The organism is Paraburkholderia sp. JHI2823 (assembly GCF_038900695.1).
In the GTDB taxonomy this organism is placed as follows: Bacteria; Pseudomonadota; Gammaproteobacteria; order Burkholderiales; family Burkholderiaceae; genus Paraburkholderia; species Paraburkholderia mimosarum.
Genome location: NZ_JAYMRY010000012.1, coordinates 55,734 through 112,124 on the forward strand (window position 1 = coordinate 55,734; position 56,391 = coordinate 112,124).

Consider the following 56,391-nt stretch of genomic DNA (forward strand, 5'->3'; position numbering starts at 1 on the left):
GTACCGCTGGGAACTCTACCTTCGACGTCGCGGCGCAGCTCGCGCGTAGCCTTTTTTCGCGGCCTCACTACGCCCGGGTGGGTAGCGCCTACCCAGCACGAGGTATAGCTGAGTAGGTTCCTAGCAGGAAAAAAAGTTTATTGGTGTTGACAACTGAAACTCCGGTGATTACTTTTAATCAACACTAAATCCTGTCGAGAACCAGGCGATCCCCATGCCCTCCACGTCCGATACCCGTCGTTTTACCTTGACCCTGTCGGCTCCCGACCGGGTCGGCATCGTAGCCGCGGTCAGTGCGTTCATTGCCGAGCATCACGGCTGGATCATCGAGGCGACGCACCACGCCGACGAACTCGAGAAGCGCTTTTACATGCGCCACGAGATCGCGACCGACTCGCTGCCCATTAGCCTCGAAGGCTTTCGCGAACGTTTCGCCCGCATTGGCCGCGAGTTCTCGATGGACTGGAAGGTCACCGACCACTCAAAGAAAAAGCGTGTGGTGATTCTCGTCTCGAAGCTTGAGCATTGCCTCTACGACCTGCTCGCGCGCTGGAAGGCCGGGGAACTCGACATCGAAATTCCCTGCGTGATCTCGAACCACGAGACGTGGCGCAGCTTTGTCGAATGGCACGGCATTCCGTTTCACTACGTGCCGGTTACGCCGGAGACCAAGGCGCAGGCCTACGACGAAGTGCAGCGCCTGTACGAGGACGCGCGCGCCGACACCATGGTGCTCGCGCGCTATATGCAGGTGCTCTCTCCCAAGCTGTGCGCGGCATACCCCGGGCAGATCATCAACATTCACCACTCGTTCCTGCCGAGCTTCGTCGGCGCGAAGCCGTATCACCAGGCGTATGCACGGGGCGTCAAGCTCACGGGTGCCACGTGCCACTACGTGACGGAAGACCTCGACGAAGGGCCGATCATCGAGCAGGACGTCATACGCGTGCGCCATTCTGACCGGCCCGACGACCTCGTGCGCCTCGGCCGCGACATCGAGAAGGCCGTGCTGGCCCGAGGCTTGCGTTACCACCTCGAAGACCGCGTGCTGATACACGGCAACAAGACGATCGTTCTTCGCTAGAAGCAGCGCTGCTGTCCAACCCGGTTTGCCTGCGCGTCCTTTGTGCGCGGGCGCGAACAAGGAGTGAGCTATGCCGTGGCGTCTCGTGCGTTTTGCCGTATCGAAGAAGCATCCCGAGCCGAGGATGTTCACCCGGCATGACACATTGCGTCGTTCCTATGACGTTGTGATCATCGGCGCGGGCGGTCACGGCCTCGCCAGCGCCTACTATCTCGCCCGCGAGCACGGCATCAAGAATGTGGCGGTGCTGGAGAAAGGCTATATCGGCGGCGGCAACACAGGCCGCAATACCACGATCATCCGCTCGAACTACCTGACGCCCGAAGGCGTGAAGTTCTACGACGCGTCGGTGAAGCTCTGGCAGGATCTGTCGCAGGACTTCGACCTGAACCTGTTCTACTCGACGCGCGGCCACTACACGCTGGCCCACACGGATTCGGCGATGCGCACGATGCGCTGGCGCGCGGAGGTGAACAAGCATTTCGGCGTGGACTCCGAGGTGGTGGGCCCGAAAGAGATCAAAGCGGCGGCGCCGATGATCGACCTCTCGTGCGGAGGTGTCGCGCCGATTTTGGGTGCGCTCTATCATGCGCCCGGCTCGGTCGCGCGCCACGATGCCGTGGCGTGGGGCTATGGCCGCGGCGCCGACCAGCGCGGCGTGGAGATTCATCAGCAAACCGAAGTGCTTGGCATCGACGTGGTGGGCGGCAAGGTCAAGGGCGTGCAGACCTCGCGCGGCTACATTTCGACCAACAAGGTGCTGTGCGCGGTGGCCGGCTCCACGCCACGCCTCACCGATATGGTGGGTCTGCGCACGCCGATCTACATCCATCCGCTTCAAGCGATGGTGAGCGAGCCGCTCAAGCCCTGGCTCGACCCGATCCTGGTTTCGGGGAGCCTGCACGTGTATATCAGCCAGTCGGCGCGCGGCGAGCTCGTGATGGGCGCCTCGCTCGACCCCTATGAGCTGCACGCCACGCGCTCGACGCTCGATTTTGTGGAGGGGCTGACGGCACACATGCTGGAGATGTTCCCGTTCCTCTCGAACGCCAAGGTCATGCGCCAGTGGGCCGGGATGGCCGACATGACGCCGGATTTCGCACCCGTCATGGGCAAGACTCCGGTGGAAGGCTTCTATCTCGACGCCGGCTGGGGCACATGGGGATTCAAGGCCACGCCGATTTGCGGCAAGACGATGTCGCACACCGTTGCGAACGACACGAACCATCCGCTGATCGAGGGCTTCACGCTCGACCGCTTCCGCCGCTACGCACTGACGGGCGAGAAGGGCGCGGCATCGGTCGGGCATTGATCGGAGGACACGACAATGAAAATCATGACCTGTCCCGTGAACGGCGCGCGCCCCGTGTCCGAGTTCGCCTACTGGGGGGAATTGCGCGAGATGCCCGACCCCGCGGCCGCGAGCGACGATGAATGGGCCGACTACGTGTTCTGCCGCAATGGCGCCGCGGGCGTGAAGAAGGAATGGTGGTGCCACACGCCGAGCAATACCTGGTTCATTGCCGAGCGTGACACCGCGAAGGATCGTGTCATCCGCACGTATCTGAATGACGAGGAGGCTTAAATGCGTCTGGCACCGCATGCAGGCGAATGGATCGACCGCAGCAAGCAGGTTGAGTTCGGCTTCGAGGGGCAGCGTTACGTGGGTTATGCCGGCGACACGATCACGAGCGCGCTATGGGCGTCGAAAGTCTCGGTGCTCGGGCGCAGCTTCAAGTACCACCGGCCGCGCGGCGTGCTCTCGCTCGCGAACCACGATGTCAACGCGATGTTTCAGGACGGCGCGCGCCTGAACGTGCGCGCCGACGTGACCGGGCTGATCGCCGGCGCGCACTGGCGCGCAGTCAACACCTCGGGCGGCGTAGCCGCCGATCGTGGCCGCTGGGTCGGCAGGCTCGCGCCATTCCTGCCGGTGGGCTTCTATTACAAGGCGTTCTACAGCAAGCGCTGGTTTCCGCGCTGGGAGCGCATGTTTCGCAAAATGGCCGGGCTCGGCGCGGTGGACCTCAGCGCGCCGCATGTGCGCACGCCCAAGCGCTACGGGTTCTGCGACGTGCTCGTGATCGGCGCGGGGCCGTCTGGCCTCGCTGCGGCGCTCGCGGCGGCGAGGCAAGGCGCCGACGTGGTGATCGTCGACGAGAACGCGCGCTCGGGCGGCAGCGGCACGTATCAGGCGGGCGGCGACCCGGGGCGTCTCGAGGCGGTGCGCGCGCTGGAAGCCGAAGTGCGCGCACATCCGCGCGTGCGCATGCTCAACAGCACGCTGGCCGCGGCCTACTACGCGGACCACTGGGTGCCGCTCGTGGACGCCAACCGCATCACGAAGATGCGTGCGAAAGCGGTGGTGGTGGCGAGCGGCGCGTTCGAGCAGCCCGCGGTGTTCCGCAACAACGACTTGCCTGGCGTAATGCTCGCTTCGGCGGCGCAGCGGCTGGTCTGGCGCTACGGCGTGGCGCCGGGCCAGCGCGCGGCCGTGCTGGCCGCCAACGCCGACGGCTATCGCGCGGCGCTCGACATGCTGGAGCGCGGCATCAAGGTGACGACGCTGATCGACCTGCGCGCCACGCATTGCTTTGGCGAGCTGGCCCGCGAGCTCGCGGCGCGCGGCGTCGAAGTGCTGAGCTCGAGCTGCGTGATCGAAGCGGTGCCCAACGCCGCGGGCGACCGGCTCGCGGCGGTCCGTGTGGGCCCGACGCCGCCCGCGGGCATGAGCGCCGCGCACCATCACACGCGGCAGATCGAATGCGACACGTTGCTCGTGAGCGTCGGCTGGGCGCCGGCCGCCCACCTGCTTTACCAGGCAGGCACGGCGATGCGCTACGACACGGACGTCGAGCAGTTCGTGCCCGAGCGCCTGCCGGAAGGCGTGTTCGCGTGTGGTCGCGTGAACGGCGCGTACACGTTCGAGAGCAAGCTGCAGGACGGACGCCGCGCCGGCGCGCTCGCGGCAACGCATGCGGGTGTGACGGGCGAGTCCAACGCGCATGAGCGCCTCGATCAATTCACGGTTGCGCCCGAGCCCGAGTCGCCTTCTCACCCGTGGCCGATCGTGCCGCATCCGGCGGGCAAGAACTTCGTCGACTTCGACGAGGACCTGCAGTTGAAGGACTTCGAAAACGCGGTACAGGAAGGGTTCGACAACATCGAGCTGCTCAAGCGTTTCTCGACCAACGGCATGGGCCCGAGCCAGGGCAAGCATTCGAACATGAACGGCCTGCGTATCCTCGCGCGCTTGACCGGCAAGGCGCCGCAGGAAGTGGGGACGACCACCGCGCGGCCGTTCTTCCATCCGGTGCCGATGGCGCTGCTCGCCGGCCGCGGCTTCAACCCCGAGCGCCGCACGCCGATGCATGCGCTGCATGAGCGCCATGGCGCGAAGTGGATGCCCGCGGGGGTCTGGCAGCGACCCGAGTATTACGCGGTGGCGGGAAAGAGCCGTGCGCGCTGCATCCAGGAGGAAGTCCAGGCGGTGCGCAACGGCGTGGGCATGATCGATGTGGGAACGCTCGGCAAGCTCGAGGCGCGCGGGCCACAGGCCGCGCAGTTCCTCGAGCGCGTCTACGTATCGAAGTACGCGGGGCTGAAATCCGGCATGACCCGCTATGCGCTCATGTGCGACGAAGCTGGCGTGGTGATCGACGACGGCGTCGTTGCACGGCTTTCCGACGATCACTTCTACTTCACGACCACGACCTCCGGCGCCGCGCTGATCTACCGCGAGCTGTCGCGCCTGAACACGATCTGGGGGCTCGATTGCGGCATCGTCAACGTGACAGGCGCCTATGCGGCGATCAACGTGGCGGGTCCGTACTCGCGCGCCGTGCTGGCCAGGCTGGTCGATCTCGATCTGTCGTCCGATGCATTTCCGTATCTCGGCATCCGCGTGACGGGGATCGCGCTCGGCGCGAACCGTGTGCCGGCCCGGCTGATGCGTGTGGGCTTCGTCGGTGAATGGGGCTACGAGATCCATATTCCCGCTGAATATGGCGCGGCGTTGTGGAGCGCGCTCTACGAGGCGGGCAAGGAATTCGGCATCCGGCCGTTCGGCGTCGAGGCGCAGCGGCTGTTGCGGCTCGAGAAGGGCCACGTGATCGTGAGCCAGGACACCGACGGCCTCACGACACCGCGCGACGCCGCGATGGAATGGGCGGTCAAGATGGACAAGCCGTTTTTTGTCGGCCAGCGCAGTCTGCAGGCCATCGACAGGCAACCGCAGCAGCAGCGTCTCGTGGGCTTTGCACTCGACGACGAGGCGAAGAGCGCGGCGTTGCGCGAGTGCCACCTCGCGATCGAAGGCGGCGAGATCGCGGGGCGTGTGACGAGCGTGTCGTGGAGCGAGACGGTGCGGAAGACGATCGGCCTCGCGTTCGTGCGTCCCTCGATGGCGAAGCCGGGCACGCGCATCCGGTTTCGCCTGAGCGACGGCGCCATGGTGTCGGCCACGGTCGTGCCCACGCCGTTCTATGACCCCGAGAACCTGCGCCAGAAGGACGCCGCGCCGGCAGAGGCTGGCGCACCGAGGAAGGAGACCGCATGAGTGCATCGAACCTTGCGAGCGTCACGAACCTTTCGCTGCGTGCAAGTCCGGTACGTGACGCGCTGCACGCCGCCGAGCCCGCGTGGAGCGTAGTGGAGAACATGCAGATCGTGGAGCGTTTCGGCGCCAACGACGAGGCGCGTGCGCGCAGCGCCGGCATCACGGACGTGTCGCACCTCTACCGCATGGGTTTCAAAGGTCAGGGCGTCGCCGCCTGGCTGGCCGAGCAGGGCATGCCCGTGCCGCAACTGCCCAACACCTGGGCGCCGCTCGCGAACGGCGGAATCGTGGCGCGCCTCGGCCTGACCGAATATCTGATCGAGGACGGCATAAGCGGCCGGACCTCGGCGAAGCTGGCGCACCGCGAGCCGGCGCTGCGGGTCTACCCGGTGCTGCGTCAGGACCTGGCGCTCGTGCTGTGCGGCGAAGCGATCGGCGAGTTGCTGCTGCAGACCTGCAACGTCAACTTCCGCGCGCTGGACCTTGCAACCCGACCCGTCGTGCTGACTTCGATGGCGGGTGTCGCTGTCACCGTCCTGCCGGGCGAGCGGTTGGGGCGGCCGTACTACCGTCTGTGGGCCGACGGCACGTACGGCGTGTACTTGTGGGAAACCCTCGCCGGCATTGCCGCCGAACTGGGAGGCGGGCCGGTCGGTCTCGCCGTGATCAACGAAATCGACCAGGCACCGACCATGTAGGCCCCGGGCGGAAGCGCCCGGCGCTCGCCGGATGCTTCCTCGACATCGCATTCATGACGCTTGAGGACAATCGACATGACACCCGCAGAAGCCAAGCAATTCCTTGCAGACAACAATGTGAGGTACATCCTCGCGCAATTTGTCGACATTCACGGCGTTGCGAAGACGAAGTCCGTTCCCGCCGCGCATCTCGATCTCATCCTCACGGAAGGCGCGGGCTTTGCCGGCTTCGCGGTGTGGGGTCTCGGCATCGATCCACAAGGGCCGGACTTCATGGCAGTGGGCGACCTCGACACGCTGACGCTCGTGCCGTGGCAGCCCGGTTACGCCCGCATCGCCTGCGACGGTTACGTGAAAAAAGAGCCGTGGCAGTTCGAGAGCCGCGTGACGCTCAAGCGGCAGGTCGATCGCCTGAAACAGCACGGCTGGATTCTGAACACCGGCCTCGAGCCCGAGTTCTCGCTCCTGCGGCGCACGCAAGACGGCCGCATCGTGCCTTGCGACGATTCGGACGCGCTGCCCAAGCCGTGCTACGACTATAAAGGGCTCTCGCGCTCGCGTGAGTTCCTCGAACGCCTGACCGAGTCGCTGATCAAGTGCGGCATCGACGTCTATCAGATCGATCACGAGGACGCGAACGGCCAGTTCGAAATCAACTACACCTATTCGGACTGCCTGAAATCCGCCGACTCCTACGTATTCTTCAAGATGGCGGCTGCCGAGATCGCCAACGAACTTGGCCTCATCTGCTCGTTCATGCCCAAGCCGTTCTCGAACCGGCCCGGCAACGGCATGCATATGCACATGTCGATTTCGGACGGCGAGCGCAATCTGTTTGCCGACAAGCACGATGAGCGCGGCCTCGGCCTCTCGAAGCTCGCCTACCACTGGACGGCGGGCCTGCTTAAGCATGCCGCGGCGCTCTCGGCGCTCTGCGCGCCCACCGTCAATTCATACAAGCGCCTCGTGGTGGGCCGCTCGCTCACCGGCGCGACATGGGCGCCGGCCTACGTGAGCTATGGCGACAACAACCGCTCTTCGATGGTCCGCATTCCGGGCGGGCGCATCGAACTGCGCCTGCCCGATGCCGCGTGCAACGCCTATCTCGCGACCGCGGCCGTGATCGCGGCCGGCCTCGACGGCGTGAACAACAAGCTCGAGCCGGGCGAGCCGTGCAACCTGAACCTGTACGAAATGAGCGCGGAAGACCTGCGCAAGCGCGAGATCGGTATCCTGCCGCAGAACCTTCAGGAGGCGCTGCATGCGCTCGAGCGCGACGAAGTGATGCTCGAGGCGCTCGGGCCGGCGGGCGGCGAGTTTCTGCGTCTCAAACACATGGAGTGGATCGAATACATGCGCCATGTGTCGGACTGGGAGCAAAAGTCCTACCTCGAATTTTTCTGATCTTACGTACGGGCAGGCGGCGGCGCGCGCGGGCGCCACGCCTGCGGCAAGACGCCAATCATCCATGGAACGCGGGAAACCGGTGCAGGAGAGAAAACATGTGTGGAATTGTAGGATTGCTTATCAAGAAACCATCGCTGCGTGAGCGGCTGGGCGAGCTGATGGTGCCCATGCTGCTCGGCATGACGGAGCGCGGGCCCGATTCGGCGGGGCTGGCCGTATTTACGGAGCCGGTGGCCGGGGACATCCGCAAGATCAGCCTGTACTCCGGTCTCACGGAAGAGGGCGAGGACTTCAACTGGCAAGGGCTCGCGCACGACCTGAACACGCACCTGGGCGCGGGCGCCTCGGTTCACGCGAAGGGCAATCACGCGGTGCTGAGCGTGAGTATCGCGCCGGAGACCGCGAAGCGCTGGATCGGCGAGCAGCATCCCCGCCTGCACATTCTTTCAACCGGCCGCGCGATCGACCTGTACAAGGACATCGGCACGCCAAAGGAAGTGTCGGATCGCTACGCATTCCAGAACCTGAGCGGCACGCACCTGGTCGGGCACACGCGTATGGCGACCGAGTCCGCGGTGACGCCGGACCGCGCCCACCCGTTCACGGCGGGAGAGGACTTCTGCCTCGTGCACAACGGCTCGCTCTCCAACCCGTATGGCGTGCGCCGGATGCTCGAGCCGCACGGCATCCACTTCGAAACTGACAACGACACCGAGGCGGCCTGCCGCTTCCTCGAATACCGCCTGCGCGAAGGGGACGACCTCGAAACCGCGCTGCAAAAGGGCTTCGAGCAGCTCGACGGTTTTTATACGTTCCTGATGGGCACGCCCGACAAGCTCGCGCTGATCCGCGACCCGTTCGCGTGCAAGCCCGCTGTCGTGGCCGAGACCGACGACTACGTGGCGATTGCGTCCGAGTTCCGCTCGCTCGCACATCTGCCCGACATCAAGCACGCAAACGTGTTCGAACCGGCACCCGAGGAGATGTACGTATGGAAAGTGTGAACTTTGACCTGGCAGGCACGTCGGTGACCGAAGTCAACCGCTTCCTGCATAAAGACGCCGCGGGCAAGGGCGTGCAAATCGTGCGCATCGCGAACCCCGACGGCGCGCATAACATCGCGGTCGGGCTCGACCTGCCCATCGAAGTCGAGATCGACGGCCATGCCGGCTACTACGCGGCCGGCATGAACAAGGAGGCCAAAGTCACCATTGCGGGCAGCGCAAGCACCGGTGTCGCGGAAAACATGATGAGCGGGCGCGTACACGTCAAGGGCTTCGCGTCGAACGCGGCGGGCGCCTCCGCCCAGGGCGGCCTGCTCGTGATCGAGGGCGATGCGGGGCTGCGCTGCGGCATCTCGCTCAAGGGTGCCGATATCGTCGTGAAGGGGTCGGTGGGCAGCTTCTCGGCATTCATGGCGCAGGCCGGAAGGCTGGTGGTCTGCGGCGACGCGGGCGACGCGCTGGGTGATTCGTTGTACGAAGCGGTACTGTACGTGCGTGGCAACATCAAGTCGCTGGGCGCCGACGCACGCGAGGAGCCGATGACCGCCGCCGACATCGAGGGCGTCGCGCAACTGTTGCGCGCGGCAGGCCCAGCGTTCGCCGGCATCGAGCCGAAGGAGTTCAAGCGCATTGCCTCGGCCCGCTCGCTCTATCACTGGAACGCCGACGCGAAACAGGAATATTGACCCAAGGATCCCGCCATGGAAATCAAGCCGATTCACCTGAAGCAAATCGCCACCGAAGAATCCTGGGGCTTCGACCGCAAGACGATCAACTACATCCAGAACGCCGCTGCGCACGGGCTGTACGAGATCCGCGGCCTCGGCGCGAAGCGTCATGTGCCGCACTTCGACGACCTGCTGTTCCTGGGGGCGTCGCTCTCGCGTTACCCGCTCGAAGGCTACCGTGAGAAGTGCACGACCAAAACCGTGCTCGGCACGCGCTTCGCAAAGAAGCCGATCGAGCTTGCGATCCCGATCACCGTTGCGGGGATGAGTTTCGGCGCGCTGTCCGCCAACGTGAAGGAAGCGCTCGGCCGCGCGGCGACCGAGATGGGCACGTCCACCACGACCGGTGACGGCGGCATGACGCCGGAGGAACGGCTTTCTTCGAAGACGCTCGTCTATCAATGCCTGCCTTCGCGCTACGGCTTCAATCCCGACGACGTGCGCAAGGCCGACGCCATCGAGGTCGTAATCGGTCAGGGCGCGAAGCCAGGCGGCGGCGGGATGCTGCTCGGCCAGAAGATCTCGCCGCGCGTCGCGAAGATGCGCACGCTGCCCGAAGGGATCGACCAGCGCTCCGCGTCGCGCCATCCGGACTGGACCGGCCCTGACGATCTGCTCATCAAGATCCAGGAACTGCGCGAGATCACCGATTGGGAAAAGCCGATCTACGTGAAAGTGGGCGCGACGCGCACGTTCAACGACGTGAAGCTCGCCGTGCACGCGGGGGCGGACGTGATCGTGGTGGACGGCATGCAGGGCGGCACGGCGGCCACGCAGACCTGCTTCATCGAGAACGTCGGCATCCCTACGCTCGCCGCACTGCGCCAGGCCGTGGACGCGCTCGAAGATCTCAACATGAAGGGCACCGTGCAACTCATCATTTCCGGCGGTATTCGCAGCGGCGCCGATGTCGCGAAGGCACTGGCCATGGGGGCCGACGCCGTGGCGATCGGCCAGGGCGTGCTGGTCTCGCTCGGCTGCAACAGTGCGTCGTACATGGAAAAGGGGCAGCACGTCCCGGCGCTCGACGACTATGCGAACCTGGGCACCGCGCCGGGCTATTGCCACCACTGCCACACCGGCAAGTGCCCCGTGGGAATCACGACCCAGGACCCGGTGCTGCAGGAGCGTCTGCAGCCCGAGGTGGGCGCGAAGCGTCTGCGCAACTATCTGAAGACGCTGAACATGGAGCTGACCACGATCGCTCGCGCGTGCGGCAAGCAGAACGTGCATCACCTGGAGCCCGAAGACCTCGTCGCGCTCACGGTTGAGGCAGCGGCGATGGCGCGGGTGCCGCTTGCGGGGACCAACTGGATTCCGGGCGTGGCCTGATTCGCGATGACGGCGCAGATCATCGATGGGAAGCACCTGGCGCGGCGCTTGCGCACGCGCTTTCGCGAGCGCGTTGCCGCGCTGTCCATGCGCGGCATCGTGCCGGGCCTCGCAGTCGTGCTGGTGGGCGACAACCCGGCGTCGCAGGTCTATGTCGCGAACAAGGTGAAGGCGTGCGAGGAGAGCCAGGTGCGCTCGTTCATGCACCGGTTCCCCGCCCACTGTACGGAAACTGAGCTGCTCGATCGCATCGGCGAGCTGAACCTGGACCCGGCCACGCACGGCATCCTCGTGCAGTTGCCGCTGCCGCCACAGGTGAACGTGCGGCGCGTGCTGGAGAGTATCGTCGTCGACAAGGATGTGGACGGCTTTCACCTCTACAACGTCGGGGCACTGGTGGTCGGCAACTCGATCTTTCCGCCCTGTACGCCCTACGGCGTGCAACTGCTGCTGGAGACGACGGGTATCGACGTGGCGGGCAAGAACGTGGTGGTGGTGGGCGCAAGCAATATTGTCGGCAAGCCGATGGCGCTGATGCTGCTGCAGAAGGAAGCGACGGTCACCATCTGCCACGCGAAGACGCGCGATCTCGCGCATCACACGATCCACGCCGACATCCTCGTCGTGGCGGCAGGCAAACCCGGTCTCATCAAGGCGGAGATGGTGAAGGAAGGCGCGATCGTGATCGACGTGGGGATCAATCGACTCGCTGATGGGCGCATTGTCGGCGATGTCGATTTCGAGGCCGTGCGCGCACGTGCCTCCTGGATCACGCCGGTGCCCGGCGGCGTGGGGCCGATGACCGTGACGATGCTGATCGAAAACACGCTGCGCTCGGCGGAGCGATTCGCGCAAGGCGAGGCGTTTCATCCGGCGCAGCCGTTCTGGCAGGTGCCAGCGCGTTAGCAGGCGAGTTGTCGAGTCTGGCGGGGAGGAAGCAGGCGTGGCTCAATGGTCGATGGATCCGGACGACGCGGACGATGCGCACGCCGCACTCGAGGCCGCGTACCGGCATGCGCTCTCCTTTCATCGCGGGCGCGGGTCGCTGCCGCCCGCCGCAACGGACGGTTTTGACGCGCTGATGCAGGGCTTCGGCGGGCCCGTGCCCGAGCTTGGCGTGCCCGCCGGCCAGGCCATCGAGCAGCTTGCCGCTGCAGCCGGGCCGGGCCTCATGGGCACGGCTGGCCCGCGCTTTTTCGGCTGGGTTGCCGGCGGCTCGCATCCTGTCGGAGTCGCGGCCGATTGGCTCACCAGCGTCTGGGGGCAGAATGCCGCCTGCTACGAAGGCGCGCCTGCTGCCGCAGTGGCCGAGCAGGTGGCCGCGCAATGGCTCGTCGATGTGCTGAGGCTGCCGGGCGGATGCTCGGTGGGTATCACGACGGGCGCGACGATGAGCAACTTCGTATGCCTCGCGGCCGCGCGCAGCGCACTGCTGCAGCGCGTTGGCTGGGATGTCGAGGCGGAGGGGATGTCCGGCGCCCCGCCCATTACCGTTTTCGCCGGTGAGGAAGCGCATGCGAGCGTGTTCGCCGCGTTGCGCTATCTTGGATTCGGTGAACGCAAGGTCGTCAGGATTCCATGTGATTGCGCCGGCCGAATGCGGGTCGAGGCGTTGCGTGCGGCGATCGCCCAATGCCGCGGCCCCCATATCGTGATCGCGCAGGCCGGGCACATCATGACTGGCGCGTTCGATCCTGTGGAGGCGATCGCCAGGCTCGCGAGCGAGCGCGGCGGCTGGCTGCACGTGGATGGCGCCTTCGGCCTCTGGGCGAGGGCGTGCCCAGCGCGCGCGCCGCTCGCCGCAGGTGTCGAGCTCGCGGATTCGTGGGCGACCGATGCGCACAAGTGGCTCCAGGCGCCCTACGAGTGCGGCTGCGCGTTCGTGCGCGATGCCGATGCGCACCGGCGCGCGATGACGATGGGCGCGGGTTACCTGCCGCCCGCCGGCAGCGAGTGCATTCGCGATCCGCTCGAGTACACGCCCGAACTTTCGCGCCGCGCCCGCGGCTTCGCATTGTGGGCGCTGCTGCGCGCGTTCGGCAGGCGCGGCATCGCGGCAATGATCGAGCGGCATTGCTCGATGGCGCAACGCCTCGCGCACCGCCTTGGCGCAGAGCCGGGCATTGAGGTGCTCAACGAGGTCGAATTGAATCAGGTCGTCGTGCGGTTCGGGCGGCACGAGCCGGCCGCGCGCGGCGATGCGCTCACGCAAGCGACGCTCGAGCACATCCGGCAGGCGGGAATCTGCTTCGCTCATGGCGCGCACTGGCGCGGGCGCCGCGTGATGCGCGTCTCGGTGATCGCGTGGCCAACCACCGAGGACGATATCGATCGTTCCGCCGATTCGATGATCGAAGCCTGGCGTGCGACACGGCAGGCGGCCGACGATGCACCCCGCGCGCGGGCAGCCGAGGAGGCTGCACTCGCCTGCCTGACTCCCGCGCCTTGCATCGATCACGAACCCACCTGATGTTTGCCGGACGACGCCGCAATCGCGCGCGCGGTCGAAAGCAGCGCCTCCGCCATGCGAATGCTCGCCGCATCGATCAACCGGCCATCGAGCGACACCGCGCCTTTGCCGTCCTTCGCCGCCTGCGCCATCGCGTCCATGATGCGTTGTGCGCGGGAGACTTCGGCATCGCTCGGGGTGAACACACGATTGGCCAGCTCGATCTGTGAAGGATGAATCGCCCACTTGCCGTCGTAGCCAAGCACCGCGGCGCGCCTGGCGGCCGTATCGTAACCCTCCGGGTCGCTGAAATCGCCGAAGGGACCGTCGATCGGCCGCAGCCCGTATGCGCGGCAGGCGACCATCATGCGCGTCTGCGCCGCGTGCCACTGGTCGCCCCAGAAGTAATCGCGCTTGCCGTGCTCGTCCTTGTCGCTCAGCACGCCATAGTCGCGGTTCACACCGCCGATCACGGTCGTGCGCGCGCGCGTGGAGGCCGCGTAGTCGGCCACGCCAAACGACATCGCTTCGAGCCGCCGGCTCGACTGCGCGATCGCTTCCACGTTGGCCATGCCAAGCGCCGTCTCGATGAGCACCTCGAAGCCGATACGCCGCGTGCGCTTCTTCGCAGCCTCGATCTGCGTGACGAGCATGTCGATCGCATAGACATCCGCCGCGACGCCCACCTTGGGGATCAGGATCATGTCGAGCCGGGGGCACGCCTCGACGATATCCACGACGTCGCGATACATGTAATGCGTATCCAGCCCGTTGATGCGCACCATCATCGTCTTCGCGCCCCAGTCGATGTCGTTCAGGCCTTCGACGATGTTCTTGCGGGCCTGTTCCTTGTCGTCCGGCGCGACCGCGTCTTCGCAGTCGAGAAAGACGATGTCGGCAGCCGAGCGCGCGGCTTTTTCGAACATGGCGGGGTTGGAGCCGGGCACGGCGAGCTCCGAACGATGCAGCCGCGGGGTGGCCTGTTCGATCGCGGTAAAGCTCATGAGTCATCTCCTCGATAGTGGGGGACGCGCGGCTTAGCCCGTCGCGCCGAATCCTGATGCGATGCAGTTGATGGACAAGAGCAGCGGCACGAGATAGCCGCGGCGTTCCTGATCGGAGCCTGCCGTGCGGTAGCGCCGCAGCAGTTCGACCTGCTGGCGGCTCACCTGGTTAATAGCCGGCAGGCGGCGCGCAAGCCGCTCGCGAAACTGCGGGAAACGCTCAGCGATCGTGGCGCCGCCGCTCACCTTGAGCACCGTCTCCACGGTGAGCCGGTACTCGGCGTCGATCTGCGCGAAGATGGCTTCCCGCACGTGCGCGTCGGGCACGAGGCTCGCGTAGCCGCGCGCAATGTCGAGATCGACCTGGGCGAGCGTCTTCTCCACCTCGTCCACGATGAGCCGGAACAGGCGCGACTCGTTGAACATCCGTCGCAGCAGGTCGAGGCCGCGCTCCTGGCGCACCGCGAGGAACGACGCAAGCGCGCTGCCCACACCGTACCAGCCGGTGAGCGCATGACGGTTCTGCGACCACGCGAACACCCACGGAATCGCGCGCAGGTCATGCAGGCTGCGGGCGCCGAAACGTCGCGCGGGTCGCGAGCCCATGTTCAGCATGGAGAGCTCTTCGAGCGGGCTGGCCGCCTGGAAATACGCTATCAGCTCAGGCCGCTCGACGAGCTTCATATAGGCCGCGCGCGATGCGCCCGCGAGCGCCTCCATGGCATCGTCGAATTCGCCGCGTGGCAGCAGTTCGTCTTCGCGTTCGGACTTGAACGTATGCTCGAGCACGCTCGACGCGAGCAGCTCCACGTGATACTGCGCGGTGCCACGGTTAGCGTACTTGTACGAGACGACTTCGCCCTGCTCGGTCACGCGAATGCGGCCGTTCACCGAGCCGGCGGGGAGCGCCGCGATCGCGCGGCCCGCGGGCACGCCGCCGCGGCTCACCGAGCCGCCGCGCCCGTGGAAGAACGAGATCGTGATGCCCAGCTCCCGCCCGACTCGCGCGATCTTCGTCTGCGCCTTCGAAAGTTCCCAGTTGCTCGCGAAGAACCCGCCGTCCTTGTTCGAGTCCGAGTAGCCGATCATGATTTCCAGCACGCCACCTTGCGCGCGGATGCTGCGCTTGACCATCGGCACGGCCAGCAGCTCACGCAGGATTTCGGGCGCGCGGCGCAGGTCGTCAATGGTTTCGAGCAGTGGTACGATCGGCAGCGTGCAGCTTTCCACCCCGGCGGCGTCGCTGAAGAGCCCCGCTTCCTTTGCCAGCAGATAGACGCCGAGCACATCGGTTGCATGGTGTGTCATGCTCAGGATGAACGCGCCGAAAGCATTGCGGTCCACCTGCTCGCGCATCGCGCGAACCATGCTGAAGATCTGGAGCGTTTCCGCTTCGACTTCGGGCAGGGCGTCGGCGTGTGTCTCCTGGCTATGCCGACGATCTTGCCCAAGTGGGCGCGCCAGCTCTGCGAGCAACCACGCCTTCCAGCCTTCGGACTGCAGATCGGGCGGCTCGGAGACGGGCTTGGCTCGCGCTCGCCAAAGCGCGAGCAGGGTCTTGTTGATGACCGTCGTGTTTTCGCGCAGGTCCAGTTGCACCGTCGAGAAACGGAACGTCTCGACCTCACGGCGCAGAGGGCGCACGTAGGCACCCGCAAGCGCGTCGCTGCCGCTCGCCAGCAACGCCTGCTCCATCGCGCGCAGCTCGGTGGCCAGTTCGTCCGCGCTTGCGTAGCCGCCCGGCACCGGCGTGCGAGAGCCGCGCCGCTGCGCGTCGGCGAGCGTCGCGTCGAGCTTGCGCAACATGCAGGTCAAATACTGGCGGAACACCTCGCCCGGATTGCGCGCGGCAATGGCCGCGCCGTCGCCGCTTTGCGCCAGCGCGCGCTCCAGCTCCCTCGCGAACGCATCGGGCACAGGCAAGGCTTCGGCGGTGATGCTGAGCGTCTGCGCGAGGTCGACGAGCCGTTGCCGATAGCGCTTCAGACACGCAAGCCGGTTCTCGTACAGCGTCGCGCGCGTGACATCGTTGTTGACGAAGGGATTGCCGTCGCGGTCGCCGCCTATCCACGAGCCGAACTGGAAGAAACGCGGCATCTCGAAGGGCTCGCCGGGGTAGAACTGATGCAGCGCGTCTTCAAGCCGCTCGAATAGCGTCGGCACCGCCTCAAAAAGCGTCTCGCCGAAGAAGTGCAGCCCCCAGGCCACTTCCTGCGCGACGGTGGGCTTTTCGCGGCGCAACTCGCCGCTCATCCAGAGCAGCTCGATCTCGTTGCCGAGTTGCGCAACAAGCGCACGCCGCTCGCGCGGTGTCCAGCGCGGCGACTCCAGTTCCATCAGCTTGCGATAGATGCGCCGGTGGATTTCGAGCACGGTGACGCGCTTGGCCTCGGTCGGGTGGGCAGTGATCACGGGCCGGATCTTCAGATGCCGGAGCACCTCGCGGACTTCTTCGGCGCTCACGCCGGCCGCGGCTGCGTCGGCCACCACGCGCGCAAACGATCCCGAGAGCCGCGCATAGCCGCTTTCGATCTCGATCTCGCGGCGCCGGCGCATGACGGTGCTCTGCTCGGCGACACTGAGCAGCTGAAACCAGATGCCCTGGGCCTGCAGGGCGCGCCGCCACACCGCGCGTGGCACGTCCGGGGGCAGCGGTTCGCCGCGCAGCGCGAGAGCGACCTGCGGCTGGCGTCGCTGCGCGACATCGCACAGCAGGCCGAAGAGCAGCTCGACCACGCATGGTTCGTAAGCCTTGGCATCGAGCGCGGGCAGCGCCGCGGTTCCCGCGGCGAGGCGATCGAGCGCTGCGGGCGGAGCCGGTGGCGTGGGCGTGGGCTCGCGCGGCGCCTCCACGCCGCGCGGCATCACGGCACGCGCATCGGCCTCGCCGGCCTCAAGCGACGCGGCGGGCATCATGTTGAGCCAGCGCGGCAGCAACGGTGGAACCCAGCTCGGAGGCGCTGGGGGCGACGAAGAGGCCATGCGACTTCATGATCTCGGCTTTCTCGGCGGCGCTGTCGCCTGCGGCCGAGATGATCGCGCCGGCATGGCCCATGCGGCGGCCCTTGGGCGCCGTGAGCCCGGCGACGTAGCCCACCACGGGCTTGGACATGTGCTCCTGTACCCAGCGCGAGGCTTCCGCCTCCTGCGGACCGCCGATCTCGCCGATCATGATCACGGCTTCGGTTTCGGGGTCATTCTCGAACAGGCGCAGGTGGTCGAGGAAGGAACTGCCGTTGATCGGATCGCCGCCAATGCCGACGCTCGTCGTGACCCCGAGCCCGAACGCTTCGAGCTGTGCGGCGGCCTCATAGCCGAGCGTGCCCGAGCGCGAGACGATGCCCACCGAGCCGCGCCGGTAGATGTGCCCGGGCATGATGCCGAGCATCGCCTTGCCCGCGCTGATGATGCCCGCGCAATTCGGTCCCACCAGCATCGTGCGCGATTCCTTCGGATAGCGCAGCAGATAGCGCTTTACGCGCATCATGTCCTGGGCTGGGATGCCGTCGGTGATCACGCAGACGAGTTGCAGGCCCGCATCGGCGGCTTCCATGATGGAGTCGCCACAGAACGGTGGCGGCACGAACACGAGGCTCGCCGTGGCGCCGGTGGCCTGCGCGGCCTCCTTCACCGTGTGGAAGACGGGGCGTTCGAGGTGATGCTGCCCGCCCTTGCCAGGCGTGACGCCGCCCACCACGTTGGTGCCGTACGCGATCATTTCCCTCGCGTGAAAGGTTGCCTTGTCACCGGTGAAGCCCTGCACGATCACGCGGGTGTTTTCGTCGATCAAGATGCTCATGTGTGTGCTCCTATTTGCTCTTTCTGGCGCGATGCGCCTTCGACGCCTCAACGGCCTTCTGGGCCGCTTCGAGCAGTGTGTCCGCCGCGATGATCGGCAGCCCGCTCTCGCGGACGATGCGGCGGCCCGCTTCGACATTCGTGCCCGCGAGCCGCACCACGAGCGGCACGCGCAGGTTTTTCGCGGCCTGCACGACACCCTCGGCGACCCAGTCGCAGCGGTTGATGCCCGCGAAGATGTTCACGAGAATCGCCGAGACGTTGCTGTCGGAGAGCACGAGGCGAAAGGCCGCAGCCACGCGCTCGGGTGAAGCGCCGCCGCCGACGTCGAGGAAATTGGCGGGCTCGCCGCCGGCGTACTTGATGGTGTCCATGGTCGCCATGGCGAGACCGGCGCCGTTGATAATGCAGCCGATGTCGCCGTCGAGGCCAACGTAGTTGAGCCCGAACTGCGCCGCCTCCGCTTCGCGCGGATCTTCCTGCGAGGCGTCGCGCATCTCGGACACATGCGAGTGGCGGAACAGCCCGTTGTCGTCGAACGTGACTTTGGCGTCGAGCGCGATCACGCGGTCGTCGGCGGTCACGACGAGCGGGTTGATTTCCACCATCGTCGCGTCGAGATCGCGGAACGCGCGGTATGCGCCCATAATCGCCGCGACGGCGCGGCTCACCTGCTTGATGTTCAGGCCGAGACCGAAGGCAAGCTCGCGCGCCTGGAACGGCTGCAGGCCGACCGCGGGCTCGGCGATCACCTGCAGGATCGCCTCCGGGTTCGTGCGGGCCACTTCCTCGATATCCATGCCGCCTTGTGCGGAGACGATCACGCGCACGCGCTCGGCCTTGCGGTCGAGCACGATGCCCAGATAGATCTCGCGCTCGAACTTCTCGGCGACTTCAATATAGACACGTTCGACGACCTTGCCTTCCGGGCCGGTTTGCGCAGTCGCGAGACGCTTTCCGAAGAGTGAAGCAGCCGCCTCGTGCACGTCGTGATAGGTCTCGCACAGCTTTATGCCGCCCGCCTTGCCGCGTGCGCCCGAATGTATCTGCGCTTTCACGGCCCAGTGCCAGCCGCCCAGTTCGGTGGCGCAGTACACGGCCTGGTCGGGCGTGTAGGCGACGAGCCCGCGCTGGATGGGCACGCCGAAACCGGACAGCAGTTCCTTCGCCTGATATTCGTGAATGTCCATGATGGTCGTTCCAAACGGATGAGAAAGAAGGTGTCGCCCGGCAATCAGGCGACCAGATGCTGAGGTTCGCCGCTGACGTAGGCCTCCAGGTTGTCGATCAGCTGATCCGCGAGAAACTGCATCGCGCCATCGGATGCCCATGCCACATGCGGCGTCAGGATGAAGTTCGGCAGATCGAGTTCAAGGAGCGGATTGCCTTGCGTGGGCGGCTCGGTGCTCAGCACGTCGAAGCCAGCGCCCGCAATCAGCCCCTCGCGCAGCGCCGTTGCGAGTGACGTTTCGCAGACCAGCCCGCCGCGCGCTGTGTTGATGAGGAGTGCACTGCGTTTCATCGTCCTGAGCTGCTCCAGCGCGATGAGGTTGCGCGTTTGCGGCCGCAGCGGCGTATGCAGCGAGACGACGTCCGATTCGCGCAGCAGCTGTTCGAGCGGCACGAACGCGACATCGCGCGGCTTCGCTTTTTGCGACTCGTGCTCCGCGAACACCACGCGCATGCCGAAGCCGCGCGCGAGCGCGGCGGTGCCCCGGCCGAGCGAGCCGTCGCCGACGATACCGAGCGTTGCGCCGTGCAGGTCGCGTATCGGGTGATCGAAGAAGCAGAACTGGCTCGATGCCTGCCAGCGGCCGCGCCGCACGTCGTCGCGATAGGCGAGCAGATTGCGGCGCAGCGCGAGAATGAGCGCGAAGGTGTGCTCGGGAACCGTATGCGTCGCGTAGTTGCGGATGTTCGTCACCGCGATGCCGTGCGCGCGGCAGTACGCCGTGTCGATCACGTCGTAGCCCGTGGCGGCCACCGCGATCATCGCAAGGCGCGGCAGCCGCGCGAGCGTATCCGCGCGCAGCGGCACCTTGTTGGTGATGGCGATGGTCGCGCCTTCGAGCCGCCGTACGACTTCGTGCGGCGCGCTCACGTCATACTCCGCCCAGCAATGTTCGAAGGCGGGGCGCCGGACGTCGGCCTTCAACGTGGAGCGGTCGAGAAAGACGATATCGTGTCGCATGGTTCGGTATCCTGCCTTCGTGATGGGCGTTGAGGGAGACGATCAGGCGGCGGCCACGCGGCGCGGCGGCTCGACCTGGTCCGCTTGCTCCGTCCGGGCCTTGCGCGTGCGGTCATGCGTGCGCCAGTACTGCGTGGCCGCGCCGGTGCCGCTGCCGGGGCGCACGTCGATGCCCACATCGAGCATTGCCATTTCCGCGCCCGAGATCGCGCTCGTGAGCATCAGCTCGTTGAGGTCGCCGAGGTGGCCGATGCGGAAGACCTTGCCCGCGACCTTCGAGAGCCCGGCGCCCAGCGCGAGGTTGTAGCGGCGGAACGCCGTGTCGATCACGTGTGCCGCATTGAAGCCCTGCGGCACGACGATGGCGGTCACCGTGTCCGAATGCCACTTAGGCGCCTTGGCGCACAGCTCGAGGCCCCAGCCTTCGGTCACGGCGGCGCGCACGCCAGCGGCGAGGTAATGATGGCGTGCGAAGACGTTGTCGAGCCCTTCCTCGAAGAGCAGGTCGAGCGACGCGCGCAGGCCGTAGAGGAGCGACAAGGCCGGCGTGTATGGGAAATATCCGGTCGCGTTGGCCTTGATCATGTCGCCGAGGTCGAAGTAGCAGCGCCTCGACTGCGCATGCTCCATCGCCTTGAGGGCCTTCGGGCTCGCGCAGAGAATGCCGAGGCCGGCGGGCAGCATCAGACCCTTCTGCGAGCCGGTTACGGCGAGATCGACGCGCCAGTCGTCCATGCGGAAGTCGATGCAGCCGATCGAGCTCACACCGTCGACGAACAGAAGCGCGGGGTGGTGGGCGTTATCCATCGCGTGGCGCAGCGCGCCGATGTCGCTCGTCACGCCGGTGGCCGTTTCGTTGTGGCACGCGAGTATGCCTTTGATCTGATGCTGCTTGTCGGCGCGCAACACCTCTTCGATGCGCGCAACGGGGACACCTTCGCCCCAGTCGACGTCGATAATTTCGACCTCGAAGCCGAGGCGCTGCGCCATGTCGGCCCACAGGTGGCTGAATTGCCCGAACCGCGCGACCAGCACGCGGTCGCCCGGAGAGAGGGTGTTGGTCAATGCGGCTTCCCACGCGCCGGTGCCCGACGAAGGAAAGATGAACGGCTGCCCGCTCGTGGTCTTGTAGAGGCGCTTCAGATCGCTCAGCACGCCGTTTGCGAGTTCGGGAAAGCGGCTCGAGCGGTGGTCCTCCATCGACACGACCATCGCGCGCAGCACGGCGTCGGGAATGTTCGTGGGGCCGGGGACCGCAAGAATGTTGCGGCCCGGGATGCGCGTTCCTGTGGTATTCGACATGTCTGCACTCCTATGTTGTTCGAACGGTGTGATTTTGCTGATGAGGCTGGCGCTTCAGGTAGTGGGGCCGCTTGCCGCGCTTTGCCGCTGCTGCTGCGCGTCTCCGTACACCGGGAAGCGCGTCGTGAGGGCATGCACGGCGTCGGCCACGCGGCGAATCACGAGATCGTTGGCTGGCGCTTCGAGCACGTCGGCCATCAGGTGGGCGAGTTGCCGAGCTTCTGTCTCGCCGAAGCCGCGCGTGGTCATCGCCGGCGACCCGATGCGAATGCCGCTCGTGACGAACGGCTTTTGCGGATCGTTCGGAATGGCGTTCTTGTTGACGGTAATGGCGGCCCTGCCAAGCGCCGCTTCGGCATCCTTACCGGTGATGGCTTTCGCGCGCAGGTCGACGAGAAAGAGGTGCGACTCGGTGCGGCCCGACACGATTCGCAGCCCGCGCTCCTGCAGCGTCCGCGCCATCGCTTGCGCGTTGGTCATCACCTGGCGCTGGTACAGCCGGAATTCGTCGGTCATCGCCTCGCGCAACGCGACTGCCTTGGCTGCGATCACATGCATGAGCGGGCCGCCCTGGATGCCGGGGAAGATGGTCGAGTTGAGCGTCTTGCCGTGCTCGGCGCTCGACAGGATGAGGCCGCCGCGCGGGCCGCGCAGCGTCTTGTGCGTGGTCGAGGTGACGAAGTCGGCGATGCCCACGGGGCTCGGGTAAAGGCCTGCTGCGATCAGGCCGGCGTAGTGGGCCATATCGACGAAGAGCCAGGCGCCCACGCTGTCCGCAATCGCGCGAAAGCGCCGCCAGTCGATCACGAGTGCATAGGCAGAGGCGCCCGCGACGATCATGCGCGGCTTGTGCTCGTGCGCGAGGCGCTCGACCTCGTCATAGTCGATTACCTCGGTTTCGGGGTGCAGGCCATAGGCCACGGCATTGAAGAGCTTGCCGCTTGCGTTCACCGAAGCGCCGTGGGTGAGGTGGCCGCCGTGGGCAAGCGACATGCCGAGAATCGTATCGCCTGGCTTGAGCACGGAGAGATAGACGGCCTGATTCGCCTGCGAGCCCGAATGCGGCTGAACGTTCGCGTACTCGGCGCCGAACAGCTGCTTTGCGCGGTCGATCGCAAGCTGCTCGGCCACGTCCACGTGCTCGCAGCCGCCGTAATAGCGCTTGCCGGGATAGCCCTCGGCGTACTTGTTGGTGAGGAGCGAGCCCTGCGCCTCCATCACGGCAGGCGACGCATAGTTCTCCGATGCGATCAGTTCGATGTGATCCTGCTGGCGCACGGACTCCGCCATGATGGCCTGACGCAATTCGGGATCGGTTGCTGCAAGGGTCTGCTGGAAGCTGAACATGGGCGCCTCTGTGTCGATGGTCGATGTCGGGAACTTGTGAATGATGGTAGTGGCGCAGCGCCGGGAACACTCATTCCGGTTTCTTATCCGACCCATAACCTCGCCTGTGCGCCAATGGCGGCGGGCTTCGCACGCGCGGGAATACCCCGTCGTGGGCATTGCCGCACTAGCCGGCGCTGGTACAGTGACGGCAGGCAAGGGTGGTTGTTTTGGCGCCCTACTGGAGGCTCGTAAGCGGGAGAGGAAGTGGATGCTTAACCTGACATTGCGGCAATTGCGGGTCTTCGAGGCGGCGGCGCGTCACCTGAGCTTCTCGCGCGCCGCCGAAGAGCTGCATCTGACGCAGCCGGGCGTTTCCGCGCAATTGAAGAGTCTCGAAGAAACGATCGGCATGCCCGTGTTCGAACAGATCGGGCGGCGCGTCTTTCTCACCGAAGCGGGCCGCGAGGTCTATAGCCATACACGCTCGATCCAGCAGCAACTCGGGATACTCGAAGGTTCGCTCGACCAACTGCGCGACACGAAGCAGGGCAAGATCCAGGTGTGCGCCGTCACGGGGACGGCGGGCCATCTCGCGCTCGAGTGCATTTCGCGCTATACGAAGGCGTTTCCAGGCGTGCGTGTCTGCCTGAAGTTCGCGAACCGCGAGGCGGTGCTCGGCGCGCTGGCCGGCAACGAGACCGATCTCGCGATCATGGGTCAGCCGCCGGAAGGGCAGGGGCTCGTCGGGCAGCCGTTCATGAAGAACCCGCTGGTCGTGGTTGCGCCGCCCGATCACCCGCTCGCGCGGCAGCGTGCCATTGCGCTGAAGGCACTCGAGGACGAGGTTTTCGTGGTGCGTGAGCCGGGCTCAGGCACACGGCGCGTGATGGAGCGCTTCTTCGCCGAGCACCGCATCCGCTTTCGTCCGGGCCTCGAGGTGAGCAGCAACGATGCCGTCAAGTGCTGCGTGCATGCTGGCATGGGTCTGTCGATCGTGCCGTTGCAAACGGTCCTGCCGGAGCTGGAGACGCTGCGCCTGAAGGTGCTGGAAGTAGAGCGCTTTCCGATCGTCCGCTATCTGTACATCGTGCATCGCGAAAGCAAGCACCTTTCCGCGGCGGTCGAAGCCTTCAAGCGCACGTTGATCGACGAGGCCCAGAAGGCCACCGCCGACGCATGACTAACCGGACGCTCACTCAGCGCGCCAAAAGGAGTTCCCCCTTGCCGTCCACAGTGACGTCGCCCACGAAGCGCAGCGGCGCCTGTTGCGCGAGTTCTCCGAACGCGCCGCCTTCGCGCGCGAGGCTGCGCGTGATGAGACGCCAGAAGACATCAACGTCGGCGCGGTTCTCGACGAAGCGGTTGGTGCCCGGCAACGCCCGGACGCCGGGCAGGAGCAGTGAGCCGCGCTGCATGCCATAGGCGAGATGCCCGCCGACGCTGCCAGCGATGCCAATCGTGCCCGCCACCATGCGCGAGGCCGCGAACGCCCCGGCGTTGCCGAACACGAGGGCCGTGCCGCGGCGCATGCGGTCGCCCAGGCGCTCGCCGGCGTCGCCGCGCACGACGAGGGTGCCGCCGCGCATGCCGTCCATGCTGCCGGGCAGCGCCGCCGCGGCGAAATTGCCGCAATTGCCGCCAATCTCGATGCGGCCGCCCGTCATCTCGCAAGCGGCGAAGCTGCCGCTGCTACCGCGCACGACGATCTCGCCCGCGCGCATTTGCGCGCCCACGAGGTCGCCTGCCCCGCCCTCGACGAGGATCGCGCCAGCTTCCATCGAGCAGCCGACGCGGTCGAAACGGCGCATGTCCCCTTCGAACACGACACACGGCCCGCAATCGGACGTTGTCTGCACGCTCACCTCGAACAGATCCGCCAACACGATGCGTTCCGTCCCATGCCAGAGCGGCACGCGCTCGATCTCGCCCTCGTTGAGCGCCGCGAGCGTACCCGGTAGCAGGGTGCGCGCGTCGATGCGCAGCGCGGGAGGCTGCTTGATGCGCAACGTGATGCGCTTCATGAGTTCTCTCCGTCGCCGCAGAGCCGATGCAGATGAAAATGGAACGGGCCGAGCTTGCCGCCGTAGTTGCCTGCTGCAATACGCGTCACGCCGGCTCGCGCGCCGCGTGCGGTGACGGCTTCGATGCCGGCGCGCATGGCGTGCGCGACATCCCCTTCGCTTAACCCGTCGATGACGATCTCCAGCACGCAGCGCGTCTCGTCGGTCAAGGCAGTGCGCGGGGCGAGCCCGGCCAGCGTGGGACAGTATGCGTCGTTGGTCGAAGCGGGCAGCGCCGCATATTTCGAGCCGACCTTCGAGCCTGAGCGCACTACGCCCCCAGGGAACGGCATGATGACGTTGGGGACGCGCCGAATCGCCTCGACCGCTGCTTCGGCTCCGGCCAACGCGGCGTCGGGGTCGCGCGCCAGCAACAGCAGGTTGCCGCCGCCCACGCCCTTGATGACGGTGGTCGTTTCCTGCGCAACGAATTCGCCGTCCATCACCGGCACGCGCCAATAGCGCACACCGTCGACCATCTTGGAGGTTTGCCAGCCGTCGCCGAAAAAGCGCAGGTTCTTGCCCAGCGCGATGGCCTCGCCTTCGGCGATGCCTGCGTAGACGGCCGTGGTGGGGCAGGTCAGCACACACTGGCCCACGCGCCGCTCGACTTGCCTGGCCAGCTCCTTGCCGGACATCGAAAAGAGCAGGATCGCGAAGCCCGGCCTGCCGTCGGGCGATGCATCCGGCGCGATCTCGCGTTCGATGGCGGCCTCGCAGCCGCAGGCGATCACCGAGGTCGCGAAGCCGGTCGCCGCCACGGCAGCGTGTCGCGCCCAGGCGGCGTTACGAGCGGTGATGACGAGCCGGGTCGCTTTCATCGGAAAGGCTTCGGCGAAGGTGTCGTCGATCGTTACGCCGTTGATCGTGAGCGGCGCTTTATCCGTCATGCCCGGAGTCGCGTTCATGCCGGCTGTCCTCCGCGTGCGTCGAGGTGGGGGCCGCATGCTGTGGGCAGCAGCCGGCCACCGTTGCAGCAGGAGCACAGCTCGTCGCGGCTGATGGCGGCGTGGCGGAAGTGATACGCGAGATGGCGCTCGCCGTACTCCTCGAGCGTGCGTTCAATCGAACGGTCGAACTCGGGCTCGACGAAATGCGTGCCGCCTACGGGCGTCGCGACGATGCTGCCGCGCCGAGCGACCAGTTCGCCGTCCTTGAACACGTATTCTGGCGTGCTGAACATGGCCTCGCGATCGTCGTTGTCGCGATATACGGCGATGTCCGCGGCGGCGCCCGCACTCAGGCGCCCCCGGTCGCGCAGACCGAGCAGGCGCGCCGGCGCGGCGCGTGTGAGGACCGCGATCTCTTCGAAGCTCAGTTCGCGCGTCATGCCAGCCAGCGCCGACTGCTGCACGACCTCGGGATGCAGCTTCGCGAGCTGCTCGTCGCGGAACGATTTGTCCATCAGCAGTCGGATCAGGTGGGGGTAGCTCGTGAACGGTCCACCGTTCGGATGATCGGTAGTCAGCGTGATCTGCCAGGGGTTTTTCACCATGAGGAAGAGTTCGAGGCCGATCGTCCATTGCAGCGCATTCACATAGCTTTGCTCACGATAGCGGAACGGCACCACGCCGCAGCCAGCGTCGCACTCGATGTCGCCAGCGATCCATTTGCGTGGCGAGGCGAATTCAGCCTGCTTCACCTGCTTCATGATGTCGCCGGAGGCCGTGACCGTCTGCCCGAACATGATCTGGCCGACGTCGATGGAGATATGCGCATTGGCATTGACGGCCTCGGCAATGCGCTCGGCCGCCGAGGAAAACTTGCGCGGCCCCTCCGTGCCATAGCTGTGGAACTGGATATGCGTGAGATGGCCCGGCAGCCCTTCGAGGGCGTCGATGGTCGCGAGCGTCGATTCGACGTTGCCGGGCACGCCGAGATTGCTCGCGTGGATATGCAGCGGATGCGGGATGCCGAGTTCGCTCAAGGCCCGCGCGAGCGTGTGCAGGACCTGGCGCGGGGTGATCGGGTAGTGCGCATGTGTCTCGTCGACATCGAGGCTGCGCTGGTTGAACTTGAATGCGGAAATGCCGCCCGGGTTCACGACCTTCACGCCCAGCGCCTTCGTCGCGTTGATGGACCAGCCAACGTAATCGCGCAGGCGCTCGAAATCCGCGCCCTGCGCGAGCATGCTCAGGAACAACTCATCGTTGCCCAGCATCACGTAGGCGCCGTGGTCGATGATAGGCGTGTCGCCCATCTCGAGATGCGTGTGGCGCGCGTTCGACGCGATCATCGCGGGCTCGAACGCCGCCGTGTAGCCCATCTCCGCATAGCGATAACCGGTCGCCAACGTGCCCGGTGTGCAGACGCCGCACGAGGCCAGCTCCAGCGCGTTCTGCGCTTCCTCGCGTTGCAGGCGCAGCCGATGGTCCTCGGGCATCAGCATGCGCGCGAGGTTGACCTTGCCGCCGCCGATGTGCGAATGCATATCGATGCCGCCCGCCATCACGGTCATGCCGGTGACGTCGTATTCGCGGCTTACCGTCTCATGGGCGGGTAGATCGACGATGCGGCCGTCGCGCACGCAGATGTCGGCAAGCTTGCCGTCGATGCCGCTGGCCGGATCGAACACGCGGCCGCCACGCAAACGAAACGTGCTCATGCGGTGTTCTCCCTGGGTGGCGCGAGCGCTTCGCCCAGCTTGCCGGCGAAAGCGGCGACAGTGGGCAGCGTGTCTTCATAGACCGGCGAGAGCGGCAGGACGACACCGCCGTCCGCGCGGAAGAGGTGTCCCGGTGAGCCGATGCCCGGCGTGGAGACGGGCACGAATACGGTGGGGCCTTCGCGGTCCGCGCACGCGGTGGCGAGACCCGGATGACCGAGCACGATCGTTGGGATCGGAGCGCGCGGGGGCGGCAGATGCGAGCCGAAGCTCGCGACCCAGACCAGCGCGTCGACGGCCTGATCGGCAATGAGGCACGCCGTGTCGTAGCGTTGCGGCGCGTGCTCGAGGCCGCCGCGGTGCACGCCTGTGCGCAAAGGCAGGCCGGACAGCCACGTGAGCGTCTGGTTGACGCTCGCGCCGCCATCGTCGCCGCCGAGTGCAAGGCCGCCCGCGCGCCGGGTACGGTTGAGCGCTTTGAGCAGACGATCGAATCGTTCGACGAGCAATGCGGCATGCGGACCAGGCAAGTCAGCAGGAGTCCATACTATTGCGGTGTAGTTCGCCGCGAGCATGCGTTCGACAAGCGAGGTCGCGCCGGCCAGTGCGGGATCCGACGGCCCGCGCAGCGACTTGCCGCCGAGCAGGGTGTTGAGCGTGGCGAGCGTGTCGTAGAGGTCGCCCTGCAATGGAACCGCGAACGCTTCGACGTCGGAGCGGCCCGCGAGTGCGGAATCGGCGTCGCAGCCAAGGAAGACCACCGTACGGCGAGCCGGTCCCACCCGCTGCGCATCGACGCCTACCGCGCAGCGCGCGAAGAATTCCGGATACCGCGCCGAGGGCGACGTGCCGACGCAGACCACGAGATCGGCGCGATTGCGGATCTCAGCAAGCGTCGTCGTAAAGGCGCCGCGGTCCTGCAGGGCCGTCAAGCCGTGCATGAGCGCGCGGCCATGCGCATGATCGACGATCGCGCCGCATGCATTGGCGAGCCGGTAGAGCGCGCGCGCGCCCGCCACGTCGGTGGCCATGCCGCCGAAAAGGGGCTGGCGCGCACCGCTCAGCCACTGCGTCGCGGTGTCGAGCGCGGTTTGCGCGTCAACGGGCTGCCCGTTCACCGAAGGTGTCGCCCGCGACGGCACGGCGCCGAACTCTGCAAGCGCGTGAGTGGCGCGCGGGCAGCGCGTGCCTGCCGGGGTCAGCGTCTCGCCCTTGACGACGCCGAATCGGTCGCACAACAAAGCGCAGAACGGGCAGGTCCAGGGTGGGGAGTGAAGAGTGGCATCCATGCCTGCCGATTTGCAAGGCGCATGCCATGCGCGCTGTTGTGGCGGTGGCGGCGCTCGCTCGCCGTTTCATTCATGGTGCCCGGATCCGCGCGCGCCGTCCGCGGCACACAATGCGCACGGCGTTCGCCGTCCGACGTCACACAGTGTCACGCCCTGTTCATGTACGTACACGCCTCAAGACCGCGGCGCGCGTGTGCAACTGGGCGTGCCCCTCACTGGCATGAAACGTGATTGTTGCGAGATGGCTCGCGCCGTGCATCATCGGAACGTTCAGGCCACAGCGGGGATGCGCCGCTCGTGCAATGCCGAGGCCACGAGCCACGCCGTTGCGCCCGAGGCCGCCGCCGCCTGGAGGTCGTTTGCATCGCGGATGCCGCCCGCGCCGACGATCTCCCGTTGGCCCGCGCGTTGCCGGACCTCCGCAATCGTGGAAAGCGCGGGGCCGTCGAACGAGCCCACGCGCTCCAGCGTCATGACGATCAGGCGCGATGGCCAGTGCGACACGTCGGTCCAGCAGTGCGGGTCGCCGAGCGGCGTGTCGTGACGGCGGTCGAGCGAGAGAATGGCGTCCGCGGGCAGCTGCGCCATCGCGCCGGCACGTAGCGATTCGCTGCCGAAGACCGGCGTGATCGCAGCGCCGGCTTCCCGTAGCGGCGTGATGAGGGCGCGGGCGGAAGAGGGATCGGCGAAGCCGGCGTCGAGCCATAGTTCGACGCCGGGCAGCGCGCCGGCGAGACGGGTGAGCAGAGCGCGTTGCGGTGTGCCGCGCATGATGCCGTCCAGGTCGGCGACATAGAGGATGGAAGCGGCGCAGTAGTCGAGGAGTGCGCGGGCGGCGTCCACCGGATCGCTGCCGCTGCAAAGCTGCGATTCGAGTGGGCGGTAGCGGCTGCGTTCGCCTCGTACGGCGCGCACCGCGGTGCCGCCAAGCACGTCGATAACGGGAATGATCTGCATTGGGGAAACGAGCGATGACTAAAGTGCTGGTCTACGAATATATCAGTGCTGGCGGCGATGCGGCAGCCATAGAATCGCCCGCGCTGCTCGCGATGGGACGCGCGATGCGCGATGCCGTTACAGGTGACCTCGCGCGCGTCCCCGGCGTCGAGGTGACCTCCGTCTGCGCCGCCGGGGAAATGGCCGCAATCGCTGCGCGTGTGCCTGCGCCGACCTGGCGTGTGCCGCCGCGCGGGCATGATGCCGTCGCGTTCGTGCGCGAAGAGGCGTTGCGTCACGACGCGGTCTGGGTCATCGCGCCCGAGACGGCAGGCATGCTCGCCGCGATGTGTGATGTCGTGGACGCTTCCCGCTGGATTGGTTGTGACGCCGCCTCGCTGCGGATTGCGCAGAGCAAGCGCGAGACGGCGCGGCGCCTCGCGCAGGCCGGTATTGCCACGACCCGGGCATGGGCGGCAGACGCGCCCCTGCGGCCCGGCGCACCCGCGTGGGTCGTGAAGCCCGACGATGGCGCGGGCGCGGTCCGAACGCACGTCTACTACGATTTGGGCGAGGCAGAGTCCGCGTTCCACCAACGCCTTGCCGCGCAGGAGCGCGTGACCCTGGAAGAGTGGGTGGAAGGCGACGCGCTAAGCCTCTCACTGCTGTGCACGCAGGGCCGCGCGGAACTGCTGAGCGTGAACTGGCAGCATATCGGCGTCGCGCAGGGCCGGCTCACCTATGAAGGCGTGACTGTCGGCGCGATCGCGCTCGGCAGCCTCGTCGGCCACGCCTGCGCCGAACTGGCGGCACGCGTCGCGCGCGCGTTGCCGGGATTGGCAGGCTTCGTCGGCATCGACGTGGTCTGGCATCGTGAGCGCGGGCCCGTGGTCATCGAAGTCAATCCGCGCGTGACCTGCGCATACGCAGGGCTGTCTGAGCGCCTCGAAACCAATCTGGCGGCGCGCGTGCTGGCGGCACATCACGAGGTGCACCTGGACCCGAACACCGCCGGGCAACAGGTCTGCCATGCAGCATGACCTTGTGATCGGCTGGGACATTGGCGGCGCGCACGTCAAGGCCGCGCGCGTCGAGCATGGCCGCGTGCTCGACGTAGTGCAATGGCCATGTCCACTCTGGCAGGGTCTTGCAGAACTGGACACAGTGCTGGCGCGGGCGGAGGAGCGCTGGCCCGATTTTGCCCGCGCCAGCCACGCGGTGACGATGACGGGCGAAATGGTGGATCTGTTCGAGCACCGCGAGGCCGGCGTGATGGCGCTCGCGCAGAGGCTTGCCGGGCATCTGGGGGATCGCGTTGCGTTCTATGCCGGCCCGCAGCGCAACGGGTTCTGGTGTGCGCTCGGCGACGTGGCGGCGCACTGGGCACGCATTGCTTCGGCCAACTGGCAAGCCACGGCGCAGGTGGTCGCGAGACGCTTGTCCAGCGCGGTGCTGGTCGATATCGGCAGCACGACGACAGACCTGATTCCGGTGCGGGCCGGGCGGATTCTCGCGCGCGGCGCAGACGATGCGGGGCGGCTGCGCACGGGCGAACTGGTCTATCAGGGCGTCGTGCGCACGCCGCTGTGCGCGCTTACGCAGCGAGTCGGGTTTCGCGGAGCGACATGGAATGTGATGAACGAATACTTTGCGACCACGGCCGACATCTACCGCCTCACCGGCGAACTGAAGCCCGCACACGACCAGCATCCCGCCGCGGACGGATGCGGCAAGGATGCCGAGGCGACGCGCCGGCGTCTCGCACGCATGATCGGCCACGATGCACGCGATGCTACGGATACCGAATGGAACGCATTTGCCCATCAATGGCGTGACCTGCAACTGGCGCATCTGGCCGCGAATCTGACACGCGTGCTGGCAGCGTGTGCGCAGTCGCACGATGCGGTCGTGGTGGTGGCGGCCGGTTGCGGCGCGTTTCTCGGGGAGGCTGTGGCGGCGTCGTGCGGGTATGAGGCCGTGCGCTTCGCCACGCTCATCGAGACACGCGCCGAGGTGGCTGACTGGGCGCAGGTGTGCGCGCCCGCTGCGGCGGTCGCGCTGCTGCGCGCGCAAGCCAATGAACGCGCGCGAAGTGCCTGTGCGGCGCCTGCCTGACGCGGCGGTGTGGCCGATGCCGCCGGGGAGGCGCCTATGTGGGTGGTGAAGCTCGGCGGCAGCCTGAGCCGTGATCCACTGCTCCGGGCGTGGTTGCGCGAACTGAGCGAACTGGGCGGCGGCCGTGTGGTCATCGTGCCCGGTGGCGGAGGCTTCGCGGACCAGGTGCGCGAGCACCAATCGGTATGGCGCTTCGACGACGTCGCCGCACACAACATGGCAGTGCTGGCGATGGCGCAGCACGCGCTGATGATGCAGGGTCTGTGCCGTCGTCTCGTGGTTGCGGCGCGCGAGGTGCAGATCCGTCACGCGCTGCACGAAGGCAGGACCGCCGTGTGGGCGCCGTTCGACCTGCTGCGGCAGCAGGCCGACATGCTTACGAACTGGGACGTGACGTCGGATAGCCTCGCCGCGTGGCTTGCCAACCGGCTGAACGCCGAGCGGCTCGTGATCGTGAAATCGTGCGAGATCGATCCGGCGCGCAGCGTCGCGCAGCATGTGGAGCAAGGCGTGCTCGACCGGCGCTTCGCGCACTTTTCCCGCGACGCTTCCTGGCCGTTGGACATCCTTGGCAAGAACGACTGGCCGCGTGTTCGCGAACTGCTGCTGCACGCGGCAACGTCCTGAGCTTTTTTTGAAGCTGCTACCTGGCCTTCACGGCCTCGTGGGGCATGGCCTGCACCGCGCCGCTCAACACCGCACGCAGTTCGCGCACGCGCGCGGCATCCAGTCGGCCTGTGCGCGCGCCGCTGCAGAGTGCGCTGCGAAAGCCGGCGAAGTCGGGCAGCAGTGCGCGCACGCGCCACACATGCTCGAGCCTCAGTGCGCCGGCGAGCCCGACCATCACTTCGTGAGCGTGCGCGATCCGCACCATGCTGTCGAGCACGCCGAGCGGCACGCAGTGAAACAGGCTGCCATTGTCCTTGCGCGCCGTGTCGGCCATCACGGCGGCGAAGCCGAGTTCGCAGGCGTGCTCGACGAGCCTGAGATCGAGCCCGTCGTCGCAAAGCAGCACGGGCACCATGGTCCAGCGCAGCGCGCGCATGCGCGTGAGCGTCTCGCGCGCCGTGGGGCCGGGCGCCACGCCCGCTTTCACGTAGTCCACGCCGCAGCGGCCGATACGGTTTGCGTGATGGATGATGGCCGCATGGTCGCCCGCTTGCAGGTCGCCTATCGTCGCGCTCACCGGCAAGTCCGGGTAGGTTTCGCGCAACGCGCAGACGATGCGCGCGACGTCCGCTGGCGCCAGCGCACCGAGCGCGCCCGCGCGGGGCTCCTTCAGGTCGATGAAATCCGCGCCCGCGGCGGCCGCTTCGCGCGCCTCGGCGAGATCGCGCACGCTGGTGAGGAGTCGGGTCATGATGTTTCGCGCTCGAAGGCGCGCTCGTCACGTGGGTAATAGGCGGCAACCGCTTCAGTGAGCCACCGCCAGGCTTCGTGCTCGGCGGGGCCGGCGGTCTTCTCGATGGCGATCGTGAGCCAGGCCATCTCCGCCTCGATCTTTTCGCGCGGCAGCAGGTGCAATCGGCTCACCAGCACGGCTGCTTCGATCACGGCGGCCTGCGCGCGATTGAAACCTGTGAAGGACGCGTGGTTCGCCTCGGCCACGCGCCGCAACGTGAGCACCGGGCGGCCCGCGTCGCCACCTGCGTGCTCGAGTCGCAATTCCGCATGCGCGAGCGAGCCTGCCAGCCGCACGCACGGCACGGAATCGGCGGGCAGCGTGGGCCAGCTTTTGCGGCCCGTCACGCAGCCCGCGAAGACGCGCACGTCGCTGGTGAAATTCATCACCGCGCAGCCGGTCGCCATGATGTTGTCGTAGGTAGTGGATGGCCTGAACGGCATCAGGATGACCTTCTCGCGCTCGAAGCGCGCGCCCATTGGCGCGACGTGCGGCGTGCCTGCGGCCGCGCAGGTGGTGACTACGGTCTCGTGAATCATTCAGGCCTCCTTGCGCATCGTCGTGCCGGGTGCGCATTGCTCGAGCAGGTTCCCGATATCGCGCTCGGCGGCGCAGCCCCAGTCGAGCGACTGATCCTGCGCGTAGCGCTTGCCGAGCCGCCATGCCACTTCTGCGCGCGCTAGCTCCACGCCCATGTAGAACGCGTGCGCGCCGTCGCCTTCGAGCTTGAGGCGCGGCCACAGCGCGAACGGATCGGCGGCCACGTGGTGACCGTCGCGGTTGTAGACGTGCACGCCGGCGCTCGATACCTGCACGCGAAAGTTCGGATCGCGGATGGCGCGCGCGGTCCCGGCGATTTCCTCGGGCGTGTCGGGGAAGGGGCGCTTCGCATGCACGGTCATCAAGGCGTCCGAAATGCCTTTGGGCAGCATGCGCTGCTCGCGCGCGGCGTACATCACGCGCCGCGCGAGGTCCGCCTCGCGGATCGCCCGGCGCGCGTGCTGACTCACCTGGGTCGTCAAGATGGCTGAGATGCCCAGCTCCGCCCCCATGCCGAGCAGGACCGCGTTGATGCCGCAGGTGTCGGCCTCGGTGAGCTCGGTGACATTGCCTACGCCCATCATGATTGGCGCGTCGGGAAACGCGTCGCGCACGCGCTGGTAGCGCACCAGCGACTTCAGCAGCCCGAACGGGATGGGGTCGAGAATCGGGTCGGCGAGAAACGGACGGCCCATGGCGCTCATAGCTTCGATCGCCGCGAAGAGCGACGTTTCGTCGCCGGGCTCGCGCGGCACGAGGATGGGCGTGGACTCGACTTCATTGAGTATCCACATCGTCTCGGTCGAAAGGCTGAGCAGATAGTCAGCGCCGGCGCGGCCGCCGCGCACCAGCTCTTTCGCGTCCATCGAATCCACGCTGACACGGAAGCCGCGCTCTTTGAGCGCGCGCACTGCGTCAGCCAGATGAGGAAACACGGTGGAGGGCAGGCAGCCGAGGTCGATCACGTCCGCGCCATCGGCCTTGAGTTGCTCCGCGCGCCGGCAGATGGCTTCGACGTCGAGCCTGGGGGCATCCACGATTTCCGCGAAGATCGCGATGTCGTACTTCGACAGATCGGAAGGCCGCGCCGCGCGGTTGAAGTACGCGGGCAAGTCCTTGAGCTCCTCGGGGCCGCGCTCGAAGGGAATGCCGTAATGCGCCGAGAGCGCATCGAGGTCGCCGCGGCAGCGGCCCGGCACGATCACGCGGCCCGCGGCGATGGGCGCGCTCACGCGGCGGCGAATCATATCCGCGGTCATCAGTGCCGCGACCTGCAGGCCGATCTCGCGGATCTCCCACGTGAACGGCGCGGGTTCGAGGCTGCGCAGCACCCGCTCCAGCCCCGGCTGGGCGAGGCGTCCGGTAAGGAAGACGATATGTTCCATGGTGATTGCGCCAAGCGAGGTTTCAGCCGTGGACGGTGTCGAGCAGACCGAGCGACCTGTACCGGACGTCGAGCGCCGCGCGCAACGCATCGATCGAGGTGGGTACGAGGCAATGATCGATTGCCCGCAGGCGCTCGACGTTCTCCAGCTCGATGTTGCGCGGCCTCAGTTCGACCCAGTCCTGAGGGCTTTTGGTGAGAACCACCGGCTCCGTGTCGCATGCAAACACAATGCCGGGAATACCGAGCTTGCCCGCCTGGGCGAACAGGTTGGTGGGCAGCGTGTCGGAGATGCCGAAGGCACACTTCGCAACGGTATTGCTCGTAGCGGGAGCGATCACAAGCGTGTGATAGAGGCCGGCTTCGTAGAGCATGCCCACCGGCACGGCGCTCGCGCTGTTGTCGCGGAACACGCGCCAGCGCGTCTTGAGTTGCGCGATGCCGATCTTGTAGAGCGGCAAGACCTCCGCGGCGGCGCGCGAGAGGAACAGGTCCACGTTCGGGAATTCGGCCGCCAGCGCGAGCGATTCTTCGAGACAGTGCCCGGATCCGGTGATCGCCCACGCGAGGCGCGGCCTCGCGAGCGTTGCGTCGTCCTGCGGGTCTTCTGGTTGCCGCGTTTGGGTCATCGTTCACCTTCGTTGTAGCCGTGGATTGCCGCCATGATCACCATGCTCCGGCGAGTTGCGCAGTTTGCGATACACAGTGTCACGGGCGCAGGCGCGTCCGCAACGGGTCCCGCCTTACTGGTGCCACCTGTGGCATGCCCGCGCCGCCGCACATGGGCCCCGCGCGCTTCATCTGCTTGCGACATTCGTGCCTGGGACGGTTCTTGCATGAGACCTGCCAGACTCTGCGCCCCGGGAGGGCGCGAGGCGAGCCGCGACGCGAGGGCATAAGTGCGTGCCGGCATTTCCCATGCAAGCGAGAGGAGCAAGGATGAACGCAATCGACACGAGCATGTTCGACCGGCCGGCACGGTACACGGACGGCACGTCGCGTCAGACCGAAGGCGAGGGCGCGCAGCCGATGGACATCATCTTCATCGAGGGCTTTACCGGCGAGACGGTGATCGGCATCGATCCGGAAGAGCTGCACGACCCGCAGCCGGTGCAGATCGATCTCTGGGCGGGACTGCCGCGCAGCCGCGCGTGCGAGACCGACGCGATCCACGACACCATCGATTACGGCAAGGTTCACGGCGCGTTGCAGGCGCTGCTGAAAAACCACGGCGTGCAGTTGCTCGAGGCGCTGGCCGAAGCGATCGCGCAGATGCTGCTGGTCGACTTCGGCGCGCACTGGGTGCGCATCGCGCTCGTGAAGCCGCGCAAGTTCGCGAATGTGAAGGCCGTGGGTGTGACGATCGAGCGGCGACGCGCGCCGACGGGCGGTGCGCCGAGGCGTGAAGGCGTGGCGTTGGCATTGCTCGGCGCCGGCATGTTTCCGCCCGAAGGCGGGCACTGAAAGGACGGCCGGACGGGTATCGCTGCGACCGTCCGGCCTGTGTGGCCGGGTGATCGTGGAGGCGTCAGCTGGCAGCGAACGGGTGTTTCGCCTCACCTTTTCGGCTGACCACTTCGGCGGCGCGCGGCTCGCGGCTGATCGCCCGCTTGAGCGCCTCGCGCGTGGCGCGATAGTTGTAGTCCTGGATTTTCTGGTCGTCGTCGGCCTGCCAGTGGATGAACACGCCCACGCTGATGAAAACGTCGTCGGCTTCGTCCGCGGGTATGGTGCCGTCCTCTACGCTGTCCGCAACCGCGAGCGCCACCGCGCGCTGCGCCGGTCCGAACATCTGCACGGCCTGCTTCGCACCCTTGATCGTCACCTTGTTGAACAGCACGGTATTGGGCTTGGCAAGAAGATTCGGCGCGACCACCGCGAGCAGCGAGGTGAAGCCGTCCTTGTTGTTGGTGAGTGCGTTGCAGAAGGCACTCTCCGCAGCCGAGCCGCGCGGTCCGACGATCAGGTCGATGTGCGCGACTTCGTTACCCTCGCCGACGAGCGATTCGCCGACGAGAACGCGGTCTATCTTTGTCATGGGTTTGTCTCCGGTAGAAAATCCGTTGTGGACGCAATCAGTAACGGGTCCATGCAGGCGGCGGCAAAAAGCGTCGCCACCGTCAGGTCCGCGCTCGTGCCGGGATTGAGGCCGGCCGCCTTGAGTTCGGCGTCCCAGCCGTCGAGCGCGCGTGGCGCGCACAGGCGATCCGGCCCGCGCGCGAGCCAGACCGCCGCTTCGCTCGATACGCGCTGTGCGCATGCCATGCCGTGCTTGCGCGCGATGTGCGAATCGGGCCAGCGCGCGAGGAAGCGCAGCCAGGTGAGCAGCACAGCGTCGGCGAGCGGCGCGGGGGATGCGGCTCGCGCCGAGTACGCCGCGCGGAAAGTCGCGAGACCGAATCCCAGCACGTCGCGGAAGTCCTCTGCATACTGGCGTGCGATGCTGTCGCGGTCGGCGGCGAGCGTCATGGCTGTGCGCAGATCAACGGTGGGCGTCGTGCCCACGCTCTGACGCGGCGCGTTGCCGAGGCCGCCCGGGTTGGCGAGCGCGATCGCGCGATAGGCGGCGCAGGCGTCCTCGAGCGTTAGCGCGCGCAGGACGCGCTGCACGGACTGCATCGACTGCACCGCCTGGATCGGCGTCGCGCAGAAGTGCGGGGGCCGCGCTTCGAACGCGGCGGCGAGCGGCGCGCACAGCAGCACGATGCCGAGGTTCGTATTGCAGCCGGCGGCGGCGCGCGTGTTCGCGATGGCTGCTTCAATGCGTTCACCCACCGGCGCGCTGCCTCGTGTCAGCGGGGTGCAGGCCGCGCGGGCGCTGGCGAGGAAGAGTTCCGCGCTCATGCCGTGTCCGGCGGACGCAAAGCTGACGTTGCCCGGTTTCGCGCATACGACGTCCTGCTCGCAGGCCCACAGAAACGCTGCTTCGAGGCTCGGGGCCGTCCCGGGATCGTATGGGGCGTTCATGCGACAGCCTCGCGAGGCGCTCCGCCTTGCGCACGCGCGAGTCGCCGCGTGAGCAGATCGTCGACGATGCAGCCCGCGATGTCGAATGAAGTCACCGACTGCAGGCCGCGCCACGCGGCCACGCCATTGACTTCGATGACTTGTGCGCCAGCCTCCAGGCTGTCGCACGGCACGAGGTCGATGCCGGCATAGTCGAGGCCGAGCGCGGCGCTGGCACGCTCGGCGAGTTGAGCGAGTTCGGGCGTCAACGGCTGCGCTTCGCAGCGCCCGCCTTGCGCGACGTTGTGCACCCAATGCTCGCTCACCCGGCGCATGGCGGTCACCGCCTTGCCGCCCACCACGAGCACACGCCAGTCGAACCCTGGCGCGCGCGTGGGCGGTACGAACCGTTGCAGATAGGCGAAGCCGCCGTAATCGCGCAGGCCCGGCAGCGCCGCGCACCCGTTCTCGCCGCTACCGCCAAGGCGCATGAGGCCCTTGCCCTGCGAGCCGAATAGCGGCTTGAGCACGACCTCGCGGCCCGCCGCCGCCTCACGCATCACGACACGGCGCGCGTGCGGCAAGGACTCGCCGGCCCAGGCGGGCGGTGTAGCGACGCCCGCGCGGTGCAGCAGGAAGCTGGTCATCGACTTGTCGACGCTGCGCTCGATTGCGCGCGCGTCGTTGTAGACGGGCACACCCAGTTCGCGCAGCGCGTGCAGGATGCCTAAGCGTACGGTCACCTGCTCGAAGCTGCCGCCGGCGACGCCGCGCACGATCACCGCGTCCGGCAGGCCGCGGCCATAGCCCGGAATCACGAGGCCGTGGGCAGCCCAGGTGGTGTCGATGCGGCAGTCGGCGAGGTCCACGCAGCGGCCCTGCGCGCCGCGCGCGCGCAGCGCGCGTTTGAGGCGCGAAGTATGCCAGCCGGTCTCGTCGGTCATGATCGCGACGCGCAGCTCTCTGGCGGCCATGTCAAGCCTCGCCGAGCCAGAGCGGATGGAGCAGATCGAAGCGCGTGGCGCCCGCGTGCCAGGTGCGGCCTGTCTGGAGGCTGCTCACCCACACCTCGGCGGGCGCGAACAGCGCCGGGTCGATGCGATAGAAGTCATAGTCGTACTCGGTGAAGATTTCGGCGAACGAGCGGCCGAAATCGCGTGACGCCGACGAGGGCAGACGCTGCGCGAGATCGCGTGCCGCATCGTCGCTGCCGGTCACCGTGAGGTGCACGCGAGCGCCATAGAGAATCGCGTCGTTGGTGCGGCCCATCGCTTCGATGGCGTCGCGCGCGGGCGGCGGCAAGGGCGCGCTCGCGCGGCCCTCGACGATCTCTTCGAGCGCAAAGCCCAGCACATGTGCCTTGTGCAGCGCTACTTCGAGCGCGCGCGCGACAACCTGAGTCGTGCCGGCGCGGCTCGTCGTGGGCGTAAGGATCAAGGTGAGCCCGCGTGCGTCCAGCGCGCAGTCGCGCAGGATCTTGTCGATCACGGCCTCGGGCGGCGCACGGTCCACTTCGAGTATGAGAATGCCGCTCGACGAGACGTCGCGATAGCGCAACTCCTCGTAGAGAGGCTCCTTGCACGCCAGCGAGCGTGCCGGACCGGAGCCGAGCGCGAAGAACTTCTTGCCGCCTGTTTCCTCTTTCGAAGCCGAGAGGCTCCAGCCCGCGTACTGGCTCGCAAGGCACGCGAGCACCGGCTGCGCGCTTGCGATCTCGATCGCGGTGGGCCATTCGTCGCGCGCGCTCGCTCCGGCGTTCGTGCGCACCTGCACGGTGCCGAGCCCACCCATGCAGATGGCGGCGATCCCGGCGCCGGCCGCTACGCTGCCGGGCGTGTCGATGCCGGCGTCGACGATCAGCACGCCGCGCGCATCGCGTTGCACCGCGAGGCCGAGTTCGGCGTGCCGCGCGAGGAGCGACGCGAGCAGCGGCTCAGCGAGTGCGTTGACGCTGAGCGGCGCGGCGTTCGTTGCGAATTCAACGATATTCGAGTGATCGTTCATGGGACACCTTCAACAAGGGTTCGATGGCGGCGGCGCGCGCGGTGAGGGCGGCGCGCATCGCATCCACGGATGTGCCCGGCGCGCAGGCCGCCGAGACGGTGCAAAGCGGAGTGCCGGCGGCGATCGAGCTGCCGGCGACGGGAATGTCGTGACACCAGCCGAGACGGCGTGCCTGAGCGTCGAATGCGTGCGTTGCGGTAAGGTCGCCCTGTGCGAACACCACCAGTTGGCCATGCACGGAGGGCGCCTGCCTGTCCGTTGCCTCTAGCGTTTCCAGCGGCTCGCCGCGGCACGCTCGTATGTGCTGCACGAGCAGGGGAGCGCGCGTGCCGTAGTCGTAAAGAGCCATCGTCGCGGACGGGCGTGCGTTGACTTCGAGCACGATGCAGTGCTCGCCGTCGCTCAGAAAATCGAGGCTGTTGAGACCCACGAGCCCGCTCGCGGCCACTATCGTCTGCACGGCGTAGTACACCTGCTTCTCGATCTTCGGCGGCACAGGAATCGGTCCGATCGCGCCGCGCCAGAGAAACGGATGCATCCCGTTCGGTACGACGATCTGCTCGTTGATGCCGAGCACGGTGGCATTGCGACCTGCGGCGAGAAACAGCGCTGACATCGAGCGCCCCGAGCAGATCCGTTGGTAATACGTACCGGAAGAATCGTCGCGCGCGCACGCGTCGGTTGCATCAGCGAAACGGATATGCCAGGCGCCCGTGGCATTCGAGTGCTTGCATAGCCAGCCTTTCGGATTGCTGGGGCGCTCCATGCGCGTTTCGGGAAACGCGATGCCGCATTCCTTGAGCAATGCGAAGAAATTAGTGGGGCTGCGAACCGCATCGTAGGCCTCGCGTGAATTGCCGATCAGCGGCAACGACTCGATGCCGGTGTGCAGCAGTTCCGGACACGCTTCAAAGCCGCTGCCCGCGATCCAGCCGATTACGCCTCGCAAGACGCTCGCGCGTTCGAGCGCGGCGTGCGTGCGGGCCGGATCGAGCGCAAGCGTCGCCGGGTCGCCGATCGGCTCCCAGCGCGCGGCCGCGCGCCGCGTATCGCTGTCGCCGAACACGTCGAGCGCAATCACTCGCCCGCCCGTGCGCTGCGCCGACTCGGCGAGCATGCGTGCAGACAGCCCGGCAACGACGATGGCGGGCCTCGTCATGGTTGCGTCCGCTTGCTGGAGAGCCGGGGCTTCACGTTGCGCATAGCCTGAGTCAGACTGCCTGTGCCTCGCACTCGGCCACGACTTCGCGCGCGAGCGCGAAGGCCTCTTCGAAGCCGAGGTAAAGCGGCTTCCCGCTCGCGAGCATGCGTTCGAACAGGCGCCGCTGCACCTGATACTTCACGTTGCCAATCGCCAGCGCGCCGATCCCCAGCGCCCGATGCAAGCCGAACGGCTTGCCGTCGTCGGCCACTCCCACGCCAGCGATGCCCGCAGGCGGCACTGCGTTCACGTCGGCGGCTGCGAGCAGTTGCGAAGCCTGATCGACCTGGCGCGTGTTCATCACCTGCACGCCGGCCGCTGCGGTCGAGAAGACGACTTCCGCGCGCGAGAGCGTGATATCGAGCGCTTCGTTCGATTGTGCGTCGGCGCCACGCGTCTGCACGTTAAAGCGCGCGTTGATGCGGCTGCTGGCGGCCTGCGCGGCTTCGAGCCCGCGGCTGCTCGCGATCGAGACCAGCGCGCCGGCACGCGCCGCCAGCACGCCCGCGATGACACCCACGGGTCCCGTGCCGCCCAGTACGACGATGCGCTTACCTTCGAAGTCCGTGCCGTGCGAGCGCCGCAAATGCCGCTCGACGCCGGCGACCAGCGCGGCGGCTGTGGTGTACGCCCCGCTCGGATCCGCGAATACGGAGACTTCGAACGGCGGCACCATCGCCTCGCGCGCGCGCAGCAACATGTCGGCGGCCAGCACGACATCGCGACCGCCAATGAAGAGACCCGTGTGCGCCACACCTTTCGGGCCGCGTGAAAAGATCGCGTCCTGCGTGAGCGCGGCGATGTTGTCGATGCCGACGTCGGCGTAGGGCACGACGACCTGATAGCCCGCATCGACGGCCATGTTCACGTCGAAGGGGCTCATTTGCCGGCTCGGCGTGAACATGTGGAGTATGAAGGGACGTTCCATCGCTTTTTCGATTCTCGAAGAGAGGTTGAGAAGGCGCGTCAGGCGGCCGCCGGCGCGTGGATCACCGTCGCGCCAGCGTTGCGCCCCTTGACGATTTCGAGCCGAAGCGTCGGGCCGACAACGCCGGCCTTGCGCGCCGCGGCCACGGCTAGCGAGGCCTCGTCGTGCGAGGCCAGGATGGCGAAGCCCGTGGGGCCCCACGAGCTTTGCCCAATCCCGGCGCAATGCCGCGCGCCGATCCAGTCGAGCACGCGCGCGACCGCGGGGCTCGTATAGATGCCGCCCTGCGACGCGGCGAAGTAGCGGCCGATGCCGTCCTGCAACTCGCTCACGCCGCGTGCAAATGGCGCGAAATCGCCTTCGGCCGCGGCGGGCAGGATCTGCATCAGTGCGAGGTGGCAGGCGTGCGCGGCCAGCTCCTGCGGAAACGGCGGCAGCTCGGCCATTGCCTTGCGCTCGGCAGGGCCGGACAAGCCGCTGCGCGCGTCGTCGAGCACGAGCAGCACGCGCCATTCGTCGGGAAACGGCAGGCGCGCGAGCACGGGCGGCAGCTCCGTGGGCGAGCGCGGGCCGCCGTCGAGTATCAGTCCGCCCTGCTCGAAGCCCGCCACGCCGATGCCCGAGCGCGCGCCGCGCGCAAGCGCGAGGGCGAGTTCCGAGGCATCGAGCGTGAGCCCGTGCAGGCGTGCGAACGCATGGCCGGCGCAGAGCGCGAGCTGGGTGCCGGAGCCGAGCCCCGCATGCACGGGCAGCACATGGCGCAAGCGCACGTCGAGCGGCGTGCGACGGCCGCTCAGGCGCTTGAGCGCCTCGATGTGCGCGCGCAGGCGCGGCAGCTCTTCGCTTGCAAAGGGCGGGGCTGTGTATTGATCGCGAGGCGTGTCGCTGCCATCGTCACCGTTGTGAGCGAGGCGCATCTCGAGCGTCGTACTGATGCCGTCGAGCACGAGGCCGAGACTGCCGAAGCGCCGGCCGAGCGAGGCCCCGGGATCGAGGAAGCCGAGATGCAGTCGCCCGGGTGCGTTCACGGTGACGGCACTCGCTTGCTTCGCAGGGTGTGGCGTCGTGGCGTATTGCGTCATGGGCGCTTCCTCGGATCGGTAAGCGGACATCGGGTCCGCGCCGACCGACGCAAGCGTCATGCCATGCGCGCTACGGTGAGCGAATTCCCCTCCCTGCGCGGGCTGTTACATGGGCCGAGGCGTGGGCCAACGCGTGGGCCGATGCGCGTGGACGTGGTGAGCGCGAGTCACCTGCGCATCGGAAACGGCGACATGTTCACCGTGTGCGTGTGCCGTATCGGTGACAGTGTGTCACTCGCCACGCCGGACCCGAACGGGCGCGGTGGGCAGATCTGCATATTCGCCGGCGAGGTACGTCTCGGTGTTTTCCATTACGAAGCGGCGGAACGACTGGCAGGTAGGCGAGAGCTGGCGCGCGCTTAGATGCACGATCTGCCACGCGCGATCGATGGGCGTGCCGCTCACGTCGAGCAGAGCGATTTCGCGCGTGCGCAGTTCCAGCCGCAGTGTATGCAGCGAGAGCAGGCTGATGCCCATGCCCGCCATGACGGCCTGCTTGATGGTCTCGTTGCTGTCGAGCGTGACCACCTTCGCAGGCGTAAAGAGGTGGTGCTTGAACATCTGCTCGACAACCGTGCGCGTGCCGGACCCTGGCTCGCGCATCAGGAAGGTCTCATGGCGCAATTCCTGCACGTCGATGCGCCGGGCCGCGGCGAACGCGTGATCGGGCGCGGCGACGATGACCTGCGGGTTGTACGCGAGCGGCTCGGCGACGGCGTCGAGCTCGCGCGGCGGGCGGCCCATTACCGCGAGGTCGATGGCGTTGTCTTGCAGCATGCGCAACAACGATTCGCGATACGCAATCGTGAAGCGCACTTCGACTTTCGGGAATTGCGCGCAATAGCGCGCGACGAGTTGTGGCACGAAGTAGCGCGCGGTGCTGACGAGGCCGACGGAGATCGCGCCACTTTCGGCGAGAGAGAGCGACTGCAGTGCGTCTTGCGCATCCTTCACTTCGCCGAGAATACGGGTTGCATGATGCGCGAACGTTTGGCCGGCTTCGGTCAGTGCCATCTTGCGCGCGACACGCTCGAACAGCTGCAGGCCGACGGCTTCCTCGAGCTGCTTGATCTGCATGGAGACGGCCGGCTGCGAGAGATGCAGGTCTTGCGCCGCGCGCGCGAAGCTGACGTGTGTTGCCGCGGCGGCAAAGATCTGCAGCTGGCGCAGCGTGAGCGTACGAACGAAGTTGAGCATGCCGGTAGTCGCCTGAAAAGCGCGCGCAACGCGAGGAGACAGGTAAGGGATCCCTTATAGGATGCCTAAGAATATCTGAATTTCGCTGATTTGCGCAGCGGCTTATCGTAGAGCCGTGCCAGGTGTCTCGCGATGCAGAACGCGCCGGACATGCCTGCGGTGTTACCCGGATAAAGGAGCCTTGAATGCAAGTCCGAACGGAATCCACGAGAGATCGCTACGCGGCGGGCGTGATGAAGTATCGTGAAATGGGCTACTGGCAACCGGACTACGAGCCGCTCGACACCGACGTGCTCGCGCTCTTTCGCATCACGCCGCAGCCCGGTGTCGACCCGGAGGAAGCGGCGGCGGCCGTGGCTGGCGAGTCGTCAACGGCCACGTGGACCGTGGTATGGACCGACCGGCTCACCGCTTGCGATACCTATCGAGCGAAGGCGTGGCGCGTGGATCCGGTGCCGAACACGGGGCCGGGCTGCGTGGTGGAGCAGCAGTACTTCGCGTACGTGGCCTACGACCTGAGCCTGTTCGAGGAGGGCTCGATTGCCAACCTCACGGCCTCGATCATTGGCAACGTTTTCAGCTTCAAGCCGCTGAAGGCGGTGCGGCTCGAAGACATGCGCCTGCCCGTGGCTTACGTGAAAACGTTTCGCGGGCCGCCGACCGGCATCGTGGTGGAGCGCGAACGCCTCGACAAATATGGGCGGCCGCTGCTGGGCGCGACGGTGAAGCCAAAGCTCGGCCTTTCGGGCCGAAGCTATGGCCGCGTCGTATACGAGGGCCTCAAGGGCGGGCTCGACTTCCTCAAGGACGACGAAAACATCAACTCGCAGCCCTTCATGCACTGGCGCGACCGCTTCCTGTTCGCAATGGAAGCCGTGGCGCGCGCGCAGGCCGAGACTGGCGAGATCAAGGGCCATTATCTCAACGTCACGGCCGGCACGATGGAGGAGATGTACCGGCGTGCGGAATTTGCGAGGGATCTGGGCTCGTGCATCGTCATGGTCGACCTGATCGTGGGCTGGACAGCCACGCAGTCGATCTCGCACTGGGCGCGCGAGAACGACATGATCCTGCATATGCACCGCGCCGGCCACGGCACATATACACGCCAGAAGAGCCACGGCGTATCGTTTCGCGTAATCGCCAAGTGGCTGCGCCTGGCGGGCGTGGATCACACGCACGCGGGCACGGCAGTCGGCAAGCTCGAAGGCGATCCAATGACGGTACAGGGCTATTACAACGTGCTGCGCGAATCGCACAATGCGGTCGATCTGTCGCGCGGCCTTTACTTCGAGCAGGACTGGGCGGGCCTGCGCAAGGTGATGCCGGTTGCGTCGGGCGGCATTCATGCGGGGCAGATGCACCAGTTGCTCGACCTGTTCGGCGACGACGTCGTGCTGCAGTTCGGCGGCGGGACGATCGGGCATCCGGCTGGCATTCAGGCGGGCGCGCAAGCGAATCGCGTGGCGCTCGAAGCGATGGTCAAGGCGCGCAACGAAGGGCGCGACATCCGCAACGAGGGCGAAGACATACTCGCCGCGGCGGCGCGCTGGTGTACACCGCTCGCACAGGCGCTGCAGACGTGGAAGGACGTAACGTTCGACTATGTGTCGACCGACACGCCCGACTATGCGCTGACGGCAACGGCCGCGTAAGCACAGGCTTCGAGGAGAGTCACCATGAGGCTGACGCAGGGTACGTTTTCGTTTCTTCCCGATTTGAGCGACGCGGAGATCGCCGCGCAGATCGATTACGGTTTGAACCAGGGCTGGGCATGGTCGGTGGAGTTCACCGGCGATCCGCATCCGCGCAATACCTACTGGGAAATGTGGGGGCCGCCGATGTTCGACCTGCGCGACGCGGCCGCTGTGCTGCTCGAAGTGAACGCATGCCGCCGGGCGCATCCGCACGGCTACATCAAGCTCAACGCGTTCGATTCGACGCGCGGCTTCGAGACGATGCGCATGTCGTTCATCGTCAACCGTCCCGCCGTGGAGCCTGGCTTTCATCTCGAACGCGAGGACGGGCCCGGCCGCACGCAGCGCTACTCCGTCAGCGCCAACGCTGTCGAGAGGCGCGCTGGCGGACGCGACTGAAGCGGTTGCGCGCTGCGCTGGCAGGCATCTTGCGCGTGCGTTAAGGCTGCCATCTGTTGCATCGCCGCGCGAGACGGCGCTCCTGGAGGAAGACATGATCGCAATGCCCACGTCGCACGCAGAACCCTCCGCCTGCGAGGCCCGCGCGGCGTCGACCGGCCAGCAAACGGTCGACCTTGCGGCGCGCTATCGCGAAGCGGGCGTTGGCGAGGCGCTCGCGTGGCTCGACGAAACGCTGGTCGGCCTCGCGCCGGTCAAGACGCGACTGCACGAAATCGCGGCCTTTCTCGTGGTCCAGAAAATGCGCGCCGAACTCGGCATGACGGGCGACACGCCCGCGCTGCATATGTGCTTCACGGGCAACCCGGGTACCGGCAAGACGACGGTCGCGCTGCGCATGGCCGATGTGCTCCATCGCCTCGGCTACTCGCGCAGGAATCACCTCGTCTCGGTGACGCGCGACGACCTCGTTGGACAGTACATCGGCCACACGGCGCCGAAGACGAAGGAAGTGCTCAAGCGCGCGATGGGCGGTGTGCTGTTCATCGACGAGGCGTACTACCTGTATCGGCCCGAGAACGAGCGCGACTACGGGCTCGAAGCGATCGAAATTCTGCTGCAGGTGATGGAGAACCAGCGCGACGACCTGGTAGTGATCCTCGCGGGCTACAAGGACCGGATGGACACGTTCTTCGAGAGCAATCCGGGCTTCAAGTCGCGTATCGCGCATCACATCGACTTTCCCGACTACACGATGGATGAGTTGATCGAGATTGCGGAGCGCATGCTCGACCATGGGCATTACCGGTTCGACGCGGCCTCGCGTGACGCGTTCTCCGACTATCTGGCGCGGCGTCTCGAGCAGCCGCATTTCGCCAACGCGCGCTCCGTACGCAATGCGCTCGAGCGCGCGCGGCTGCGCCAGGCCAAGCGCATCTTCGAGGCGGCGCTCGCGGGCCAGCCACCCACAGCCGAGGAACTGGCGCGGCTCGACGCCGCCGATATCCGCGCGAGCCGCGTGTTCGGCGCGGCGCGCGAGACAGTTCGAACGGCACAAGGTTTCTGAACTTCAGCAATGGGGCCATCATGCAAAGCAAACACGTGACGCTCGACGATTTCCTTGCCAGCGAGCTGGCGGGCAAGAACGGCGAATCCGCTGCGGCCGGCCTGCCTGCGTTGCTCGGCGAGATCGCCCAGGCGGTGTCCATCATCGCTTCGTTGATCGACCGGCGCGAGCTGGAAAGGGGCACGCTCGCGGGCGTTGCGCGTGAGCCAATCGACATCGCGGCGCGAGGGGTACTGGCAGCGCTGTGCGAAAGCTGCGCCAGCATCGCGGGCTGCGCGGCCACCGGCGTGGGCACCGCGCGAGCCACGGCGGCCTCCGCACGCGGCGCCTGGCTGCTGGCTTTCGACGCGCTCGACGGCGCCGGGCAGGCCGGCGAGAACGGCATGGCTGGCAGCATCTTTTCCGTGCGCGCAGCAACGGGCCAGGCGATGGGCGACGAGCAAGGACTGCTGTGCGAAGGCGCGGCCCTGCGTGCCGCGGGTTATGCCGTCTATGGTCCGTCGACGATGCTCGTACTTACGCTCGGACGCGGCACGCATGGTTTCACGCTGGCACGCGAGAGCGGTACCTTCGTGCTCACCCACCGCTCGATCCGCATACCCGAAGAAGGTGCCGAATTGTCGATCGACGGCGCACGCGAGCGCTGCTGGGCGCCGCCCGTGCTGCGCTACGTGCGCGAATGCCGGGAGGGCAGCATGGGCGAGCGCGGGCGGGACTTCAGCATGCGCTTCAGCGGCTGCGCCGTTGCGGACGTGCACCGCATTCTGGTGGGAGGCGGCCTGGGCATCGTACCTTGCGAGCACCACGCGGCGCACGGTGGAGGCCTGAGTCTCGTGCACGCGGCTCAGCCGCTTGCGTGGCTTGTCGAGCAGGCGGGCGGTGCCGCGAGCACGGGGCGCGAGCGCGTGCTCGAACTGCGGCCTGCATCACTCGACGAACGGACCGGCATTGCAATAGGCGCGGAGTGCGAAGTCGCGCGGCTCGAGCGCTACTACCGCGAGTACGAGCGCGGCGTGGACAGGCCTTTCATTTCGCCGCTGTTCAACGAGCGTTCGTTGTACCGCCCCGAGGCATGCGCCTGATGCCGCAGACGGACCAGCACACAAGCGAGACACCATGTCGATCAAACACCCGATCGTGGCCGTCACCGGTTCTAGCGGCTCCGGCACGACCACCGTGATGAAGAGTTTTCAGCACATCTTCCGGCGCGAGAAGCTCAAGGCGCAGATCGTGGAGGGCGACGCCTTCCACCGTCACGACCGAGCGACCATGCGCATCGCAATCAAGGAAGCGGAAGAAAAGCGGCAGCAGTTTAGCCACTTTGGTCCTGCCGCGAACCTGCTGGACCGGCTCGAAGATCTGTTCCGGCAGTACGCCGCAACGGGCAAGGGCCGCGTGCGCAAGTACGTCCACGACGAGACAGAAGCCCTCCAGTACGACGTGGAGCCCGGCACGTTCACGCCTTGGGCAGACGTCGAGCCGGACACGGACCTGCTCTTCTACGAGGGTCTGCATGGCGGCTTTGTGGGCCACGGCATCGACGTGGCGCAGCACGCGGACCTGCTCGTGGGCGTCGTGCCCATCATCAATCTCGAATGGATCCAGAAGTTGCACCGCGACAAGACGCTGCGCGGCTATTCGCAGGAAGCGGTGATGGACACCATACTGCGCCGCATGCCCGACTACGCCCATTACATCTGCCCGCAGTTCAGCCGGACGCATGTCAATTTTCAGCGCGTGCCGACTGTCGACACGTCGAATCCGTTTACGGCACGCGACATTCCGAGCGCCGACGAGAGCTTCGTCGTGATTCGCTTCGCCAATCCGAAAGGCATCGACTTTCCGTATCTGCTCACGATGCTGCAGGACTCGTTCATGAGCCGGCCGAATGTGATCGTCGTGCCGGGCGGCAAGATGGGGCTCGCGATGCAACTGATCTTCACGCCGATGATCCTCAAGATGATCGATCGGCAGCAACGCGCGGCATAACGACAAGGCGCGCGCGCTTTCTGGAAACTCGGCCGCTAGTTAGCGGTTCAATAACTGGAGATACCTCATGCAAGTGATGTCGCGCAAACTGCCCGTCGACGCCGTCCTGTTCGATCTCGCCAGCATCCTGCACGGCAGGAGCATAGCTGGCCATCTCACCGAGCTCTTTCCGGCCGTCGAAGAGGCGCTCGACGGATTGCGCCAGATGGGCTTGAAGCTCGGCGTTGTGACCGACAAGGAGGCGGGTCTGGTCGAGCCGCTGCTGCAGCGCTTCGGGTTGTCGGTGTGGTTCGACATCGTTGTGGAAGGCGATGCGCTCGCGCAGCGCAAACCGCAGCCCGCGCCGCTTCTGCACGCCTGCGAGGCGCTGGCTGTCGCGCCGGCGCACGCGCTCTACGTGGCCGACTCGGCAAACGACGCGCTGGCCGCGCAGGCGGCCGGTATGCCGATGATTCGCGTGAGTTACGGTGCAGGCGCCGATCAGCCGATTTCAGAACTGCCGTGTCTGCGCGTCATCGACGGACCTGGCGAACTGCTCGATCTGATTGGCAGCCCGCACCAGCGGCATCAGCCTGAACGCGCAACGCATGCCGACGCTACGGCCTGGCGGCACGACGGTTGTGCGGGGACGTATGTCTGAACTGGAGAGGGCGGCGTGTCAACGCTTGATGTGGACGCGCCGCATCTTCCGGTACAAGGTGTTGCGCGTCACGCCGAGCGCCTGCGCCACTTCGCTCACGTTCCAGCGGTACGTGTCGAGCAGACCCATGAGCGCTTCGCGCTCGGCCTGCAGGATGGCATTGAGGGGCGCCGTGCTATCGTAATCATCGATGTCCCCGCCGCAGTCCGAAGCGACGTCTGCCGTTGCCGCAAGCGGTGCGGCTGCAACGGTCAGGCTGGCGGCCCGGGCCGCACCGCGCACGAGGTCGCCGGGCAGATGCGCAGCGGTAAGCTCCGGACCGTCGCACAGTGCGGCCGCCGTGCGTAGCACATTGCGCAGCTGGCGCACGTTGCCCGGCCAGGGATGATCGAGCAGGATCTGTCGCGCGTCTTTGCCAAGCAAGGGTGCGACTTCGTTGTCTTGTTCGAGCAGATGCCGGATCAGCGGGAGTTTGTCTTCGCGCTCGCGCAGCGGCGGCACGCACAGGGCGACGCCGCTCAGGCGGTAGTAGAGGTCTTCGCGGAACTGCCCTTTGGCGACGAGCTCGGCCAGATCGCGATGGCTCGCGCTGATGAGCTGGAAATCGACCTTGATGACGGCTTCGGAGCCTAGCGGCGTCACCTCTCGCTCCTCGAGCACGCGCAGCAGGCGAGCCTGGAGTGCGAGCGGCATGTCGCCGATCTCGTCGAGAAAGAGCGTGCCGCCATTGGCCTGCAGAATCTTTCCGCGCCGTCCTTCGCGCTGCGCACCTGTGAAGGCCCCGGCGCGATAGCCGAACAGTTCGCTTTCGATGAGATGCTCGGGCAGCGACGCGCAGTTGATCGCGACGAACGGCCCATTGCGTCGAGCGCTGGCGGCGTGCAGCGCGTTGGCGAAGACATCCTTGCCTGCACCGGTCTCGCCATGCACGAACACGGCAATGCCGCGGTCGATCACGCGCTCGCCCAGGCTCAGCTGGCTCGCGAGCTGCGCGTCGCCGAATTCGACGCGCGGGCCCGAGCAATGACGTTCCGCGCTGCTCGCGGACTCCCGGCGCGCGACGGCCCCGCGCGCCGCGTGCTGCGTTGCGCCTGCCGCTGGCTGCCTGAGCGGTGCCTGGGCGACCGCGAAGAAGCGATTCGGCGCTTGCGCACGGTACACCGCGACAGGATGGAAGGAACTCTGGGCGCTGCGCGTGAGGAGGTCCGAGAGCGTCGCGTTGAAAAGCCCGGTGATGGGCTTGCCCGCGATTTCGGCGAGCGTGGCAAAGCCGAGCTGGAACAATGCGCTGCGATTCGCGCCGAGCACGATGCCGCTATCGTCGATCGTGAGCGTGCCGGCGTGCAGCGTATTCACGAACTCCGGCCGGCTGTGGAAATGCACCCTGTGCGCCTGCGCATGGCGCGCATCGAGCAGGCGGTTCTCGATCATCTGCCGCGACATGCCGACGAGCACGAGCGAGTGTTGCTGCTGCAAGTGCGAGCGACTCGTGACGTCGAGCACGCCGGCAATCGCGCCGCGCTCGTCGAATACCGGCGCGGCGGAGCAGGTGAGGCCCGCGTAGCGCGAGAAGAAGTGCTCGTGCTGGCGCACGGCCAGCGCTTCGCCTTCCGCGAGGCAGGTGCCCATGCCATTGGTGCCCGCTTCGCGCTCGCTCCAGACGGCGCCCACGCAGAAGCCCCAGTCTTCGACCTGCTCCGCGAAGCTCGTGGACGAGACGAGGTGCAGGATCACGCCTTCCGCGTCGCTCAGCACGACCGCGAGATCGGCATCGCCCAGTTGCTGGTAGAGCGTCGTCATTTCGAGCTTCGCGCAACCGATCAAGTCGCCAAGGCGCTCACGGCGCTGTGCGAGCTCAGCGCTCGTCAGCACGGGCGGCGGCCGGCACGCGTCGGGATCGAGCCCATAGTCGTGCAGGCAGCGTGTCCACGAGCGCACGATGGCCGCGCTCGGCTCGTAGTGTCCGAGCCGCTGGCGCAATGCGCTGTCGACCGCGCCGGTGCGGGCTAAACGTTCAACGCGTTCCTCGGCATATTGGGCTGACTGCATGACACGCGTCTCCAGATTCTCCGACTGCCAATAACGGATGCATCGTGAACAAATCGAGGCGACTTCGCCACCCTGCATCCGATTATTCGCGGCGGAATTTCCGGTGGCAATTCGCCTCGAGGTGCTACCTCTTTGTGGCGAAATTCCGGTGGCAATTCACCTCGAAGTGCTACCTCTTTGTGGGTAGACGCGTGTCCGGCAGAGGACTGCCGTGGGTATTGCAGTACCTCAGCGCTCGTGCGGCGCGCCTTGCTCGTGGCGCCACACCACGGCTTCGAGCCGCGAGTGCAGGTCGAGCTTGCGCAGCACGTGCTTGACGTGAACCTTCACGGTGCCCACGCTGATGCCGAGCTTGCGCGCGATGACCTTGTTGCACATGCCCTCGACGAGGTAGTCGAGCACCTCGACCTCGCGCGCCGTGAGATCGGACTGCACTGGCGGCATCCGCTGGCCGCCCGAGAGGGCCTGAACGAGGCTGCCGGTGACCGCGTCGCTGAGCACCGCCGTGCCCGTCAACGCCTTCTGGAGCGTGATGCAGAGGTCTTCGGGGTCCATGTCCTTGAGCAAATAGCCGTGGGCGCCCGCGCGCAGCGCGGCGACCACGTCGCGTTCATGGTCCGAGACGGTCAGCATGATGAAGCGCGCGTTCACGCCGGCGTCGCGCATCAGTTGCAGCGTTTCGATGCCGCTCACTTCCGGCATGTTCAGGTCGATCAGCACGATCTCGGGCTTCAGGCGTACGGCCATCTCGACACCTGCGCGGCCCGAGGCCGCTTCGCCCGCAATACAGAACGACGAATTCATCTGGATGAGTTGCGCGACGCCCTTGCGAAAGAGTGCGTGGTCGTCGATGAGCAAAACGGAATGGGGGGGCATGTAGGCTTCCTTGGCGCGTTGACCAGACTACCTGTCTCTACTGGAACGGCGTGGTACCCGTCTTGTGGTGCATGTGCACTTGCGACGCATGCACGTTGTTCGCTGCCACCAGATTTTTTCTGGATTAATGAGATAAGTCTACGCGTGGAATCCCGATGGACAACATTCACTGCCGGGAATAAAAAGGGCCAACCCAAAACGGGCCGGCCCGACTTCACGGCTTTCGCAGGCGTCAGAAGTGACTGCGCAATTCCTCGGCGATATCGAAGATATCTCCGACGATGCCATAGCGCGCGATCGTGAAGATCGACGCTTCGGGGTCGGTGTTCACGGCAATGATGTTCTCGACATGCTTCATGCCGGCCATGTGCTGCACCGATCCCGATATACCCATCGCGATGTACATCTTGCAGGCCGCGGCGGTCTTGCCGGACTGGCCGACCTGGTGCGCCTTCGGCAGCCAGCCCGAGTCGGCGATCGGGCGCGAGCAGCCGAGTGTTGCACCCACGGTTTCCGCGAGTTCCTTGAACTGCTCGACGTGGGTCTCTTCGCCGATGCCCCGGCCGATGGAGAGGATGAACCCGGCGCCCGGAATATCGACATCGCCGCTCGCTGCCGGCTCCTCGAAGCCTTTGTGCGTGCTGCGCGGCGTAACGGCAGGCGCCGCGAAAGCGCTGACCGTCGGAGTGGAAACGTTTTCGGGCGCCTTGAAGGAGCCGGGCCGCAACGTCACGACGACGGTCTCCCGCGCCGGAAACTCGATCTCCATGTTGACCTTCTGCCCATAGCCCGAGCGCGTCGCGACCCAGCCCGCGTCGTCGCGGGTCAGGGCGAACGCGTCAGTCGTGAATCCGTAGTTGGCCTTGACGGCGAGCGGCGCCGCGTAACCGAGCGTGTCGATCGTGTGCGGCAGGAGCACGAGCGAGGGATTTCGGGCCTCGATGAGTGCGCGCGCAACCGTTTCATAAGTTTCGGGGTCGAAGGCATCGCCAGCCGTTTGCACGGTCAGGATCTCGTCCACGCCTGCGAGCTTGAGGCTCTCCACGTACGCCTCGGGCTGCGCGCCGAGTACCGCGACCGTAACGGATTCGCCGCTCGCTTCCTTCGCTGCTGCGGCCGCGCCGATGACTTCGAGGCTAACCGGGCGCAACTGTCCTTGACGGTGTTCCACCATTACCAGAATGCCGCTCATTTCGCTTCTCCCCTGAATTCCTTGATCAGGCTTGCCAGGCGTGCCGCCTGCTCGGCCGGCGTGCCGTCGATCATATGTGCGCGACCCGCTGCCGGGACATAGACGCGCCGGATGCGCGAGAGCGATCCGGCCGCGCCCGTTTCTCCGGCGGCGAGGCCGAGTTCATCCGGTGCGAGGGTTTCGATGGGCCGTGCGGCGGCCTGCTTGATGCCGCGCAGCGACGCGTAGCGCGGCGTGTTGATGCCAAGCTGGATGGTCAGCACGGCGGGGCACTGCACCTCGACGGTCGCGTACGCGCCGCCTTCCAGCTCGCGGCGGGCTGTGGCCGTTTTCGCGCCCGGCGCGTAGTCGAGCCCGGCCACGACGGCGGCATGCGGCCAGTCGAGCAGGCCCGCGAGCGCCATGCCGGTCACGCCATAGGCGTGATCGGATGCCTGCACGCCCGCGAAGATCATGTCGGGCGCTTCCTTGCGCGCGAGGGCGGCGAGCACGCGCGCGACGGCGACCGGGTCGGCGTCTTCGAGCGCGTCGCTCCATACGCGCACCGCGCGGTCGGCGCCTTTGGCGAGGCACTTGCGCAATTCCTCATCGGCGCTATCGGGGCCGACCGTGGCGACCACGATCTCGACATCGCCGTTCGAGCCTTCCTTCAGGCGCATCGCTTCTTCCAGTGCGTAGTGATCCCACTCGTTCAGGTCGAAGACGTGAAAATCGGCGCTGACGTCGCGGCCGTCGTCGTTCAACTCGAAGTCCTCGTCGAGAGAAGCGACCTGCTTGATTGTGACTAGTATTTTCATCTTGACTCCATCGTGTTCGTCGGAGAGGGTGAATCGTGGTGCTCATGCTGCGGCGCATCCTCGTCCAGAGGGTGCGGGAAATCGTTCTGATCGGCGTGCACGACGGCCGCGCGCGTCGCCACTGGCGCGGCGGACGCCACCACGGGACCGAGCGTGCGACCGAAGTGTGCGAACAGACGCGAGCGCGCCTCGCGGTCCGGATCGAAGCGCATGCGCCAGCGGTCGGCATCGGTCAGGTTCGGGTGCGCGAACACCAGCACGCGGTGCAGCGGATACGGCTCGTGGCGCAATTGCAGCAACACGCGCCGCGTTGCCCGCGGGTTGAGAATCACACTGCGGCGCACATCCGCCGCGGCATGGGCCGCGAGCCGCGCGAGCTGCGCCTGCGGGGTCGCGGGATGTCGTGCGATGCCGGCGAGCACATCGATGTCCTCGTCGGCACAGAGGCGCCGCAGCAGTGCTGCCGGCAGGTCTTCGCGCAACGCCACGCCCGCCCGGACCCAAGCCACCGGATCGGCGGCGAGTAGGGCGACGAGGCGCGCGGGACAGCGCGGGTGGCGGGCCACCGCGCGACGCACCTCCGACTCGCTGTCGTGCACGAGCCTCTCGAGCCATTCGGGTGGGCAGGCTGGATTGCGCGCGAGCATACGGCGCACCCACGCATCGGCGTTGCCGATCAGCCAGTCCACCACCTTGAGCGGCAGGTCGTGGCGTGTGGCCACCACGCGCCGCACGATCGCCTGCGCGTCGAAGCACAGCCCGATCAATGCGCCCGCCGGCGTGTTCGCGTTGAGCGCGGCGGCACGGCGCACGCCGGGGTCTTCATCGCGGGCGAGCAGCGCCAGGATGTCCGGGAGCGTGCGTGCCTGGTGCGCGAGGCTGCGCCGCTCGGCAGACGACGAAGGCAGCGTGCGCAGCAGCGCCTCGGGGCAGCACGGATGGCGCAGCACCTGGGCGCGCACCGCACTCGTGTGCGTGCTCTTCCACAGATGCAGCAGTGTCTGCGCGTCGGTCGCGAGATGGATAGCGAGCAGCCGTTGCAGCACGGCGATGCCGCGCTGCTCGACCAACGTGAGCAGGTCCGAGGGCACGCCGACGTTTTCGCAGAGCGCG

Annotated in this window: 52 protein-coding genes (2 of these 52 running past the window's edge); 23 read left to right on the forward strand and 29 right to left on the reverse strand. The window is 66.7% G+C overall.

All coding sequences use genetic code 11. The annotated features are described in order from the left end of the window. The 12 genes from VSR34_RS15655 to VSR34_RS15710 form a co-directional block, all read left to right on the forward strand. Positions 1-49, forward strand: partial view of a hypothetical protein gene (locus tag VSR34_RS15655; protein WP_238327903.1) — the final stretch only. 302 nt of this gene lie to the left of the window's left edge; only the last 49 of its 351 coding nucleotides appear in the window; its start codon lies beyond the left edge, outside the window; the stop codon is at positions 47-49. A 165-nt stretch (positions 50-214) separates the two neighbouring features. Continuing rightward, positions 215-1,084: a formyltetrahydrofolate deformylase gene (gene purU / locus VSR34_RS15660; RefSeq protein WP_028212669.1), complete on the forward strand. Its 870-nt coding sequence runs from the start codon at positions 215-217 to the stop codon at positions 1,082-1,084. A 70-nt stretch (positions 1,085-1,154) separates the two neighbouring features. Next, positions 1,155-2,396 carry an FAD-dependent oxidoreductase gene (locus VSR34_RS15665; RefSeq protein ID WP_028212668.1) on the forward strand — a complete coding sequence of 414 codons (1,242 nt, stop codon included), beginning with the start codon at positions 1,155-1,157 and terminating at the stop codon, positions 2,394-2,396. Positions 2,397-2,411: 15 nt separating this feature from the next. Beyond that, complete coding sequence (locus VSR34_RS15670) at positions 2,412-2,669, forward strand: sarcosine oxidase subunit delta (RefSeq protein WP_028212667.1); 258 nt, start codon at positions 2,412-2,414, stop codon at positions 2,667-2,669. After that, a complete protein-coding gene (locus VSR34_RS15675; protein ID WP_342962868.1) occupies positions 2,670-5,642 on the forward strand; it encodes a glycine cleavage T C-terminal barrel domain-containing protein in 2,973 nt (990 codons plus the stop codon). Continuing rightward, entirely contained in the window at positions 5,639-6,340 is a 702-nt protein-coding gene (locus tag VSR34_RS15680; RefSeq protein ID WP_342962869.1) for a hypothetical protein, read from the forward strand. The genes VSR34_RS15675 and VSR34_RS15680 overlap by 4 nt, the downstream gene beginning before the upstream one ends. Before the next feature lie 75 nt (positions 6,341-6,415). Continuing rightward, a complete protein-coding gene (gene glnT / locus VSR34_RS15685; RefSeq protein WP_342962870.1) occupies positions 6,416-7,744 on the forward strand; it encodes a type III glutamate--ammonia ligase in 1,329 nt (442 codons plus the stop codon). Positions 7,745-7,842: 98 nt separating this feature from the next. Continuing rightward, entirely contained in the window at positions 7,843-8,751 is a 909-nt protein-coding gene (locus tag VSR34_RS15690) for an amidophosphoribosyltransferase (RefSeq protein WP_028212663.1), read from the forward strand. Further along, the gene (locus tag VSR34_RS15695; protein WP_342962871.1) at positions 8,739-9,437 is read left to right on the forward strand and encodes a protein glxC; all 699 of its coding nucleotides are present in this window, start codon (positions 8,739-8,741) and stop codon (positions 9,435-9,437) included. The genes VSR34_RS15690 and VSR34_RS15695 overlap by 13 nt, the downstream gene beginning before the upstream one ends. 15 nt (positions 9,438-9,452) lie before the next feature. Beyond that, positions 9,453-10,811: an FMN-binding glutamate synthase family protein gene (locus tag VSR34_RS15700; RefSeq protein WP_342962872.1), complete on the forward strand. Its 1,359-nt coding sequence runs from the start codon at positions 9,453-9,455 to the stop codon at positions 10,809-10,811. 6 nt (positions 10,812-10,817) lie between these two features. Beyond that, a complete protein-coding gene (folD, locus tag VSR34_RS15705; RefSeq protein ID WP_342962873.1) occupies positions 10,818-11,717 on the forward strand; it encodes a bifunctional methylenetetrahydrofolate dehydrogenase/methenyltetrahydrofolate cyclohydrolase FolD in 900 nt (299 codons plus the stop codon). A 37-nt stretch (positions 11,718-11,754) separates the two neighbouring features. Beyond that, positions 11,755-13,281 (forward strand): aminotransferase class V-fold PLP-dependent enzyme, encoded by a 1,527-nt coding sequence (locus VSR34_RS15710; protein WP_342962874.1) that lies wholly within the window; start codon positions 11,755-11,757, stop codon positions 13,279-13,281. Here VSR34_RS15710 and VSR34_RS15715 read toward each other — a convergent pair. From VSR34_RS15715 to glyA, 7 genes are read right to left on the reverse strand one after another with little or no spacing between them, the layout of a single operon-like run. After that, on the reverse strand, positions 13,266-14,264 hold the full coding sequence (locus tag VSR34_RS15715; RefSeq protein WP_028212659.1) for a CoA ester lyase: 999 nt from the start codon (positions 14,262-14,264) through the stop codon (positions 13,266-13,268). The genes VSR34_RS15710 and VSR34_RS15715 overlap by 16 nt on opposite strands. 33 nt (positions 14,265-14,297) lie before the next feature. After that, a complete protein-coding gene (locus tag VSR34_RS15720; RefSeq protein WP_342962875.1) occupies positions 14,298-17,246 on the reverse strand; it encodes a phosphoenolpyruvate carboxylase in 2,949 nt (982 codons plus the stop codon). After that, positions 17,158-18,063, reverse strand: a complete 906-nt coding sequence (gene sucD, locus VSR34_RS15725) for a succinate--CoA ligase subunit alpha (RefSeq protein WP_028212657.1) — start codon at positions 18,061-18,063, stop codon at positions 17,158-17,160. Before sucD ends, VSR34_RS15720 begins: the two co-directional genes overlap by 89 nt. Before the next feature lie 10 nt (positions 18,064-18,073). Next, positions 18,074-19,252: a malate--CoA ligase subunit beta gene (locus tag VSR34_RS15730; protein ID WP_028212656.1), complete on the reverse strand. Its 1,179-nt coding sequence runs from the start codon at positions 19,250-19,252 to the stop codon at positions 18,074-18,076. A gap of 44 nt (positions 19,253-19,296) precedes the next feature. Further along, the gene (locus VSR34_RS15735) at positions 19,297-20,253 is read right to left on the reverse strand and encodes a D-2-hydroxyacid dehydrogenase (RefSeq protein ID WP_028212655.1); all 957 of its coding nucleotides are present in this window, start codon (positions 20,251-20,253) and stop codon (positions 19,297-19,299) included. Positions 20,254-20,295: 42 nt separating this feature from the next. Continuing rightward, positions 20,296-21,555, reverse strand: a complete 1,260-nt coding sequence (locus VSR34_RS15740; protein ID WP_028212654.1) for an aminotransferase class V-fold PLP-dependent enzyme — start codon at positions 21,553-21,555, stop codon at positions 20,296-20,298. A gap of 54 nt (positions 21,556-21,609) precedes the next feature. Further along, positions 21,610-22,902 carry a serine hydroxymethyltransferase gene (glyA, locus tag VSR34_RS15745; protein WP_342962876.1) on the reverse strand — a complete coding sequence of 431 codons (1,293 nt, stop codon included), beginning with the start codon at positions 22,900-22,902 and terminating at the stop codon, positions 21,610-21,612. A 250-nt stretch (positions 22,903-23,152) separates the two neighbouring features. On the opposite strand from glyA, the gene VSR34_RS15750 reads away from it, so the two are divergent. After that, positions 23,153-24,064 carry a LysR family transcriptional regulator gene (locus tag VSR34_RS15750; RefSeq protein WP_342962877.1) on the forward strand — a complete coding sequence of 304 codons (912 nt, stop codon included), beginning with the start codon at positions 23,153-23,155 and terminating at the stop codon, positions 24,062-24,064. 16 nt (positions 24,065-24,080) lie between these two features. On the opposite strand, the gene VSR34_RS15755 is transcribed toward VSR34_RS15750, so the two are convergent. The 5 genes from VSR34_RS15755 to VSR34_RS15775 form a co-directional block, all read right to left on the reverse strand. Further along, positions 24,081-24,905 carry a formylmethanofuran dehydrogenase subunit C gene (locus VSR34_RS15755; RefSeq protein ID WP_342962878.1) on the reverse strand — a complete coding sequence of 275 codons (825 nt, stop codon included), beginning with the start codon at positions 24,903-24,905 and terminating at the stop codon, positions 24,081-24,083. Beyond that, a complete protein-coding gene (gene fhcD, locus VSR34_RS15760; protein WP_342962879.1) occupies positions 24,902-25,852 on the reverse strand; it encodes a formylmethanofuran--tetrahydromethanopterin N-formyltransferase in 951 nt (316 codons plus the stop codon). Before fhcD ends, VSR34_RS15755 begins: the two co-directional genes overlap by 4 nt. Beyond that, entirely contained in the window at positions 25,849-27,549 is a 1,701-nt protein-coding gene (locus VSR34_RS15765; RefSeq protein WP_028212650.1) for a formylmethanofuran dehydrogenase subunit A, read from the reverse strand. Before VSR34_RS15765 ends, fhcD begins: the two co-directional genes overlap by 4 nt. Further along, on the reverse strand, positions 27,546-28,838 hold the full coding sequence (locus VSR34_RS15770; RefSeq protein ID WP_342962880.1) for a formylmethanofuran dehydrogenase: 1,293 nt from the start codon (positions 28,836-28,838) through the stop codon (positions 27,546-27,548). The genes VSR34_RS15765 and VSR34_RS15770 overlap by 4 nt, the downstream gene beginning before the upstream one ends. Before the next feature lie 270 nt (positions 28,839-29,108). Next, on the reverse strand, positions 29,109-29,795 hold the full coding sequence (locus VSR34_RS15775; protein ID WP_028212649.1) for a HisA/HisF-related TIM barrel protein: 687 nt from the start codon (positions 29,793-29,795) through the stop codon (positions 29,109-29,111). 14 nt (positions 29,796-29,809) lie between these two features. On the opposite strand from VSR34_RS15775, the gene VSR34_RS15780 reads away from it, so the two are divergent. The 3 genes from VSR34_RS15780 to VSR34_RS15790 are packed head-to-tail and all read left to right on the forward strand — an operon-like array spanning position 29,810 to position 32,516. After that, the gene (locus tag VSR34_RS15780; RefSeq protein ID WP_342962881.1) at positions 29,810-30,814 is read left to right on the forward strand and encodes an ATP-grasp domain-containing protein; all 1,005 of its coding nucleotides are present in this window, start codon (positions 29,810-29,812) and stop codon (positions 30,812-30,814) included. Further along, positions 30,804-31,889: a hydantoinase/oxoprolinase family protein gene (locus VSR34_RS15785; RefSeq protein ID WP_051390950.1), complete on the forward strand. Its 1,086-nt coding sequence runs from the start codon at positions 30,804-30,806 to the stop codon at positions 31,887-31,889. Before VSR34_RS15780 ends, VSR34_RS15785 begins: the two co-directional genes overlap by 11 nt. Positions 31,890-31,925: 36 nt before the next feature. Continuing rightward, entirely contained in the window at positions 31,926-32,516 is a 591-nt protein-coding gene (locus VSR34_RS15790; protein WP_028212648.1) for an aspartate kinase, read from the forward strand. Positions 32,517-32,532: 16 nt separating this feature from the next. Here the strand turns inward: VSR34_RS15790 and VSR34_RS15795 are convergent, their stop codons facing one another. From VSR34_RS15795 to VSR34_RS15810, 4 genes are read right to left on the reverse strand one after another with little or no spacing between them, the layout of a single operon-like run. Further along, the gene (locus VSR34_RS15795) at positions 32,533-33,249 is read right to left on the reverse strand and encodes a (5-formylfuran-3-yl)methyl phosphate synthase (protein ID WP_028212647.1); all 717 of its coding nucleotides are present in this window, start codon (positions 33,247-33,249) and stop codon (positions 32,533-32,535) included. Then, positions 33,246-33,830 carry a DUF447 domain-containing protein gene (locus VSR34_RS15800; protein ID WP_028212646.1) on the reverse strand — a complete coding sequence of 195 codons (585 nt, stop codon included), beginning with the start codon at positions 33,828-33,830 and terminating at the stop codon, positions 33,246-33,248. The genes VSR34_RS15795 and VSR34_RS15800 overlap by 4 nt, the downstream gene beginning before the upstream one ends. Next, positions 33,831-35,216: a DUF6513 domain-containing protein gene (locus tag VSR34_RS15805; protein WP_342962882.1), complete on the reverse strand. Its 1,386-nt coding sequence runs from the start codon at positions 35,214-35,216 to the stop codon at positions 33,831-33,833. 22 nt (positions 35,217-35,238) lie between these two features. Continuing rightward, the gene (locus VSR34_RS15810) at positions 35,239-35,844 is read right to left on the reverse strand and encodes a flavoprotein (protein WP_342962883.1); all 606 of its coding nucleotides are present in this window, start codon (positions 35,842-35,844) and stop codon (positions 35,239-35,241) included. 310 nt (positions 35,845-36,154) lie between these two features. Here VSR34_RS15810 and VSR34_RS15815 point away from each other — a divergent pair, with 310 nt between their 5' ends. Beyond that, positions 36,155-36,679 carry a dihydroneopterin aldolase gene (locus VSR34_RS15815; RefSeq protein ID WP_081716048.1) on the forward strand — a complete coding sequence of 175 codons (525 nt, stop codon included), beginning with the start codon at positions 36,155-36,157 and terminating at the stop codon, positions 36,677-36,679. Between the two features lie 64 nt (positions 36,680-36,743). Here the strand turns inward: VSR34_RS15815 and fae are convergent, their stop codons facing one another. The 8 genes from fae to VSR34_RS15855 all read right to left on the reverse strand — a co-directional run bounded on the left by fae (position 36,744) and on the right by VSR34_RS15855 (position 44,573). After that, on the reverse strand, positions 36,744-37,253 hold the full coding sequence (fae, locus tag VSR34_RS15820) for a formaldehyde-activating enzyme (protein ID WP_028212643.1): 510 nt from the start codon (positions 37,251-37,253) through the stop codon (positions 36,744-36,746). Beyond that, positions 37,250-38,182 carry a triphosphoribosyl-dephospho-CoA synthase gene (locus tag VSR34_RS15825; protein ID WP_342962884.1) on the reverse strand — a complete coding sequence of 311 codons (933 nt, stop codon included), beginning with the start codon at positions 38,180-38,182 and terminating at the stop codon, positions 37,250-37,252. Before VSR34_RS15825 ends, fae begins: the two co-directional genes overlap by 4 nt. Further along, the gene (locus tag VSR34_RS15830) at positions 38,179-39,135 is read right to left on the reverse strand and encodes a RimK family alpha-L-glutamate ligase (RefSeq protein WP_028212642.1); all 957 of its coding nucleotides are present in this window, start codon (positions 39,133-39,135) and stop codon (positions 38,179-38,181) included. Before VSR34_RS15830 ends, VSR34_RS15825 begins: the two co-directional genes overlap by 4 nt. 1 nt (position 39,136) lies before the next feature. After that, a complete protein-coding gene (gene mch / locus VSR34_RS15835) occupies positions 39,137-40,165 on the reverse strand; it encodes a methenyltetrahydromethanopterin cyclohydrolase (RefSeq protein WP_028212641.1) in 1,029 nt (342 codons plus the stop codon). Then, the gene (locus VSR34_RS15840; protein ID WP_342962885.1) at positions 40,140-41,324 is read right to left on the reverse strand and encodes an ATP-grasp domain-containing protein; all 1,185 of its coding nucleotides are present in this window, start codon (positions 41,322-41,324) and stop codon (positions 40,140-40,142) included. The genes mch and VSR34_RS15840 overlap by 26 nt, the downstream gene beginning before the upstream one ends. A gap of 52 nt (positions 41,325-41,376) precedes the next feature. Continuing rightward, positions 41,377-42,294 (reverse strand): NAD(P)-dependent methylenetetrahydromethanopterin dehydrogenase, encoded by a 918-nt coding sequence (locus VSR34_RS15845; protein ID WP_342962886.1) that lies wholly within the window; start codon positions 42,292-42,294, stop codon positions 41,377-41,379. A 38-nt stretch (positions 42,295-42,332) separates the two neighbouring features. Continuing rightward, entirely contained in the window at positions 42,333-43,376 is a 1,044-nt protein-coding gene (locus VSR34_RS15850; RefSeq protein ID WP_028212639.1) for a beta-ribofuranosylaminobenzene 5'-phosphate synthase family protein, read from the reverse strand. A 231-nt stretch (positions 43,377-43,607) separates the two neighbouring features. After that, positions 43,608-44,573, reverse strand: a complete 966-nt coding sequence (locus VSR34_RS15855) for a LysR substrate-binding domain-containing protein (RefSeq protein WP_342962887.1) — start codon at positions 44,571-44,573, stop codon at positions 43,608-43,610. A 185-nt stretch (positions 44,574-44,758) separates the two neighbouring features. Here VSR34_RS15855 and VSR34_RS15860 point away from each other — a divergent pair, with 185 nt between their 5' ends. The 6 genes from VSR34_RS15860 to VSR34_RS15885 all read left to right on the forward strand — a co-directional run bounded on the left by VSR34_RS15860 (position 44,759) and on the right by VSR34_RS15885 (position 50,364). Further along, a complete protein-coding gene (locus VSR34_RS15860; RefSeq protein WP_028212638.1) occupies positions 44,759-46,228 on the forward strand; it encodes a ribulose-bisphosphate carboxylase large subunit in 1,470 nt (489 codons plus the stop codon). A 24-nt stretch (positions 46,229-46,252) separates the two neighbouring features. Then, complete coding sequence (locus VSR34_RS15865; RefSeq protein WP_342962888.1) at positions 46,253-46,669, forward strand: ribulose bisphosphate carboxylase small subunit; 417 nt, start codon at positions 46,253-46,255, stop codon at positions 46,667-46,669. Positions 46,670-46,772: 103 nt separating this feature from the next. After that, positions 46,773-47,735: a CbbX protein gene (gene cbbX / locus VSR34_RS15870; protein ID WP_342962925.1), complete on the forward strand. Its 963-nt coding sequence runs from the start codon at positions 46,773-46,775 to the stop codon at positions 47,733-47,735. A 20-nt stretch (positions 47,736-47,755) separates the two neighbouring features. After that, positions 47,756-48,817, forward strand: a complete 1,062-nt coding sequence (locus tag VSR34_RS15875) for a class 1 fructose-bisphosphatase (protein ID WP_342962889.1) — start codon at positions 47,756-47,758, stop codon at positions 48,815-48,817. 34 nt (positions 48,818-48,851) lie between these two features. Beyond that, entirely contained in the window at positions 48,852-49,724 is an 873-nt protein-coding gene (locus VSR34_RS15880; RefSeq protein WP_342962890.1) for a phosphoribulokinase, read from the forward strand. 67 nt (positions 49,725-49,791) lie between these two features. Continuing rightward, complete coding sequence (locus VSR34_RS15885; RefSeq protein WP_051390949.1) at positions 49,792-50,364, forward strand: HAD-IA family hydrolase; 573 nt, start codon at positions 49,792-49,794, stop codon at positions 50,362-50,364. A gap of 18 nt (positions 50,365-50,382) precedes the next feature. Here VSR34_RS15885 and VSR34_RS15890 read toward each other — a convergent pair whose 3' ends face one another. From VSR34_RS15890 to VSR34_RS15910, 5 genes are all read right to left on the reverse strand, one after another. Next, on the reverse strand, positions 50,383-52,413 hold the full coding sequence (locus VSR34_RS15890) for a sigma-54-dependent Fis family transcriptional regulator (protein ID WP_051390948.1): 2,031 nt from the start codon (positions 52,411-52,413) through the stop codon (positions 50,383-50,385). A gap of 228 nt (positions 52,414-52,641) precedes the next feature. Continuing rightward, positions 52,642-53,289 (reverse strand): two-component system response regulator NarL, encoded by a 648-nt coding sequence (gene narL / locus VSR34_RS15895; RefSeq protein ID WP_028212632.1) that lies wholly within the window; start codon positions 53,287-53,289, stop codon positions 52,642-52,644. A gap of 232 nt (positions 53,290-53,521) precedes the next feature. Further along, complete coding sequence (locus VSR34_RS15900; protein ID WP_028212631.1) at positions 53,522-54,481, reverse strand: electron transfer flavoprotein subunit alpha/FixB family protein; 960 nt, start codon at positions 54,479-54,481, stop codon at positions 53,522-53,524. Then, positions 54,478-55,278, reverse strand: a complete 801-nt coding sequence (locus VSR34_RS15905; protein ID WP_342962891.1) for an electron transfer flavoprotein subunit beta/FixA family protein — start codon at positions 55,276-55,278, stop codon at positions 54,478-54,480. Before VSR34_RS15905 ends, VSR34_RS15900 begins: the two co-directional genes overlap by 4 nt. Beyond that, positions 55,275-56,391 carry the 3' portion of a hypothetical protein gene (locus VSR34_RS15910; RefSeq protein WP_342962892.1) on the reverse strand. Its footprint extends 449 nt past the window's final position, so 1,117 of the gene's 1,566 nt are visible here — the last part of the coding sequence; its start codon lies off the right edge, out of view — the gene reads right to left on this strand; the stop codon is at positions 55,275-55,277. Before VSR34_RS15910 ends, VSR34_RS15905 begins: the two co-directional genes overlap by 4 nt.

Bases quoted from the DNA above. Each gene is read 5' to 3' on its own strand.
- VSR34_RS15875 (WP_342962889.1), top strand. From the start codon at position 47,756: ATGCAAAGCAAACACGTGACGCTCGACGATTTCCTTGCCAGCGAGCTG.
- VSR34_RS15860 (WP_028212638.1), top strand. From the start codon at position 44,759: ATGCAAGTCCGAACGGAATCCACGAGAGATCGCTACGCGGCGGGCGTG.
- VSR34_RS15670 (WP_028212667.1), top strand. From the start codon at position 2,412: ATGAAAATCATGACCTGTCCCGTGAACGGCGCGCGCCCCGTGTCCGAG.
- VSR34_RS15695 (WP_342962871.1), top strand. From the start codon at position 8,739: ATGGAAAGTGTGAACTTTGACCTGGCAGGCACGTCGGTGACCGAAGTC.
- VSR34_RS15775 (WP_028212649.1), bottom strand. From the start codon at position 29,795: ATGCAGATCATTCCCGTTATCGACGTGCTTGGCGGCACCGCGGTGCGC.
- VSR34_RS15800 (WP_028212646.1), bottom strand. From the start codon at position 33,830: ATGATTCACGAGACCGTAGTCACCACCTGCGCGGCCGCAGGCACGCCG.
- purU (WP_028212669.1), top strand. From the start codon at position 215: ATGCCCTCCACGTCCGATACCCGTCGTTTTACCTTGACCCTGTCGGCT.
- sucD (WP_028212657.1), bottom strand. From the start codon at position 18,063: ATGAGCATCTTGATCGACGAAAACACCCGCGTGATCGTGCAGGGCTTC.
- VSR34_RS15830 (WP_028212642.1), bottom strand. From the start codon at position 39,135: ATGGCCGCCAGAGAGCTGCGCGTCGCGATCATGACCGACGAGACCGGC.
- VSR34_RS15825 (WP_342962884.1), bottom strand. From the start codon at position 38,182: ATGAACGCCCCATACGATCCCGGGACGGCCCCGAGCCTCGAAGCAGCG.
- VSR34_RS15905 (WP_342962891.1), bottom strand. From the start codon at position 55,278: ATGAAAATACTAGTCACAATCAAGCAGGTCGCTTCTCTCGACGAGGAC.
- VSR34_RS15675 (WP_342962868.1), top strand. From the start codon at position 2,670: ATGCGTCTGGCACCGCATGCAGGCGAATGGATCGACCGCAGCAAGCAG.
- VSR34_RS15890 (WP_051390948.1), bottom strand. From the start codon at position 52,413: ATGCAGTCAGCCCAATATGCCGAGGAACGCGTTGAACGTTTAGCCCGC.
- glyA (WP_342962876.1), bottom strand. From the start codon at position 22,902: ATGTTCAGCTTCCAGCAGACCCTTGCAGCAACCGATCCCGAATTGCGT.
- folD (WP_342962873.1), top strand. From the start codon at position 10,818: ATGACGGCGCAGATCATCGATGGGAAGCACCTGGCGCGGCGCTTGCGC.
- fhcD (WP_342962879.1), bottom strand. From the start codon at position 25,852: ATGAACGCGACTCCGGGCATGACGGATAAAGCGCCGCTCACGATCAAC.
- VSR34_RS15690 (WP_028212663.1), top strand. From the start codon at position 7,843: ATGTGTGGAATTGTAGGATTGCTTATCAAGAAACCATCGCTGCGTGAG.
- VSR34_RS15715 (WP_028212659.1), bottom strand. From the start codon at position 14,264: ATGAGCTTTACCGCGATCGAACAGGCCACCCCGCGGCTGCATCGTTCG.
- VSR34_RS15855 (WP_342962887.1), bottom strand. From the start codon at position 44,573: ATGCTCAACTTCGTTCGTACGCTCACGCTGCGCCAGCTGCAGATCTTT.
- VSR34_RS15665 (WP_028212668.1), top strand. From the start codon at position 1,155: ATGCCGTGGCGTCTCGTGCGTTTTGCCGTATCGAAGAAGCATCCCGAG.
- cbbX (WP_342962925.1), top strand. From the start codon at position 46,773: ATGCCCACGTCGCACGCAGAACCCTCCGCCTGCGAGGCCCGCGCGGCG.
- VSR34_RS15840 (WP_342962885.1), bottom strand. From the start codon at position 41,324: ATGACGAGGCCCGCCATCGTCGTTGCCGGGCTGTCTGCACGCATGCTC.
- glnT (WP_342962870.1), top strand. From the start codon at position 6,416: ATGACACCCGCAGAAGCCAAGCAATTCCTTGCAGACAACAATGTGAGG.
- VSR34_RS15815 (WP_081716048.1), top strand. From the start codon at position 36,155: ATGAACGCAATCGACACGAGCATGTTCGACCGGCCGGCACGGTACACG.
- VSR34_RS15805 (WP_342962882.1), bottom strand. From the start codon at position 35,216: ATGGAACATATCGTCTTCCTTACCGGACGCCTCGCCCAGCCGGGGCTG.
- VSR34_RS15750 (WP_342962877.1), top strand. From the start codon at position 23,153: ATGCTTAACCTGACATTGCGGCAATTGCGGGTCTTCGAGGCGGCGGCG.
- VSR34_RS15795 (WP_028212647.1), bottom strand. From the start codon at position 33,249: ATGACCCGACTCCTCACCAGCGTGCGCGATCTCGCCGAGGCGCGCGAA.
- VSR34_RS15735 (WP_028212655.1), bottom strand. From the start codon at position 20,253: ATGCGACACGATATCGTCTTTCTCGACCGCTCCACGTTGAAGGCCGAC.
- VSR34_RS15740 (WP_028212654.1), bottom strand. From the start codon at position 21,555: ATGTCGAATACCACAGGAACGCGCATCCCGGGCCGCAACATTCTTGCG.
- VSR34_RS15810 (WP_342962883.1), bottom strand. From the start codon at position 35,844: ATGACCCAAACGCGGCAACCAGAAGACCCGCAGGACGACGCAACGCTC.
- VSR34_RS15780 (WP_342962881.1), top strand. From the start codon at position 29,810: ATGACTAAAGTGCTGGTCTACGAATATATCAGTGCTGGCGGCGATGCG.
- VSR34_RS15880 (WP_342962890.1), top strand. From the start codon at position 48,852: ATGTCGATCAAACACCCGATCGTGGCCGTCACCGGTTCTAGCGGCTCC.
- VSR34_RS15680 (WP_342962869.1), top strand. From the start codon at position 5,639: ATGAGTGCATCGAACCTTGCGAGCGTCACGAACCTTTCGCTGCGTGCA.
- VSR34_RS15785 (WP_051390950.1), top strand. From the start codon at position 30,804: ATGCAGCATGACCTTGTGATCGGCTGGGACATTGGCGGCGCGCACGTC.
- narL (WP_028212632.1), bottom strand. From the start codon at position 53,289: ATGCCCCCCCATTCCGTTTTGCTCATCGACGACCACGCACTCTTTCGC.
- VSR34_RS15790 (WP_028212648.1), top strand. From the start codon at position 31,926: ATGTGGGTGGTGAAGCTCGGCGGCAGCCTGAGCCGTGATCCACTGCTC.
- VSR34_RS15900 (WP_028212631.1), bottom strand. From the start codon at position 54,481: ATGAGCGGCATTCTGGTAATGGTGGAACACCGTCAAGGACAGTTGCGC.
- VSR34_RS15755 (WP_342962878.1), bottom strand. From the start codon at position 24,905: ATGAAGCGCATCACGTTGCGCATCAAGCAGCCTCCCGCGCTGCGCATC.
- VSR34_RS15730 (WP_028212656.1), bottom strand. From the start codon at position 19,252: ATGGACATTCACGAATATCAGGCGAAGGAACTGCTGTCCGGTTTCGGC.
- VSR34_RS15850 (WP_028212639.1), bottom strand. From the start codon at position 43,376: ATGACGCAATACGCCACGACGCCACACCCTGCGAAGCAAGCGAGTGCC.
- VSR34_RS15865 (WP_342962888.1), top strand. From the start codon at position 46,253: ATGAGGCTGACGCAGGGTACGTTTTCGTTTCTTCCCGATTTGAGCGAC.
- fae (WP_028212643.1), bottom strand. From the start codon at position 37,253: ATGACAAAGATAGACCGCGTTCTCGTCGGCGAATCGCTCGTCGGCGAG.
- VSR34_RS15765 (WP_028212650.1), bottom strand. From the start codon at position 27,549: ATGAGCACGTTTCGTTTGCGTGGCGGCCGCGTGTTCGATCCGGCCAGC.
- VSR34_RS15720 (WP_342962875.1), bottom strand. From the start codon at position 17,246: ATGGCCTCTTCGTCGCCCCCAGCGCCTCCGAGCTGGGTTCCACCGTTG.
- VSR34_RS15700 (WP_342962872.1), top strand. From the start codon at position 9,453: ATGGAAATCAAGCCGATTCACCTGAAGCAAATCGCCACCGAAGAATCC.
- VSR34_RS15845 (WP_342962886.1), bottom strand. From the start codon at position 42,294: ATGGAACGTCCCTTCATACTCCACATGTTCACGCCGAGCCGGCAAATG.
- VSR34_RS15885 (WP_051390949.1), top strand. From the start codon at position 49,792: ATGCAAGTGATGTCGCGCAAACTGCCCGTCGACGCCGTCCTGTTCGAT.
- VSR34_RS15770 (WP_342962880.1), bottom strand. From the start codon at position 28,838: ATGGATGCCACTCTTCACTCCCCACCCTGGACCTGCCCGTTCTGCGCT.
- mch (WP_028212641.1), bottom strand. From the start codon at position 40,165: ATGAACGATCACTCGAATATCGTTGAATTCGCAACGAACGCCGCGCCG.